Origin of the sequence: Kocuria sp. CCUG 69068, from assembly GCF_020833785.1 — a bacterium.
GTDB lineage: Bacteria > Actinomycetota > Actinomycetes > Actinomycetales > Micrococcaceae > Kocuria > Kocuria rosea.
In genome coordinates, this window is record NZ_PDDL01000019.1 from 1 (window position 1) to 50,068 (window position 50,068).

Here is a 50,068-nt window from a genome sequence, read left to right on the forward strand (position 1 = left end):
CGGCGGCCGGGACCCCCGCGGCACCCCGGGCGGAGGAGGGGCACGACGTCCCCGCCCACGACGTCCCCGCCCTCGACGGGCTCGGCCCGCACGTGGTCACCGGCGCGGTGCTCCTGCCGGCGGCCCGCTCCGGCGACGCGCTCAAGGTCGAGGTGCTCCGGGTCGCGGACCCCGGCGCGTCCGACGGTCCGCTCGGGACCGGGTGCACCGCCTACCTGCCGGTCCGTGCTGACGGGGCCGCCTTCTGCCCCCGGGAGCTCCACCGGGCCCTCGGCGCGGCCGGGCAGCCCCTGCGCGGCACCTTCCGGGTGACCGTGTGCCGGACCGGCGCCCAGGACGTGCCCGCCGTGGCGCACCGGCAGCCGTTCGCCGAGACCGACGAGCACTGGATCGTCGTCGGGCGCTCCGGGACGGAGGACGCCGACGAGCAGACGTTCTGCCTGACCGCGGCCATGCAGCAGGCCGTGCGGGCCGGGGTGGACTTCCTGGCCCGGGACCGCGGCATGGACCGGCCCATCGCCCACGCCTATCTCTCCAGCGCCGCGGAGTTCGCCGTCACCCGGCTGGAGGACAGCTCCGCGGGCGCCCACGGCCGGATCCGCAAGGCCGACTTCCGCTGAATCAGCACCTCGCCACGGGTTCCGCCGACCCGCCCCGATCGATGTGCATTCGTAACCGTCATATTTCGCATGGGACATGCCGGACCCCCCGGTAACCCCTACTGTGGGTGACGCAGGTCACGCGGGCGTCCGTGCGCGGTCCCGACAACGAGGTCGGGCTGTCGCCGCCGGTAGCACCACGGCCGGGGCGCCCGGTGACCTGTCCAACCCCCGCTCCCGCCCTCGGCGCTCGCCGTCACGGCCCGGAAACACGGGGACCCCGAACCGGAAACACGCTCTCCCTATGGTCGTAGGCGTTCGAGAAAGCCGCCCCTGACCGCAGGAGCCACCCATGAGTGAGCACTTCGCCCGCCGCGCCGCCGACGAACTCCAGCGGGGTCTGGGGCGGCGCACCTTCTTCCGGGCGGCCACCGCCGTGGCCGCCGCCGGCGCGGTCACCGGCACCGGGGTCGGCGCGGCCTCCGCGGCCGTCCCGATGGGCGCCCAGCACCCGAAGGGCGGCCGCTCCGGCTTCCGGGGCTCCGTCCTGCAGCCCGGGAAGGGCAGGATCCCCGGGGACCACTACCTGCCCTCGGACGTGGACAGCGTGCTGTGGGGCTACGTCCCGTCCGTGGACGCCGAGCCCTCGCTGCGCATGCGCTCGGGGCGCACGGTCACCATCGACGCCGTCTCCCACGAGGGGATCCTCGAGGACCAGGGCCGGGACCCGGTGGAGTTCTTCGGCGCGCAGGGGGTCTCCCGCGCCCGGGTCCTGGACGACGCGGTGGAGATCGCCCGCGACTACGACCGCACCGAGCGGGACTTCGACCGGGACGGCCCGCACGTGGTGACCGGCCCGGTGTTCGTCGAGGAGGCGCGTCCCGGGGACGTCCTGAAGATCGAGACCCTGCACGCCGACCTGCGCGTGCCGTACGGGGTGGTCTCGAGCCGCCACGGCAAGGGCGCGCTGCCGGGCCCCGCCCGCGGCGGGCCGGTGGCCGACATCCTCGTCGAGGACGTGCTGCCGGCGGTGGGCACGGACGGCCGGTCCACGGGCAACCCGCAGGAGTACGGCAACGTCTCCACGTTCACCCCGGTGGAGCACGGTCAGGGCGTCATGGCCGGCGGGACCGTGCGGTTCCCGCTGCGCCCGTTCATGGGCATGATGGGCGTCGCATACCAGCAGGGCTCCGGGCCCACCGACGACCTGCTCAACTCGATCCCGCCGACGCTGGGCGGCGGTAACATCGACATCCGCCACCTCGGCGTGGGCTCCACCTTCTACCTGCCCGTGCAGACGGACGGCGCCCTGTTCTACGTGGGGGACCCGCACATGGCCATGGGCGACGGCGAGGTGGCGCTCACCGCGATGGAGGGCTCGCTGCGCGGCACGTTCCGGCTCACGGTCTGCAAGGCCGGGGAGGGGGACGCGCCCTCCGTGGCCCACTCCTACCCGTTCGCGGAGACGGACGAGCACTGGATCCCGATCGGGCTCTCCGACCCGGACGGCGCGGCCGGCGGGGAGCAGAACTCCGACCTGGACGTGGCGATGCGCCGGGCCGTGCTCAACGCCCTCGACTTCCTCGAGCAGGACAAGGGCATGGAGCGCGCCGTGGCCTACGCCTACCTCTCGGCCGCCGCGGACTTCGCCATCTCCCAGGTGGTGGACCGCACCGTGGGGGTGCACGGGCTGATCCGCAAGGCGGACTTCGACCGCTCCTGAGCCTGCCCTGTCGATTCGCGGGCATGACCTCTAGTCTGCGGGCATGACCTCGTCCGCCCGGCCGGCAGCACCGGCCGCCTCCCTGCCGCGCACGATCGCCCGGGTGCTCCTCGGGCTCGCCCTGCTCGGCGCCGGGATCAGCCACCTCACGGTGGCCCGCCAGGAGTTCACGGCCCAGGTGCCCGAGTGGCTGCCCGTGCCCGACGACGCCGTGGTGCTCGGCTCCGGGGTGGTGGAGATCGTCCTCGGCGCCGCGCTGGTGGTCCTGCCCCGGCGGCGGGTGCTGCTCGGGTGGCTCGCCGCGGCGTTCTTCGTGGCCGTGTTCCCGGGCAACGTCTCGCAGTACCTCACGCGCACGGACGCCTTCGGTCTGGACACCGACCGGGCCCGGGCCGTGCGGCTGCTGTTCCAGCCGCTGCTCGTGCTGTGGGCCCTGTGGTCCACCGGGGCGTGGCGGTCGTGGCGCCGCTCCCGCCGGGATCAGTCCCGGCGGTCGGCGTAGCGCTCGGCCCAGCGGTCCCGCACGCGCCGGTACAGGGTGAACGTCCCGAGGTAGGCGAGGGCCGCGAGCACCACGACGGGCAGCCACTCCTGGGCGTCCACGGTGGTCAGCAGCGCCCCGGCCGAGGTCAGCACCAGGGCCAGGACGAGCAGGGTCGCGACGATCGACTTCACGGGCGTCCTTCCGGGGCGCGGCGGCGTTGCGGGGCCCTTCCAGCGTAGCGGCCCGGCACGCGCGGCCCAGGGGGGGGGGGGGGGGGGGGGGGGCTCAGCAGGCCTCGGCGAGCGCGCGGCCGGTCCCGTCCGCGGGAGAGGTCGCCGGAGAGTTCGCGGAGGAGTGCGCGGGGGACGTCGCGGGGATGTCGCCCAGGTGCAGCAGGTCCACCACGTCCGCCTCGTCGAGGGCCGCCTCGCGGGCCAGGAGGGTGATCGGCACGCCGTGGCGCACGGCCAGGCGGAGCTCGTCGCGCAGCGACTCGAGGGCCTGGTCCAGCCGCCAGCGCTCGGCCTCGAGGCCGGCCTCGTAGGCGCACAGGCGCCGGGCCTGCTCCTGGGCGTCCGGGGCGGCAAGAGGCCCGGCGTCCGCCAGGGCCTGGTCGAAGGACCACTCGGCGTTCTCGACCCGTCCGGCCGCGGCGAGGACGCGCCGGGTGAAGAACGGGCGGAAAAGCATCGCCTCGCCGTCGGGGACGATCGAGGGCACCGTGCCTCCGGGGACCGGCGTCTCCTGCAGGAAGCCGCAGGCGCAGGCGTGCACCCGGCGGCCGTCGATCGCCGCCTGCGCCACGGCGTGGTTGACGTGGTCCTGCACCTCGGCGAAGTCCAGGGTGCGCACCGGCATGGGCTCGCCGCAGTGCACGGGGGCGGCGGGAACCGCCCCGGGGTCGTTCCGGACCGCCCGGAGGGGGGAGTGCTCTGTCGTCTCGACGGTGGATCCGGGGTGCAGCTGCTGGCTCATCTTCCGACCTCTTCCTCACGTACCCTGCGGTGTTCCTCTGCGACGGCGTGCGCTCCCTCACAGGACCACACGATCCCATCGAACAGCAGTATTACTAGATTGTCTAGTTATCAGTTCATCTGATTTGTAGATCACCTACACTGGACGCATGACCGCACATCCCCGCACCTCGTCCGGCTACTGGTACGCCGCCGAGGGCGACCGTCCTCCGGCCGTGCAGGTGCTCGAGGCCCTGCGGGCCTACCGGGCGGCCGAGTCCGCCATGCGGCTGCGCACCCGCGACTCCATGGGCATGGGGGAGAAGGACGTGCTGGCCCTGCGCTACCTGCTGGAGGCCGACCGCGCCGGGACCCCCATGAGCCCCCGGGACCTGGCGAGCAAGCTGGGCATCTCCTCGGCCTCCACCACCACGCTGCTGGACCGGCTCTCCCGCAGCGGCCACGTGGCCCGCCGCCCCCACCCCACGGACCGGCGGGCGCTGGTGATCGTGGCCACCCAGGAGGCCGACTGCGAGGTCCGCTCCACCCTGGGCGCCATGCACGAGCGGATGCTCCGTGCCGCCCGGGATCTGTCCGCCGAGGAGGCCGCCACCGTGACCGCCTTCCTGCACGCGATGGCCGAGGCGGTCGAGGCCGTCGACGAGCGGCAGCTCCACGAGCACGTCGAGGACTGCCGGCACCCCGGACCCGGGGCCGCCTGAGCCGGCGCCCCGCCCCGCCGGGCCCCCGCGCCGGCCCCACGGCGCAGCACCCCGGCCGAAGACCCCCGGCCGAGGACGCCGGGGCACGAAAGGAGATCCCGATGGGACTCGACGACAAGATCCGCAACGCGACCGACAAGGCGGTCGGCTCGGCCAAGGCGGCGGTCGGTGACGCCACCGACAACCGCGATCTGCAGGCCGAGGGCCAGGCGCAGAAGACGGCCGGGACCACCCGGCAGGCCGGCGAGCACCTGAAGGACGCCGCCCGCAACATCGGCGACGGCCTCAAGAGCTGACCGGGGCGCGCACGCCGGTCCCCGCCCTCCGAACCGAGGGCGGGGACCGGCCTCGTCATGGCCGGGACCCCGGCGGACCCGTCAGTGGGTCGGGAAGCCCAGGTTGATCTGGGACTCCGAGGGCTCGGGCCAGCGCGTGGTCACGAGCTTGCGGCGGGTGTAGAAGTTGAACGCCTCCGGCCCGTACATGTGGGTGTCGCCGAAGAGGGAGTTCTTCCAGCCGCCGAACGAGAACGCGCCGATCGGCACCGGGATGGGGACGTTGACCCCGACCATGCCGACCTCGATCTCGAACTCGAACTGCCGGGCCGTCTTGCCGTCGCGGGTGAACACCGCCACCCCGTTGGCGAACTGGTTGGTGTTGATCAGCCGCACGGCCTCCTCGTAGGTGTCCACCCGCACCACGGACAGGACCGGGCCGAAGATCTCCTCGTCGTAGGCCTTCATCCCGGGCCTCACGTGGTCCAGCAGCGAGACGCCGGTGAAGAACCCCTCGCCGTCGAACTCCTGCTGCGTGCCGTCGACGACGACGGTCGCACCCTCGGCCTCCGCCCCGGTCACGTAGCCGTTGACCCGGTCCAGGGCCGCCCTCGTGATGAGCGGGCCCATCTCGGAGGCCGGGTCGGTGCCGTCCCCGATGGTCAGCTTCGCGATCCGCTCCTTCAGCCGCTCGATCAGCGGGTCGGCCACGTCCCCCACGGTGACGAGCACCGAGACCGCCATGCAGCGCTCCCCGGCGGAGCCGTAGGCGGCCGAGATCGCGGCGTCGGCGGCCCCGTCCAGGTCGGCGTCCGGCATGACCACCATGTGGTTCTTCGCCCCGCCCAGGGCCTGGACGCGCTTGCCGTGCTGCGCCGAGGTCTCGTAGATGTACCGGGCGATGGGGGTGGAGCCCACGAAGGACACGGCCTTGACCAGCGGGTTCGTCAGCAGCTCGTCCACGGCCTCCTTGTCCCCGTGCACCACGTTGAGCACCCCCGGGGGCAGCCCGGCCTCGGCGAAGGCCTCGGCGATCCACACCGCCGCCGAGGGGTCCCGCTCGGAGGGCTTGAGGATCACGGTGTTCCCGGCGGCGATCGCGGTGGTGATCATCCACAGCGGGACCATGGCGGGGAAGTTGAATGGGGTGATGCAGGCGACCACGCCCACCGGCTGGCGGGTCTGGTGCACGTCCACCCCGGTGGCGGCCTGCTCGAGGAACTCCCCCTTCATGTGGTGCATGAGTCCCGCGCAGAACTGCACGTTCTCCAGCCCGCGGGCGACCTCGCCGGCCGCGTCCGAGAGGACCTTGCCGTGCTCGGCGGTGATGATGGCGGCCAGCTCCGGGGTGCGCTCCCGGATGATGTTCTCGACCTTGAACATGATCGCCGAGCGCTTCGACAGTCCGGTGGCCCGCCATCCGGGCAGGGCGAGCTCGGCGGCCTCCACCGCGGTGGCGACGTCCTCGGCGGAGGCCAGCAGCACCTGCTTGGCCACCTGCCCGGTCGCGGGGTTGTAGACGTCCGCGGTGCGTCCGGACCCGCCGTGGCGCTTCCCGTCGATGAAGTGCTCGATGACCGCGCCGGTGGTCCGGGGGTCCCGGGCGCCCCGCTCGGCGTCCTGCTGCGTGCGGGCCTCGGCGTCCTGCTTGGTGTTCTGCATGGTGTCCTCCTCGGTCGTGGTGGTCTCGGCGCCGTTCAGGCCTTGTCCGGGTCCCAGCCCGGGATCTTCCCGTCCGGCGCGGCGTACTTGGTGATGAGGGAGCAGTCCTTGTCCCCGAGCCCCTCGTCGATGAGCTGCTGCAGCCTCTCCGCCACGAGCTCCGCGGCGGGCAGCTCCACGCCGGTCTGCTCGCCCGCCATGAGCGCCAGGCCGGCGTCCTTGGCGGCGAGGGCGGCGCTGAACGTGGCCTCGAAGTTCTTGTTCGCCGCGGCGGAGTCCACGATCCCCGGCACGGGGTACCAGGTCTGCAGCGCCCAGGAGTTGCCCGAGGACACCGAGGCGATGTCCCAGAACACCTGCGGGTCCAGGCCCAGCCGGTCGGCGAGCACGGAGCCCTCGGCGCAGGCCTCGAGGCAGATGAACAGCATCATGTTGTTGACGATCTTGGCTGCCTGGCCCGTGCCGGCGTGGCCCGTGGCCACGATCTTGCGGGCCATGGGCTCGATGAACGTCCGGGCCTGCTCCACGACGTCGGGCTTCCCGCCGACCATGAAGGTCAGGGTGGCCGCGGCCGCGCCGCTGATCCCGCCGGAGACCGGAGCGTCCACGAAGCGGAAGCCGGCGTCCTCGGCGGCGCGGTGGAGCTCCTCCGCGGTCTCCACGTCGATGGTGGAGCTGTCGATGAGCAGCGCGTCCTCCGGGGCGAGCGCGATGACGCCGCTGTCGCCGAGGTAGACGGCGCGGGCGTGCTCGCCCTTGGGCAGCATCGTGAACACGACGTCGGCGCCCTGGAGGGCCTCCTCCAGCGTGTCGAAGGTCTGCACGCCGCGGTCGCGGGCGGCCGCCATGGCGTCGGCGCTGACGTCGTGGCCGCGGATGTCGTAGCCCGCCCTGGCGAGGTTGGCGGACATCGGGTTGCCCATGTGGCCGAGGCCGATCCAGGTGATGGTGGTCATCGGGGAGTCCCTTCTGCAAGGTGTCGAGGGTGTCGGGAGCTGGGGGTCGTGCACAGCGCGCCCAGCGGCGGACCGGGGAGCCGGTCCGCCGCTGGGCGCGGGTGGGTGCTGGGGTCGGGGATCAGGAGGTCCGGTCCTCGGCGGACTTCTCCTCGGAGAGCCGGCGCCGGTCCTCGGCGTCGATGTCCTGCAGGGAGATGCCCTTGGTCTCGCGCAGCGTCCACACCGCGAAGAGGGTGATGAGGCAGGCGATGGCGATGTAGATCGCGATCGGCACCCAGGAGTTGAACTCGCGCAGCAGGGCGGTGGCGATGATCGGGGCCAGCGAGCCGGCCACGATCGAGGTCACCTGGTAGCCCAGGGAGACGCCCGAGTAGCGCATCCGGGTGGGGAACATCTCGGCCATGATGGCCGGCTGCCCGGCGTACATGAGCGCGTGGATCATCAGGCCGATGGTGATGGCCGCCAGGATGATGAAGCTGTTGTCCGTGTTGAACATCGGGAAGGCGATGAACGCCCAGAAGATGCCGAGGAAGGCGCCCGCGGCGTACATCGGGCGGCGGCCCACCCTGTCGGTGGCCCGGCCGACGAGCGGCACGCAGATCGCGTGGATCACGTGGGCGATCAGCAGCAGGAGCAGGATCCGGCTGGTGTCCACGTCACGCTGGGTGGACAGGTAGGTGATCGAGAAGGTGACCACCACGTAGTAGAGGATGTTCTCGGCGAAGCGCAGGCCCATGGCGCCGAAGACGCCGCGGGGGTAGCGGCGGAAGACCTCGCCCACGCCGTAGGCGGCGGACTTCTCCTCGCGGACCTCCTGCTGGGCCTCCTTGAAGATCGCGGCGTCCGTCACGTGGGTGCGGATGTAGTAGCCGATGGCCACGATGACGATCGAGAGCCAGAAGCCCACGCGCCAGCCCCAGGAGAGGAAGGCCTCCTCGGAGAGGGTGAAGGACAGGGTGAGCAGCACGACGGTGGCCAGCAGGTTGCCCAGGGGCACGGCGGCCTGCGGCCAGCTGGACCAGAAGCCGCGCTCCTTGTTGGGGGAGTGCTCGGCCACGAGCAGGACCGCGCCGCCCCACTCGCCGCCCACCGCGAAGCCCTGCACGAAGCGCAGGACCACCAGCATGGCGGGGGCCCAGTAGCCGACCTGCTCGAAGCCGGGCAGGCAGCCCATGAGGAAGGTGGCGGCGCCGACCATGACGATCGAGATCTGCAGCAGGTGCTTGCGCCCGTACTTGTCGCCGAAGTGGCCGAAGACGATGCCGCCCAGTGGGCGGGCGATGAAGCCGACCGCGTAGATCAGGAACGCCTTGAGGATGCCGTCCAGCGGGTTGCCGGTGTCCACGAAGAAGAGCTGGCCGAAGACCAGGGTGGACGCGGTGGCGAAGAGGAAGAACTCGTACCACTCCACGACCGTGCCGGCCATCGAGGCCGCCACGACCTTCTTCAGCCCGCCCCGGTTCTCGGGGGAGTCGTTCGGGTCCGCCGACGCGGCGACCCTGTCCTCGGTGCTCATGTGGTTCTCCTCCTGCTGGGGAAACGGTGACGGTGGTCACAATGTTTGCCTACAGTGTGCGGATATGTGGTGCGCTTCACAATGACCATGCGCTCGCGGCGCCTGTGCAAAAATGCACATGCCACCCGGTCGTGTGCGTTCCCCCGGGCCGGTCCAGCCCCCGGGAGGAGAAGCCCCTTGTCGCACGGTGCCGACGACCTCCTGCTGCTGCTCGCGGTGGTCCGCCACGGCTCCTACGCCGGCGCCGCCGCGGACCTCGGGCTCAGTCACACGACCGTGTCGCGGCGGATGGCGGCGCTCGAGAAGACCGTGGGCGCCCGGCTGCTCGTGCGCACCGGGGAGATGTGGGAGCCCAGCGAGCTGGGCCGGAAGTTCGTGGCCGCCGGCGAGGAGATCGAGGCGGCGCTGGGCTCCCTCCCGCTCGGCGCGGGCGGGCGCGGCAGCACCGTCAACGGCGTGGTGCGGGCGCTGGCCCCGGACGGCTTCGGCGGCGTGGTGATGGGCGCGGCCATGCGGCGGCTCATCGAGGAGCACCCCGGGGTGCGGCTGGAGATGATCAACGCGGCACGGCGGGCGCAGACCAACCCGGTGGGCATCGACCTGGAGGTGGTCGTCGGGCGCCCGGAGGTCTCCCGCAAGGAGGCCTTCCACCTGGCGGACTACTCCCTGGGCGTCTACGCCTCCCGGGACTACCTGGCCGCCCACCCGGCCATCCGCACGCCTGACCAGGTGCAGGAGCACCCGCTCATCTACTTCGTGGACTCCATGCAGGACGTCGCGGAGCTGGACATCCCGCGCCGGCGGTTCCCGCGGATGCGCCAGGGCGTGGGGGCGACGTCCTCGGTGGTGCACGTGGAGCTCACCAGGGCGGGCGCCGGGGTCGGGCTGCTGCCCTGCTATCTCGCCGAGCGGGCCGGGGACCTGGTCCGGCTCTTCCCCCAGGAGCTGTGGTTCCCCGTGGAGTACTGGGTGGTCTCCCGCGCCGACCTGCTGCGCCGGCCCGCCGTGCGGGCGGTCATGACCGCGATCCGCGCGGCCGTGGCCGACATGAAGGACGAGCTCATCGCCGCCCCGGCGGCGAACACGGACTGAACCGCGCCGCACGCCGTCCCCGCGGAGTGCGCCCTACCGGGAGCGGAGGATGTCGAAGACCGAGGAGTCGTCGTGCCGGCCGTGGCCCTCGCGGCGGCCGCGCACGTAGAGCTGCTCGGCCGCCGAGGCCAGCGGCACCGGCTGGGCGACCGCCCGGGCGGCGTCCGTGACCAGGCCCATGTCCTTGACGAAGATGTCCAGGGCGGAGCGGACCTCGGCCTGCTCGCCCTGCAGCATCCGCGGCCCGCGGTCCTCGAACATGAAGGACGTGGCGGCCCCGGTCGAGAGGACCTCCAGGCACTGCGCCGGGTCCAGGCCCATGGAGTCCGCCAGGGCCAGCGCCTCGCCCGCCACGGCGATGTGCACCCCGCACAGCAGCTGGTTGACCACCTTGAACCGCTGCCCGTCGCCCACCCGGGGGCCGACGAGCGGGGCGTTGGCGGCCATCGCGTCCAGCAGCGGCCGGACCGCGGCGACGTCCTCGTCCGCGCCGCCGACCATCACGAGCAGGTCCCCGGTGGCGGCGCGCGCCGTGCCGCCGGACACCGGGGCGTCGACGACCCGCCGGACACCGCGGCCCTCGAGGCCCTGCGCGGCGGACTCCACGGCCTGGGGGCCGACGGTCGCCATCACGAGCAGGACCGTGTCCGGGTCCAGGGCGTCGGCGATGCCGCGCTCGCCGAACAGGACGTCGTGCAGCTGCGCCCCGGTCGCGACCATGACGACGACGACGTCGGCCCCCGCCGCCGCCTGCCGGGGATCGGCCAGCAGCTCCAGGGCGTCGCCCACGACCTCCCCGGCGCGGGGGGAGACGTCGAAGCCGCGGACGGGGAAGCCGGTGCGGGCCAGCGTGAGGGCCATGGGGGCGCCCATGGCGCCCAGTCCCAGGAAGCCGACGGACAGGGGTGTGCTCATGACGGGTTCTCCTGGGAGTCAGAGGTGCGGGTGTGTGCGGCGGCCCGGTCGAGGACCTCCACGACGTCGGCGAGGGCGCTCTCGGTGCCCACGTTGCCGGGAAAGACCACGTAAGGCCCGCCCCGGGTGGTGTCCGGGGCGTCGGTGGGTTGGAACATGGAGATCTGGCCGGGGAAGAACTGGCCGGCCACGGTGGCCCGGCGGATGCCGAGACCGCGGTGGGCCACCTCGTGGGAGGTGATCCCGCCCTTGGCCACGACCCACGCCGGGCGGGCCTGCGCCACCCCGTGCACGACCTCCACGAGCGCGTCGGAGACCGACCGGGCGATGGCCAGCGACTCGTCGGGGTCGTCCGTGCGCACGAGCTCGCGGCTGGTCCACACGACCGCGTCGCTGGTCCGCAGCGCCTCGGTGATCCGCGCGACGGCGTCGGCCACGTAGCCGGGGCGGGCGTCGTCGTCGAGCAGGGTGGGCACGTGGAGCTCGACCTCGAAGAGGTCGCGGCGGGTCCGCAGCTCGGCGAGCTGGCGGTTGGTGAGCCCCACGTGGGAGCCGACCGCCACGAGTCCGTGCGGCAGCCGCCCGGGGCCCACCACGATGTCCTCCGGGCCGAGCTCGCGCGAGCCGGTCAGCCCGGCCAGGGGCCGCACGAAGGACGGGCCGCACCGGGTGACGAACGTGCGGCCCTCGGCCTCGAGGACGGCCAGGGCCTGCGCCACGGTGTCGAGGTCCGCGTACTCCGTGGCGTTGACGACCACCCAGGCCCGGTCCCGGGCCCGGCGCAGGATGCCGGCGACCGCGTCCACGCCCCCGGAGCGGATGTCCGTCAGGCCGATGGAGAGGATCGCGTCCCGGTCCAGCGTCCCGCCGGAGCGCTCCACGAGGAAGTCCTTGAGGTCGGAGGAGGAGTAGCCGAAGGTGGCGTCCGCGGCGAAGTCGGTCTCCCCCACGGGCATGGGGCGGCCCTGCAGGACCGCGTAGTGGACGTCGTCCTCGGTGTAGCGGCCGGCCTCGAGCATGGCCGGGGCGAGGAGGAACCCGTCGACGGCCACCCCGTGCCGGGCGAGGACGTCGGCGAGGGCCGTCGGCTCGGCGATGACGTGCCCGCGCAGCGTGGAGTCGCTGCGGGAGACGAGGTGGGGCAGGGGCAGGTGCTCGGCGGCGAGGGCCTCCAGCACCGCGGAGACGAGCTCGGTGTTGATCGCCACGGCCTCGGCCTCGGGCCGGGCCCGGCTGTTGGTGAGCACGAAGCAGGTGCGCCCGGGGTGCCGGACGACGTCCAGCACGGGGGCGGGGTCGAGCTCGAGGACGACGTCGACGTCGTGGACGCACTGGGAGCCGGTCGGGTCGTCGTCGAGCACGAGCAGGGTCCGGGGAACGGTCATGCGGGGACTTCCTCTCGGGGAGCGGTCAGGACGGTCCTCAGGTCCCGGTCGGTTCCAAACCGACACTCCACCTGTAAGATGTCAGACATGCTATGTGTCGTGGGACACGTGGTCAACGGCAGGAATGCCGCGCGCGGCCGGGGGAGTCGTCCCTTGACAGCTCGGACATCTGACATTCCCTGGTTGATAGGATCCCCTGTCACGGGCGGAGCACGCAGGAGCTGCCCTCCGCCGTCCACCTCACCGCAGAGGAGCACCATGGCCCGCCCGTCCCTGGTCGACCAGGTCGCCGACGCCCTCCTCGACCGGATCGTCGCCGGGGACCTCCCCCCGGGCTCGGTGGTGCCCGGCGAGATCGACCTCAGCGCGGAGCACCAGGTCAGCCGCATGACGGTGCGGGAGGCGGTCAGGACCCTGGGCGCCCAGCGCATCCTTCGCGTGGAGCGCGGACGCGGGACCTTCGTGAACCCCGTGTCCCAGTGGGCGTCCCTGGACGCGGTCATCCGGGCGGTCTCCGAGGGGCAGGACGACGCGGCGGCCGCCGTGCAGCTGATCGAGCTGCGCCGCTTCCTGGAGACCGGCGCCTGCGAGCTGGCGGCCGGACGGCTGTCCGCCGCCGAGCTGGCCGGGCTGGCCCGGGACGCCGACGCCATGGAGGACGCCCACCGAGCCCAGGACGTGGCGGCCTTCGTGCGCGCCGACCTGCGCTTCCACGAGCGGATCCTGCAGGCCTCCGGCAACGTGTTCATCGCCGTCCTGTTCGCACCGCTGCACCGGGTGCTGGAGGAGCGGCGGGCCCAGACCTCACGGGTGCCCGAGATCCAGGCCCACGCCATCGACGAGCACCGCAGGATCGTCGCCGCCCTGGGCTCCGCCGACCCCGTGCGGGCCCGCCAGGCCATGGACGAGCACATGCAGCAGACGCTCGCCGATCTGAAGACCTACGTGCTCGGGGACCTCTCCCCGGCCGACCGCTGAACGACACCTGACGAAGGACTGTGCCCGTGCGCGCCAACCTGCTCGACGTCGTCACCTCCGCCCTCGACGCCCGCACCGCCGTGCCGGCGCTGAGCACCTACGACTTCACCACGGCCCAGGCCGTGGTGGCCGCCAGCGAGCGCGCGGACCGCCCCGTGATCCTCCTGGTCCCGCCCAAGGCGGCCTCCGGGACCGGCGGCCGGCGCCTCGTCACCGCCCTGCGCCACCTGGCCGACGACGCCGCCACCCCCGTGTGCGTGCAGCTGGACCACGCCGTCGACCTGGGGCTCGTCGAGCAGGCCGTGGCGGCCGGTGCCGACGCCGTCCTGGCCGACGGCTCCGCCCTGCCCCACGCCGAGAACGCCGCGTTCGTCGCCCGCGCCCGCGAGCTGGCGGGCCCCGGCGTGGTGGTCGAGGCGGAGCTCGGCGGCCTCCCCGGCGACGAGGACACGGCCCGGATCTCCGCGGCCGGCGGCATGACCGATCCCGATGCGGTCCCCGCCTTCCTGGCCGCGTCCGGGGCGGACCTGCTGGCCGTGAACGTGGGCAACGTGCACGGGCACTACCAGGGCACCCCGCGCCTGCACTGGAGCCGCCTCGAGCAGATCTGCGAGGCCGCCGACCGCACCCCCCTCGTGCTGCACGGCGCCTCCGGTATCCCCGAGACCATGCTGGTCCGCGCGCCCCTGGCGGGCATCGGCAAGATCAACATCAACACCGAGCTGCGCTCGGCGGTCCTCGCAGCCCTGGCGGACCGGCTCGAGGAGCGCCGGCACGAGGGCCTGGACCTCTGGGCGCTGCTGGGCGACTGGACCGGGGCGGTGCGCGAGTTCACCGCGCTGGCCCACGCGCTCACCACCGCCGAGGCCCGCTCCAGGAATTCCTGAGCACCGGTCCGTCGTTGTCGCCTACCGTGCCCCGTGCCCCGGGGCCCGGTCCGCCGGCCGCCTCCGGAGCACCGGCAGGCACCACCAGCACCGATCACGACCAGAGGAGTTCCCCATGGAGTACACCCGACTCGGCAGTTCCGGCCTCTACGTCTCCCGGCTGGCCCTGGGCACCATCCCCTTCGGCTCCGGCGGAGGGTTCGAGAAGATCGCGGGCCTCGGCCCGGACGAGGCCCGCCGCCAGGTCGACGAGGCCCTGGACCGCGGCGTGAACTTCATCGACACCGCCAACCTGTACTCCGCCGGGGACTCGGAGCGCGTCCTGGGCGAGATCCTGGGGAGCCGGCGGGACGACGTCGTCCTCACCTCCAAGGCGCGGACCCCCACCGGGGACGGCCCGAACGACGGCGGCGCCAGCCGCCTCCACCTCACCCGCGCGGTCGAGGACAGCCTCGAGCGGCTGCGGACCGACCACCTCGACCTGCTCTACATCCACCAGTGGGACGGCCAGACCCCGATCACCGAGACCATCGCCACCGCCGACGAGCTGATCCGGGCCGGGAAGATCCGGTACTGGGGCGTGTCCAACTACAACGGGTGGCAGCTGGCCAAGACGGTCTACGAGGCCCGGGCGGCGGGGCTGCAGGGCCCGATCGCGCACCAGGCGTACTACACGCCCGAGGCCCGGGAGATCGAGTACGAGATCGTCCCGGCCGCCCGGGACCTCGGGATCGCGACCTTCGGCTGGAGCCCGCTGGGCGAGGGGCTGCTCAACGGCAGGGTCCGCCGCGGCGCCGAGACCCCGGCCGACACCCGTCAGGGCACCGGCTGGCCGGAGCCCCACGTGGTGGACCGGGACCGCGCCTACGACCTGATCGAGCTCTTCGCCGAGATCGCCGGGGAGCTCGGCTGGACGATCCCCCAGGTGGTGATCTCCTGGATCCTGGGCCGCCCGGGCATCGACGGCACCGTGATCGCCGCGCGCAGGTTCGAGCACCTCACGGAGGACCTCGACGCCGCCGAGCTGATGCTGCCGCAGGAGGCCCGGGACCGCATCACCACGGCGTCGCAGCTGCCCGCCTACTACCCGCTCTGGCACCGGCTGCTCAACGGCCAGGACCGGCCCGAGCCCGCGGAGGCGGAGTTCTACGCCGAGCAGCGGGGCCACGTCTTCGGGGGGGACCAGGCCTGATCCCACCGGCCTCCACCTCGGGGTGGATTCCCCTGGACGGCCCGAGAACTACCCTGTGGACATGACCTCGCACCCTCCGCCCCGGCCGGCGCCCTGGCAGACCGGTGCCCCGTCCGCCCGCCCGGGCGGCGGGCCTCCGGTTCCGCGGCCCGGCGGTCCGACGACGGCGCCGCTCACCCACTCGGAGTTCTACCGCACGCCCCGCAATCGCTGGTGGAAGGGCCTGATCAGCATCCTGGCCGTGAGCGCGGCGATCCTGCTGATCTCGGTCGTGGTGTCCTTCGGTGCCGTGGCGATCGAGCTCCTGCGGGGCACCATGAGCACGGAGGAGATCGCGAGCGGACAGATCGCCCTGACCCCGGTGCTGCTGCTGGCCACCAACCTGGCGCTGATCGCCTCGGCGGCCGTCGCGGTGGTCCTGCACCGGTACCTGCACCGGCAGCCGGTCGGCACCCTGCACGCGGTGGAGGGTCGTTTCCGGTGGGGCTGGCTGGGGCGGGCGGCCGCCGTCGTCGTCCCCCTCTTCGTGGGCTACGCGGCGGTGGTGGCGCTCCTCGAGGCCCCGGGGCCGCTGGTCCTGGACGCCACCGCGTGGGCCTTCCTCGCGATCGTCCTGCTGACCACGCCCCTGCAGGCGGCGGCCGAGGAGTACATGTTCCGCGGGGTGATCCAGCGCGCGGCGGGCTCGTGGGTCTCCGGGGCGATCCCGTCCCTCCTGCTCGGCACCCTCGTGAGCGCGGCGGCCTTCTCGATCGCGCACTTCGCCTCGGACGGGTGGCTCATCGCGTACTACTTCGTCTTCGGGGTCGCGATGTCGCTGCTGACCCACTTCACGGGCGGGCTCGAGGCGGCCTCGCTCGTGCACGCGGCGAACAACGTGGTGCTGTTCCTGGTGTCCACGCTGACGGGGCAGATGGGCGAGGCGGTCGACCGCTCCGCCGGCGTGGGCGGCCCGTTCATGCTCGCGCCGATGCTCGTCATCGCCGCCGTCGCGGCCGTGCTGATCCTGCTCGGCCGGCGGCGGGGACTGCGGCGCCGGGCCGTGCCGCCGGCGACCGCCTGAGGCCGTTCCGCCGGCCGGACGAGCAGGACCGGTGGACGATGCCCACCGGTCCCGGTGCGGGGACTCAGAGCTCGCGGTCCTCCACGACGTCGAGGTCGCGGAACGTCGGCTCCCCGTCCATGAGCTCGCGCAGCTTTCCGGCGTACTCCTGGGTCTGCGGCAGCTCGGAGTTCTCCATGGCGGGCTCGTAGGAGTCGAAGAAGACAATCTCGCAGAAGCGCGTCGGGTTGCTGCGGTCCGCAGTGGTGAGGACGCGGCGGGCCGTGCGGTTGCCCTGCGAGGCCCGCTCCCACTCCGCGACGACCTCGGCCACCTCCTCCGGCCGCGAGGTGGTGTATTCGATCAGCTGGATGAAGGCCATCGTGCACGCTCCTTGGAATGCGACCCCTCCCCGGGCCACCAGTCTAGGCCGGGGCGGGCGGGCCACCCAGGGCCGCGGGCAGATGACGGAGCCTGTCTCCGCCGCCGGGCAGGGGGCCGGGCAGCGCTACTCGGCGCCGGTCTCGCCGGCCCAGGCCTCCGCGTAGAACGGCGCGGAGCGCGAGTCCAGCAGCTCGGCGTAGAGCTCCGGCTCCAAGGCCTGCGCCGAGTCCTCCGGGACCGTCGGGGCGAACGCGGACACGCCCAGCCCGGCCGCGCGGTCCTGCAGGGTCAGGCCGGCGGCCTCCAGGAGCGTGGGGTACATGCTCAGCTGGTCCACGCCGGGGCGCGGCGTGCTGTTCCCGTCCGCGCCCGGGACCCAGATCCGGTTGAAGATGGTGCGGTTGTCGTGGTGGTCCAGCTGCTCGTGGAAGGCGTCGCCGGCGCTCATGTGCTTGAGGTGGTCGCCCATGATCACCACGGCGGTGTCCTCGAGGTAGCCCTGCTCCTCCATGTGCTGGACGAAGCCGGCCACCTGGGTCATGGAGCAGAAGAACGCGGAGGTGACCTCGTTCTGCGTGTCCACGGTGCAGTAGTCGTAGATGTGCACCGGCTCGTGGGTGTCCAGCGTCAGCACGGAGAGGTTGAACGGCCGGCCGGTCTCCTCCGCCTCGGCGTGCAGCTCGTCGATCTCGTCCGCGGCGTGGGCCATGAGGCGTCCGTCGCTCAGGCCCCAGTCGCCGCGGAAGCTCTCCTCCGGGTCACCGGCGGCGCGCCAGTCGGAGAGGTCCTTGACCTCGTCGTAGCCGTGGCTGCTCAGGAAGGTGTCCTTCGCGGCGAAGGAGGCGTTGGCGCCGCCCAGGAAGACGCTGCGGTATCCGTGCTCGTCCAGGACGTCGCCCAGGCAGGTTGTGCCGCCCAGGTAGGTCTCCACGTCCCCGCCGAGCTCGTTGAGGGCGCCGCTGTCCGCGGCGGAGCCCATGCCCTTCAGCGGGATGCCGCACTGCGTGGCGGTGAGACCGGCCATGGTCCAGCCCCCGCCCCGGTACTGCTGGAGGTCCGCCACGCTCTGCCAGCCGTCCGAGGCCTCGGTGACCTCCTTGAGCGGGGCGAAGGCGTCCTTCTCGAAGTGCTCGTCGTTGGCGAGGGTCTGCTCGCCGGACTCCAGGTAGATCAGCACCAGGTTGCGCCGGTCCTGGTCGCCGGTGACGACCGGCGCCGTGTAGTAGTCGCCGAGGTCGTACTCGGAGTTCCCCGCCCTGATGTAGTCCCGCACGCCCACCGTGGTGGCGAAGGCCGTGGTGCCGCCGACCACCAGCGTGCCCACCAGGGCGGTGGTGAGGGTGCGCATGATCCACCGGGTGCGGCGAGGACGCGGGTCGTGGCCGTGGTGGCGGCGGCGCTTGCGGCGCCGGACGTGCTGCCACAGGGCGATCCCGGCGGTGAGGAGCAGGGGGACCACGCCGATCCCCAGAATGCCCATCCAGACGATGGCGCCGCCCCCGCCGTCCATCTCCACGGAGACGAGGTTCAGGAGCATCTGGCCCACGGAGATCTCGCCCCAGTAGTACCGGATGCCGGCGGCGGCGATGAGCAGCGCGAGCCCCGCCCAGATGAGGACGTAGACCAGGACGTGTCCCAGGACAGCGCCGACCCGGCGGATCACGTGAAGATTTCGATCGGACATGGCACCACCTCGCGTTCCAGGTGCGCGCGTGGTCGCCGAACGCCCTTGACATCAAACGGTTCTCGGGTGCATAGAACCCTAGTACCGATTCGTAACCTGTTCAACAGCGATTCACCTGGGAATGCGGAACAGTTCACCTCCGCATGCACCGCACGGCCCTCGACATGGTGCCGAGCACCTGGAGAATTCCGACGGCCACCCGGCGCGTGACCGGGGCGTCGCACCACCTTCGCGGAGGAGAGATCCGACGGAGCAGGAGGTACCGTGAACGGCGTCACACCCGTGCACCGATTCCGGAGGTCAACCGTGAAGATTCGTGGAGCCGTCCTGGAGACCATGGAGGCCTCCGCCCCGTACGCCGAGTCCCAGCCGCTGCGCGTCGAGGAGCTCGAGCTCGGCGAGCCCGGGCCCACCGAGCTGCGGGTGCGGATCACGGCCGCCGGGGTGTGCCACTCCGACCTCTCCGTGGTCAACGGCAACCGGCCGCGGCCCCTGCCGATGCTGCTGGGGCACGAGGCGGCCGGCGTCGTCGAGCACGTGGGCGCCGAGGTCACCGACCTGGAGGTCGGCCAGCACGTGGTGATGGCGTTCCTGCCGCGCTGCGGCGAGTGCGCCGCGTGCAAGACGGAGGGCCTGCTGCCGTGCACGGTCGGCTCGAAGGCCAACGCCTCCGGCACCCTGATAGAGGGCTCGATGCACCTGCGCTCCGAGACCCGCGGCAACGTCTACCACCACCTGGGGGTCTCCGGGTTCGCCACCCATGCCGTGGTGGACCGGCGCTCCGTGGTGCCCGTGGGCGAGGACGTCCCGGCCGCGATCGCGGCCGTCATGGGCTGCGCGGTGCTCACCGGGGGTGGGGCCGTCATCAACGCGGCACAGGCCACCGCCGACGACGCCGTGGCCGTGGTTGGACTCGGCGGCGTGGGGCTCGCCGCGGTGCTGGTCACCAAGGCCGTGGGCTGCCGCCGGGTGATCGCCGTGGACGCGCTGCCGGAGAAGCTGGGCATGGCCCAGGAGTTCGGCGCGGACGAGGCGCTCACCCCGGACGAGCTCGTGGCGCTCGAGGACAAGCCGCGCGTGGTGATCGAGGCCGCCGGGCACCCCCGCGCGTTCGAGACCGCGTTCAACGCCACCGCGGTGGGCGGGGTGACCGTCACCATAGGGCTGCCGGCGCCGGGGGCGATGTCCCAGATCGAGCCGCTGAAGATCACCGCCGAGGCCCGCCAGATCATCGGCAGCTACCTCGGCTCCGCTGTGCCGGCGGTGGACATCCCCAAGTACGAGCAGATGTGGCGCGACGGCCGATTGCCCCTGGAGAAGCTGATCACCTCCCACATCACGCTGGACCAGATCAACGAGGCGATGGACGAACTGGACGCGGGGCGGGCGGTGCGGCAGGTGATTGAGTTTCCGGACTCATGAAACGAGCGACGTAGTGCAATCCTCTGAGGGATGCATGCCTCATGCACGTCGATGCGCGAGTCCTTCAGTACTGAGGAGGAGCCGGCACCTTAGACTCCGTTTATGGCTGCCTCCCCGCGCATGATGTTTGAAGAAGAGATGCAGTTTCGTCACGCGGCCATGGAGTGGTTGGCCATGCGCACCAATGATGGCGCCGAGCCGATGTACTTTCGAGATATTGAGGAATTTGAATACGAAGGTGCGCGAATTCCTCTTCGGAATCGCTATAAAGGCATCTGGAAGCCGGCAAGCTTCGGCGCCGCCCTCTCGTTCACTACGAAGTTCACAAAACCCGGCAAGGAACGCCCTTACGAGGACGCAGTAGGTGACGACGGCCTGATCCGCTACAAGTGGCGGGATGGAGGACCGCACATCCCAGACAACCAGGCACTGCGAGCGGCTATGGAAGCGGGCCTGCCGCTCATCTGGTTCTACGGCATCTCGGAAGGCATCTACCAACCGATCTTCCCCGTGTTCCTCGTGGCGGAAGAGGCGGACCAGCAGCAGTTTGTCGTGGCAATCGACGACGCTCAACGTCTCTTTGAGGATGGGCCAATTTTCTCTGAGGGGCCTTCTCTCAGCGTGGTAGAAAAACGCTATGCCGCACGCATGGCGCGTCAGCGGCTCCACCAACCAGTATTCCGGTCCATGGTAATGAAGGCCTATGATGAGCACTGCGCGGTCTGTGCCTTGCACCATGTCGAGCTACTGGACGCAGCTCACATTATGGCAGATTCTGACGAGAAAGGCATTGCCGCAGTAACTAACGGAATATCTTTATGTAAAATTCACCATGCAGCATATGACAGAAAATTCTTAGGAATCACTTCAAGTTATGTTGTAAAAATACGGACGGATTTGTTGTCGGAGATTGATGGTCCCATGTTGAAGTATGGATTGCAGGAGCGTCATAACAAAGAATTAATGGTGCGACCTCGGCGACGCAGTGAATGGCCGTCCCCGGACCTACTGGAAGAATCTTACAATGCGTTCCTTCAAGCCGTATAAAACACAAGGAAACTATTCTAAGGGCATATTGATGATCATTGGCGCCAATGGCTAGGCAGAAGCGTCCTCTCGCCGGATATAAAGCGTTATAACAAAATATTAACCAAACAAAGTTGGACACAGCCAAGCTGAACACTCGACCGGGTCCGACAGCGTGAGAATTCACACTACGGCCGTCGATGCATGAGCGACCAAGCGCATATGCGAGCTGAGACTGGCTTGACGGCTTATCGGTAAACTGCCCGCAGTCCCCATACGCGCGTTGCGCTCAGAGGGGTCTTAAGGTGGGTAGAGTCAAGGCCCCCTCGAGGGGTCCAGTTTTGTTCAGGTTTTCTGGCGCCCGGCCCGGTGCTCCCAGCCACCGCCAGCCAAACGGGCGAAATTGGTGATCACACGAGGGACTTCGACCGTGCTGGCCTAGCAATCGCCCGGCCAAGACGGTTGCTTCCATCAGCATCAGTGCCAACGGTGGCATAGTGGTGACATGAGTGATGCGAGTTCCTCCACCGTCTTCTTCGCCTACGCAGGGAAGCCTGCGTTAAGAGCGGAAACAATCCGTGACGCCATCAAGGCACTCAATAAACGAGGAATAAATGCCACTTCGTGGGAAGATTTGGGCATTGAAGGTAATTTCATAATTAACTCTATTACATCAGCCATAGATGCCAGCGACGCCGTCGTTGCTGAAGTGAGCAACATGAACAGCAACGTACTATTCGAGGCCGGATATGCCGTCGCTAAAGGGAAGCACTTGTGGCTCGCCCTCGATGACACCGATAGGACAGCAACAAAAGCTTGGAGCGGGAATCCCTTAATCAGCACGGTTGGTCGAGTTGACTATGGTGGAAACTCAGATTTTCTTGCATCAAAAATTCAAAATATAGCATTCAATACAACTAACGACCCTATCTTATCTTCGCTTATAGTCGATGCTAAATCGAGAGAGAGCAACGCGGTATTTGCACCTTCAGTGCCACTCAAATTTCAAGCAGCAAAGTCGCTGGAGCGTTCACTTGAACGAAAGTCCCACCTAAAAATACTAGGTTCAGGTGATGACCTGGGGCTTGCACCATTAAAATTTTATGCCAGTGAAATATATCGCTCATCCGCGTCGATATTTCACCTTATGGCACCCCACAGGCAGCGAGCCGAAGAACACAACGCGCGAGCTAGTTTTCTTGCGGGATATGCCCATGGGTGGGGAATTCCGATAATTATGGTGGCAGAGGAAGGTTTCATTTCCCCACTCGATTATCAGGACATGCTATTCACCTATGCAACTTCATTTGAATTAAACAATCGAGTTGACGCATGGTTAGAAAATCTGCCTAAAGTTCCCGGTTCTAATAAGCGACTGGGGCGTCTGGCAATGGATGTCGAAATGCCAGTTAGATCATTTGGGCAATACGTCGCGGAAAACGAAAAAGCGGAGCTCAATGACTATTACATTGAGACAAATGAGTTTGAGGCGATCCTTTCGGGTCGGGCAAATGTATATGTTGGCCGAAAAGGAACTGGAAAAACCGCCACTATGATTCAATCGGTGGAGGAGTTGCGGAAGGATCGACGCAATTTGGTCGTGCCCATAAAGCCGTCGTCCTATGATCTCTCCAATTTGTTAGAACTTCTTGAAAAGTTGAGTACTGGTAAGCAAAACAACTATCTTCTCATGCAGTTATGGTCCTATTTGATCTGCACGGAGATTGCCATCCGAGCCACCTCGCACGCAAAGAGCCTTCCGGCTGGGACCGGGGGGTCGGACGCGCTTGCAAGACTGGAGGAGCTCCTTGACGGTATGGGAGTGGACGCTGAATCAGACTTTTCGACGCGTTTTGACTTGGTCGTGGATGAACTGCTGTCTTACCACTCGGGCTTCCCTGACGGCGGCGTTCCGGTCGCTGATCTTTCCGATAGCCTGAGAATTAAATGGATGACGTCCTTGCAGGGAGGCATTAGGGAAGTTCTTCATGGCTTTGATCGGGTCGCCGTTGTCATAGACAACTTGGACAAGACCTGGGAGGCTGGAGTGAATTATGAGCTGGTCTCTCAGTTTCTTTTGGCGCTGTTGACTACAGGGGGCAAGCTGCAGCACAACTTCCACAAGTCATCAAAGGGATCGCCGTCCATTAACTTAACTTTGGCGATTTTTTTGCGCACAGATATTTATGATGTTATGACAACTTTTGCCCGTGAGCCGGACAAAATTAATCCTCAGTCTGTTCAGTGGCAGGACCAAGAGTTGCTGGTAAGAGTCCTGGAGGATCGTTATGCGGTCAACCGGGACAGGAAGCGATCAGGCCAACCCGATATGTGGGCAGAGGTCTTCTGCAAAGAGGTCCGCGGCATGTCTTGCAGAGATTATGTTTTATGGCGCGTGTTGCCTCGACCTCGGGATATTATCTATTTTGGCAATGCCGGGATTACTACTGCGATCAACCGTCGCCATGGCATCGTCGAAGAGTCTGACTTGGTTTTTGCTGAAAACGAGTACTCTAAATTTGCCGTGGAAGCCTTACTGGTTGAAAGTCAGGCACAGGGTTTCGACCTTGAAGAAGCTTTGTATGAATTTGCTGGTCTCGACTCGACAATAAGCGCTTCGTTAATTGATGAGATGCTTTCCCCCCACGGCGATGCCGTAGATTTGCGGTCATGGCTTATCAAATCCTCCTTTTTAGGTGTCGAGATAAGTGATGGTGACTTTGTTCATATTGAAGGTGACACGGCGACTCGTCGAAAATTGATTGCGGCGGAAAGATTGGCTTCCCGACTCGGCAGGCCCATGCGATTTAGGGTTCATCCCGCATTTCGACCGCATCTCGACATTCGAGATGATGATTTGCATGCGCCGGAAATTACGGATGTGACTTTTACTGATGCCACATCTTGATTCCGCTATTGAGAGAAAATGCTTGTTTGTTTTCTCTATTTCGCAAGAGATTGAGGGTAATTGCGGTGTTTTGGCGCGTAGCGGCATGGGTGCGGATTACTGGTCAACTTGCTGCAGATGACTTTACCAGTTCGATGGCAAGTCCACCGCGTTGGATTTACGGACATATGAGCTGGGGGCATGTCCAGTCCGCTCGACCGCTTTCATTGGCCACACCTATATGCACACTACTCTTGATTTGCGATAAGCATGTTCCAAGAGTTTTTCACGCCCGAGTGTAAGGAAGTACTCGTAGCCGGCCGGTCGCTATGCGTCTAATGCATGTGGACGTCGGGTAGGGCGCGAAACATACGCGCGGTGCGCACGCAAGAGGGATTACACGGAAACCTACAAGGGTGTCAGGAGCGAGGGTCTTGATACCCATGGTCATCTGCAAAGGATCGGATTGACGTCATATGTATCACGGAGTGCATAGAAGTATCAGTGAACAGTTGATTAGCTAGCTAGTGGTCCGCGTCACACCTCCGTAGCGTTGAGGATATCGCGCACCGGCCGACGGTTTTTCTGCTCGCCAGGTGCCTCCCGCTTGGTGTCCACGAAGGAGTACCCGCATGTTTGGCATGCCCCGCCGCCTGCTCTTCGGCTATCTCGCCCTCGCTATTTTCATGACCGGTGATGGTTTTGAGCTCACGTTCCTGTCCCGCTTCCTCGTCGAGAACGGCTTCACGCCTACTCAGGCCGGCCTTGTCTTCACCGTCTACGGCCTGGTGGTCGCCATCTCGGCGTGGACCACCGGCGTGCTCGCCGAGGTCGTGGGCGCCAAGCGCCTCATGGTCCTCGGCGGCGTGCTCTGGATGGTGCTGCACGTCCTGTTCCTCACCGTGGGGCTGGAGAGCGTGCTCGGGACGATCCTGATCTACGCCCTGCGCGGGGTCGCCTACCCGCTGTTCATGTACTCCTTCGTGGTGCTCATCGCGCAGTCGGTGCACCCCAGCCGCCTGGCCTCGGCCATGGGCTGGTTCTGGGCCTCCTTCTCGCTGGGCATCGGCGTGATGGGCGCCTACGTGCCCAGCCTCCTGGTCCCCGTCATCGGCGAGTACGCCACCCTGTGGATGTCCCTGCCCTTCGTGGCGGCCGGCACCCTGATGTGCGCCTTCCTGGTTCCCGGCGCCCCGCCCGAGACCGACCTCTCCCAGAAGCTGCACGGCGCCGAGCGCACGCGCGAGCTGCTGCGCGGGGTGACCATCCTGGTGGAGAACCGGCAGATCGCCCTCTCCGTGGTCATCCGGGTGCTGTGCAACCTCACCCTCTACGCGTTCCCGATGATGATGCCGCTCTACCTGACCACCGGCGAGATCGGCGGGCAGTCCTGGTTCACCCTGCCCGAGTGGATGATGCTCTGGGCGATCATGAACACCATCACCATCGGCGCCAACATCGTCTGGGGCCGGCTCGGGGACCGCTACGGCTGGATGCGCCAGATGCGCTGGTTCGGCTTCGGCGGCATGGCCCTCGCGGTCCTCGCCTTCGCCTACGTCCCGGTGTGGTTCGGCCCCAGCTACCCGGCGATGGTCGGGGCCGCCGTGCTCTTCGCCCTGTCCGTCACCGCGTTCGTCCCGATGGGCGCGATCTTCCCGGCCCTGGCCCCCGAGCACCGCGGGGCGGCGATCTCCGCCCACAACCTCGCTTCCGGGCTGACCACGTTCCTCGGCCCCGGCATCGCCACCTTGCTGCTGCCCGTCCTCGGCCCGATCGGGGTGTGCTGGGTCTTCGCCGGCCTGATGCTCCTCGGCACCCTCACCACCTTCTTCATCCACCCGCCCCAGCCCGGTATCACCACCGAGGACGGCCGGATGCTCCCGCGCCGCGATCGCCTCGCCATGGCCGCCTGAAAGGACCTGAGATCATGAACCCCACCACGCTCACCACCCTGAACCCCACGACCACCGCCGCGAAGTCCCCGAGCACCCAGGAGAGCACCATGGACGCCGTCGTCCTCGAACGCCAGCACGAGATCCAGGTCCGGCCCGTCCCGGGGCTGCGCCCGGTGGGCCCCGGCGAGGTGCGCATCGGCGTGCACACCGTGGGCATCTGCGGCAGCGACGTCCACTACTTCACGCACGGGCGGATCGGGCCCTACGTCGTCGAGAACCCCATGGTCCTCGGCCACGAGGCCTCCGGCACGGTGCTGGAGGTGGGGGAGGGCGTCGATCACCTGGCCGTGGGGGACCGGGTCTGCATGGAGCCCGGCATCCCCAACCCGCGCTCCCGGGCCGCGCGCCTGGGCATGTACAACGTGGACCCGGACGTGCAGTTCTGGGCCACACCCCCGGTGGACGGCTGCCTTCAGCCCGAGATCATCCACCCCGCCGACTTCACCTACAAGCTGCCCGAGCAGCTCTCGCTGGAGGAGGGTGCCCTGATCGAGCCCTTCGCCGTGGCGGTGCACGCGGTGACCAAGGCCGGTCTGGCGCCGGGCGACGTCGTGGTGGTGGTGGGCGCCGGCACCATCGGGGTGCTCACCGCGATCGCGGCCGCCGCGAGCGGGGCGTCCCGCGTGTACATCTCGGACGTGGCACCGGAGAAGTTCGCCAAGATCGAGGCCTATCCGACCATCCACGCCGTGGACGTCTCCCGCCAGGACCTCGGCGAGGCGGTGCGGGAGGCCACCGACGGCTGGGGCGCGGACGTGGTGTTCGAGGCCAGCGGCAGCCCGCACGTCTTCGGCAATCTGTGGGAGATCCCTGCGCCCGGCGGGACCGTGGTCCTGGTCGGCATCCCCGTGGACCCGGTGCCGCTGGACGTCGCCGCGGCCCAGGCCCGGGAGCTGCGGATCGAGACCGTGTTCCGCTACGCCAACTCCTACCAGCGGGCCATCGAGCTCGCCGCCTCCCCGGCCGTGGACCTGGGCGCCCTGATCAGCGCCACCTATCCGTTCGCCGACGCCGTGGCCGCGTTCGAGCGCGGCGCTGAGGGCCGGCCCACCGACACGAAGATCCAGATCCGCGTGGCCGGAGCCTGACCGTGGTCGCCGCCGCACGGAGCACGACGCCGGAGGACGCCACCTCCCCGGTCCGGGAGCTCGTCATCCCGGACCCGTCGAGCTCCGTGCGGTGGCACGAGCACGACTGGCCCCACCCCCTGGCCCGCTGGCACTACCACCCCGAGGTGGAGGTGCACCTGATCCGGGAGTCCTCCGGCACGGTGATGGCCGGCGACTGGGCCGGGCCCTTCGGCCCCGGCCACCTCAGCCTCATGGGCTCCTTCCTTCCGCACAACTGGATCTCCCACCGCGACGACAGCGCCGTGGTCCGCAACCGGGACGCCGTGCTCCAGTTCGACCAGGAGCGGTTCTTCGCCGCCGCCGGGACGCTGCCCGAGCTCGAGGCCCTGCGCCCGCTCCTGGAGGCCGCGGCCCGGGGCATCGAGTTCACCGGCCGCACCGCCGCCCAGGGCGCGGAGGCGATGGAGGCGGTGAACGGCACGTTCGGACTCCGGCGGCTGGCCGCCGTGGCCGAGCTGCTGGCCGTCCTCGCCGAGTCCCCGGAGAGCGAGCGCCGCTACCTGGACAGCCGCGGCGGTACCTACCGCCTGGACGCGTCCGAGGCCGAGGTCTTCAACCGGGCGCTGGGCTACATCACCGAGCACCTGGACGGCCGGATGCTCGTGCCCGAGGTGGCCGAGGCCGTGGGCCTGAGCCGGGACGCGTTCTCCCGGCTGTTCGCCAAGGCCACCGGCGTGGGCTTCAACCGCACGGTCACCCGGATGCGGCTCACCGAGGCCTGCCGGCTGCTGCGCGGCACCGACCTGCCCGTCTCGGACATCTGCTACCGGGTGGGCTTCACCAACCTCTCCAACTTCAACCGGCACTTCCGGGCCACCACCGGCACCACGCCGTCCCGGTACCGGCGGATCGACCAGCTCTGAGGCCGGCCGGAGGGGCTCAGCAGGACGTGCTTCAGAGCGCCTGCAGCAGGACCAGCACGGCGCCCAGCGCGGAGGCGCCGAGGCCCACCCGGCGGACGATGCGCCGATTGATCCGCGCGTTGACCGCTCCGGACACCGCGAAGCCCAGGACCATGGCCGGCAGGAGAGCCGCCGCGAAGAGCACGGTCCGGCGGTCGATCGACCCCACCACGGTCAGCGCCACGAGGGCCATCACGGCGCCGACCAGGAAGAAGGCGCTCATGGTGCCGCGCATCCGGGCCCGCGAGGACCCGTGCCACACGAGCGCCATGGGCGGACCGCCGATGGACGTGGCCGTCCCCAGGAGCCCGGAGGCCGCCCCCGCGACGACGACGGCCGCGGGTCGGGGCCGCGGCCGCCAACCGCACACGCTGAGCAGCACGGCCAGCAGCACGGTGCTCGCCAGGACGAGGGCCAGCGTCCGGGCGGACAGGACGGCCACCAGCAGCGCTCCCGCCACGGTGCCGGGAACCTGCCCCGCCACGGCCCAGCCCGCGTCCTTGACGTCCACGGCGGCGCGGTCCCGCAGCACGCCGAGCGCGGTGAGCCCGGTGACCACCAGGATGAGGGAACCGGGCAGCAAGGTGGGGTCGAACAGGGCGATCACGGGAGCGGAGAGCAGGGCCACGCCGAAGCCGATCGCGCCCTGCAGACAGGACGCGATGCTCACCACGAGCGCGACGACGGCGAGCTCCAGGCCGGTCATGCAGCACCTCCCGGTCGCGGGCAGGGGATGGGTGAATTGTTCCACCTCCGGAGGCCGCCCGGAGATCGTGCCGTCGGCGAAGACGGCGCCCGTCGCGCCGCTCCTCGTCCGGCTTCCCCGAGGGCGGCGGACGTGAGGGCTGTTCCCTCGCCCGCGCTGCCCGGATAGCCTCGACATGGGCGGTGCTGCTCACGCATCGCCTGTCCTGGTGACCCGGTGCCGGCGACGGCTCGGTCACTCGAAACTGGGAGGTCAACATGACTGATGCACAGCAGGATCCGAACCAGACGGAAGGTCCCGCCGACGGCGGAGCCTTCGGTGCCCCGGGCGTCCAGGGCGGTGGCGCTGATGTTGGTGCGAACGGTGGAACCGAGGGCCCGGCCGACGGTGGAGCGGCCGGCGCCCGGGGTGTCCAGGACGGTGGCGCCGATGGTGGTGCCGACGGCGGTGCCGAGGGCCCCGCGGACGGTGGAGCGGCCGGCACCCCGGGCGTGCACGACGGTGGCGCGGACGGTGGCGCCGACGGCGGTGCTGACAACGGCGCCGAGGGCCCGGCCGACGGTGGAGCCGCCGGCACCCCGGGTGTCCACGACGGCGGCGCGGACGGCGGTGCCGAGGGCCCCGCGGACGGTGGAGCGGCCGGCACCCCGGGTGTCCACGACGGGGGCGCGGACGGTGGCGCCGATGGTGGTGCTGACGGCGGTGCCGATGGCGGCGCCGACGGAGGAGCCGGAGCACGAGGCCTCTGAGCGTGGACGCCGTCCGCACTGACGGGCAGGACCCCGGTGCCCAGAGCGGCGCCGGGGTCCTGGAGACCCGCCTGATCGACATCGGCCGGGAGCGGTTCGCCCGTGACGTCTGGGGCCGGGCGCCGCTGCTCACGCGCCGGGCGGGCGGCTTCGCCGACCTGTTCTCCGCCGACGCCGTCGACGAGCTGATCTCGCGCCGCGGGCTGCGCACGCCCTTCCTGCGCGTCGCCAAGGACGGGTCGACGTTCTCCGACTCCACCTTCACCTCGCCCGCCGGCGTCGGCGCCACCATCGCGGATCAGCTCGACGACACCGCGCTGTGGCGGAAGTTCGCCGACGGCGCCACGCTGGTGCTGCAGGCGCTGCACCGCACCTGGGAGCCGGTCGCCGACTTCAGCACCGCGCTGAGCGGCGAGCTCGGGCACCCGGTGCAGGCCAACGCCTACATCACCCCGCCGCAGAACCGCGGGTTCGACGACCACTACGACGTCCACGACGTCTTCGTCCTGCAGATCGAGGGGACCAAGCGCTGGGTGCTGCACGAGCCGGTGCACCCGGACCCGCTGCGGGACCAGCCCTGGACCGACCGCCGCTCCGCCGTGGCCGAGGCCGCGAAGGGCGAGGCCCATCTCGACGTGGTGCTCGAACCCGGCGACGCCCTCTACCTGCCGCGCGGCTGGCTGCACGCGGCCCAGGCGCAGGGGGCGGTCTCCATCCACCTCACGCTCGGGATCCACACCTGGACCCGCCACGGCCTGGCCGAGCAGCTCGCCCAGGAGGCGCTGGCAGTGCTGGCCGAGGACCCGGAGATGCGCGGGTCCCTGCCCCTGGGCGTCGACGGACCGGGCGGGGAGCTCGACACCGTCCGGGAGTGCCTGGTCGCCGCACTGGCCGCGGCCGATCCCACACCGCGGTTCCAGCGCACCCGGCGAGGGCAGGGGCGCCCGGCCCCGCTGGGGCCGCTGGCCCAGCTCGCGGCCGTCCAGGACCTGGGCCCCGGGTCCCCCGTGCGGCTGCGCGGTGCCCTGGAGGCACGGCTGGAGGGCCCGCGGCTGAGCACGCGTGTGGGGTGGCTCGACTTCCCGGAGACCGATCTGCCGTCCGTCTCGTGCCTGCTCGACGGCGAGGTCCACACCGCCGGCGAGCTCGGGATCGAGCTCGCCGAACGACTGCTGCGGGCGGGGGTTCTTGTTCCCTGTGACCAGTGACCCCGCCACCGTGAACGCCTCGTGCCGCTTCTGGTGCGCCGACGGAGCCCGGGGGCGCGGCGACCCGATGGCGGGCACCGCGCCGCGCGGGCTCGTCTGGGTCCTCATCGAGCACCGCGGCGGATGGCCGGTCAACGGGTTCGACGGTCTCGAGCTCGAGCCGGAGACCAAGGCCCTCGTGTTCTCCGCCGCGCAGGCGGCGAAGGCCCGAATCCTTCTGGTCCGGCGACACGGCCGCCGTAGCCTTGAGGGCCCCCGCCGGTGGGCCGTGCTGCGCCACGACGACTCCGGCGACGGCCGTCAGCACTGGGGCACGTGGCGCCGCGACGAGGACCTCGCGGGAATCGCCACGGCCCTCGGCGTGCCGGGTGAGACCGGCCACCCACCGGTCCTCCTGGTCTGCGCCCACGGTCAGCACGACCCCTGCTGCGCGGTGCGCGGACGGCCCGTGGGACGTGCCCTGAGCGAACGCTGGCCGGATTCGGTCTGGGAGTGCTCGCATGTCGGCGGTGACCGGTTCGCCGCCAACGTCGTCGTCGTCCCCGACGGCGTCTACTACGGAGGGCTCGACGCGGAGTCCTCCGTCACCACGGTCGAGGAGCACCTCGCCGGCCGGGTGCACGCGGAGCACCTGCGCGGGTACACCGATCTCTTCCCACCGCAGCAGGCCGCTGTCGCGGCCGCGCTCGAACGCTTCGGCCCGGCCGGCCGCCACGACTGGACGGTCACCGAGTCGGCTCGCGACGGCGACCGCTGGCGGATCCGTCTCACCGGCCGCCCACCCCGGCCGGGCCTCGTCGACGTCGAACTGCGGTCCCACACCGCCCCGCCGCATCAGCTGACCTGCCACGGACCGGCCACGAGCACGGCCAGGGTCTACGAGCTCACCGCGGTGCGCGTCGTCTGAAGGACGGGACGACCCGGAGCATCGTGTCGGGGGGAAGTTTCCGGTGACCGGCCTACACCCGGCCGTCCCACCGCGCTACGCTCGAACTCCAGACCCGAGCGACGATTCCTGCCGGCCCCGCCCCGGGCTCGCACCGGTGGAGCGGCCGGGGCGTCGTCCGCCCTGGGGACCCACTGATGTCAGGAGATCCTGATGGCCCCCGAGACCTTCGACGAGCTGCTCACCCGCCAGGTGGGCCACGAGTTCGCCGCCTCCCACCAGTACATCGCCGTGGCGGTCTGGTTCGACAGCCAGGACCTCCCGCAGCTGGCCCGGCACTTCTACCGGCAGTCGCTGGAGGAGCGCAACCACGCCATGATGATCGTCCAGTACATCCTGGACCGGGACCTGCCGCTGACCATTCCCGGGGTGGGGGAGGTGCGCAACGACTTCACCGACGTCCGTGAACCCCTGGCCCTGGCGCTGTCCCAGGAGCAGGAGGTCACCGAGCAGATCAAGGCGCTGTTCGCCGCCGCCCGGGCCGAGGGGGACGCGCTGGGGGAGCAGTTCATGCTCTGGTTCCTGAAGGAGCAGGTCGAGGAGGTCGCCTCGATGACCACCCTGGTGAACGTGGCCCGCCGGGCCGAGAACCTCTTCGACCTGGAGAACTTCGTGGCCCGGGAGCACGTGGGCGACGGCGGGCACGGCCACGACTCCGGGGCCCCGGCGGCCGCCGGCGGAGCCGCCTGACCCGGCAGCAGTCCCCGTCACCTGCCCCGGGCGGCGGGTGACGAGGACCCTGGAGCGGTGCGGTCAGTCGGTGGCCCGGGTGAGGTCGGCGTCCTCGTAGCGGACCATCCTGGAACCCGTCACCAGGCGGTGGCCCAGCCACAGGGCAAGGAACAGCGGCAGGCCGATGTAGGCAGACAGGGCGGCGAGCAGGTCGATGTCCCCCACGAAGGCCTGGTAGTTCTGCCCGAGGATCACCACCGCGCACAGGGCCAGGGCGACCATGGGGCCAAGCGGGAAGAACCGCGCCCGGTAGGGCAGGTCCGCGAGGTCCTTGCCCTGGGCGGTGTACGCCTTGCGGAAGCGGTAGTGGCTCCAGGCGATGCCCATCCACACGATGAACCCGGCCAGCCCCGAGGCGCTGACCAGCCACACGTACGCGGCGCCGTCGCCGATCAGGGTGGTGAGGAAGCAGGCGGCTCCCACGGCGGTCGTGGCGAGCAGGGCGTTCATGGGCACGCCGCGGCGGTTGACCTTCGCGAGGAACTTTGGGGCCTTGCCGCTGTCGGCCAGGGCCCAGAGCATGCGGGTGGAGGCGTAGAGCCCGGAGTTGCCGGCCGAGAGGATGGCGGTGAGGATCACCGCGTTCATCACCGAGGCCGCCGCGAGCACCCCGGCGTTCTCGAACACGAGGGTGAACGGGGAGATCGAGATGTCCTCGACCCCGCTGCCCAGCAGGAAGGGGCTGGTGTAGGGGATGAGGAAGCCCACGATGGCGATGGCCCCGACGTAGAACAGCAGGATCCGCACGAACACGGTGCGGATGGCCCTGGGCACGTTTTTCTCCGGGTTCTCCGCCTCACCGGCGGCGACGCCGACGAGCTCGGTGCCCTGGAAGGAGAAGCCGGCCACCATGAAGATCGCCAGGATCCCGGCCCCACCGCCGACGAAGGGGGCGTCCCCGGTGGTCCAGTTGTCGAAGCCGGGGGAGCTGCCGCCGATGATCCCCACGATCATGAGCACGCCCAGGACGAGGAAGACCACGATGGTGACCACCTTGATGAGGGAGAACCAGAACTCGCTCTCACCGTAGGCGCGGGTGGACAGGGCGTTGAGGCCGAAGAGGATCGCGAGGAACAGGGCCGACCAGATCCAGGAGGGCACGTCGGGCAGCCAGTAGCGCATGATCAGCGCGGCGGCCACGAGCTCGGCGGCCACGGTGATCGCCCAGTTGTACCAGTAGTTCCAGCCGATGGCGAAGCCGAAGGAGGGACTGACGAAGCGGGTCGAGTACTCCTCGAAGGCGCCCGAGACGGGCAGGTAGGTGGCCATCTCGCCCAGGGACTGCATGAGCAGGAAGACCATGAACCCGATGGCCACGTAGGCCAGCAGGGCCCCACCGGGACCGGCGGTGGCGATGGTGTTGCCCGAGGCCACGAACAAGCCGGTGCCGATGGCCCCGCCCATCGCGATCATGGTCAGGTGGCGGGGTTTGAGGCTGCGGCGCAGCCGTGCGTGCGCCTCGGCGGGAGTCGGTGCTCCTCGTCCGCTCGGGGTGGTCGTCTGGGGCGGTGCGATGGTGTCCACGGGAACCTTTCCTTGGAGGCGGCGGGTCTGCACGCCGGGGGAGGCCGGGGCGGTGTCCGACCGCCCCGGCCCGGGTCAGTCGTTGATGTAGAGCAGGCGCTTGTTGACGAACTCGTCCATGCCCAGCGGGCCCAGCTCCCGGCCGTAGCCGGAGCGCTTGACCCCGCCGAAGGGCATGCCGGCGCCCTCGGCCTCGGCGGCGTTGACGTTGGCCATCCCGCACTCGAGCTGCTCGGCGAGCCGCCGGGCCCGCTCGGGGTCGGTGCTGAAGACCGCCCCGCCGAGCCCGTAGGGGGTGTCGTTGGCCAGGGCGAGGGCCTCGTCGTCGTCGGCCGCCCGGTAGACCACCGCGACGGGGCCGAAGAGCTCCTGATGGTGGGCGGCCATTCCCGGGGTGACGCCGGTGAGCACGGCCGGGGCCAGATACGCCCCGGGACCCTCGGCGAGGGTCCCGCCGGTGTGCAGGGTCGCTCCGGCCTCCACGGCCTCGCGGATCTGGGCGGCCAGGGTCTCGGCGGCGGCGCGGGAGGCCATCGGGGCGTAGGTGCCGTCGGCCTCGGCGGACGGGTCGCCGGGCACCAGCGCGGCGGCGAGGCGGGTCAGCTCGACCACGAACGCGTCGAAGATCCCGGCGGTGACGATCATCCGCTTGTTGGAGTTGCACGCCTGGCCCGTGTTGCCCATGCGGGTGGCGAAGGCCGCGCGGGCGGACTCGCGCACGTCGTCGGTGTCGAGGACCACGTAGGGGTCGGAGCCGCCGAGCTCGAGGACGACCTTCTTCAGGTTCCGCCCGGCGATCTCGGCGACCTTCGCCCCGGCGCGCTCGGACCCGGTCAGGGACACGCCCTGGACCCGCGGGTCGGCGATGATGTCCTCGATCTGGGCGTGGGAGGCGAAGAGGTTCGTGTACACCCCGGCGGGCACCCCGGCGTCGTCCATGAGCTGCTGGAGGGCCAGGGCCGCCCGTGGGCAGGACTCGGCGTGCTTGAGCAGGATCGTGTTGCCCAGCACCAGGTTGGGGGCGGCGAAGCGGGCCACCTGGTAGTAGGGGTAGTTCCACGGCATGATCCCCAGCAGCACCCCGACCGGGCGCCGCTGGAGCACGGCCCGTCCGGTCCCGTGCGGGGTGGGCAGGGCCTGGTCGGCGGCCAGGGCCGGGCCCTGGGCGGCGAAGTAGCCGAAGATCTCGGCGCAGAACTGTGCCTCCTCCCGGGCCTCGGAGACCGGCTTGCCCATCTCCTGGGTGGCGATGACGGCCAGCTCGTCGGCGCGCTCGGCGAACAGCTCGCCGACCCGGGCGGCCACGGCGGCCCGCTCGTCGATCGGACGGGAGCGCCAGTCGCGGAAGGCGGTCCCGGCAGCGGTGAGCGCCTCCTCGACCTCGGTGTCGGTGGCGGTGGGGGCCTCGGTCACGAGCTGACCGGTGGCGGGGTCGATGCTGCGGTAGGCGGTCCGGTCGGTGCCGGCGCGGGCGCGCAGGGTGGAGGTGGCGGTCACGGTGGGTCTCCTTCGGGCAGGGGTGGGTGCGGGCAGGGGTGGGCGCGGGCACGTGTGGGAGGCTCCTGCGGCGGAGCAGGGCAGAGCAGAGCAGAGCAGGGCAGGGCAGAGCGCGGGCTGCGGGCGCGGGCGCGCGGGCGCGCTGGGTGGACGAGGGTGCGCTCGGCCGGCGGGGGCAGGAGCCTGCCCCCGCGGGCACGGTGTCGAGGAGCGGGCGGGCGCCCGCCGGGGTCAGCTGACCGGGACGAGCTCCGAGCGGAGGGCGGCCAGGAAGGCGTCGACGTCCTCCGGCGTGGTGTCGAAGCTGCACACCCAGCGGACCTCGCCCGTCGCGGCGTCCCAGTCGTAGAACCGGAACCGCCGGCGCAGGCGGTCCGCGATGCCGGCGGGCAGGGTGGCGAAGACGGCATTCACCTGGGTCTCCTGGGTGAAGGCGACGCCGGGCATCGACCCGTCGGCGATGCCCGCCTCGATGCCGTCGCGCAGGCGCCGGGCCATCGCGTTCGCACGGCCCGCGGTGCGCAGGTACAGGTCGCCGTCCAGGAGCGCGAGCAGCTGGGCCGAGACGAACCGCATTTTCGAGGCCAGCTGCATCTGGTTCTTCCGCAGGTAGACCAGGCCCTGGGACGCGGCCTCGTTCAGGACCACCAGGGCCTCGGCGCCGAGGGCTCCGTTCTTGGTGCCGCCGAGGGCGAGCACGTCGACGCCGACGTCGGTGGTGAAGGCGCGCAGGGGCAGTCCCAGGGCGGCCGCCGCGTTCGCGAGCCGGGCTCCGTCCAGGTAGACGGACATGCCGTGGGCGTGCGCGTAGTCCGAGACGGCTCGGATCTCGTCCGGTGTGTACAGGGTGCCGAGCTCGGTGGACTGGGTGAGGTAGACGACGAGCGGCTGGGCGCGGTGCTCGTCCCCCCAGCCCCAGGCCTCCGCCGCCATCAGCTCCGGCGTGAGCTTCCCGTCTCCCGTGGGGACGGGGAGGAGCTTGATGCCGGCGGACTTCTCCGGCGCGCCGCCCTCGTCGACGTGGATGTGCGCGGTGTCCGCGCAGATCACCGCGCCCCAGCGCGGGAGCATCGACTGGAGTCCGACGACGTTGGCGCCGGTGCCGTTGAACATCGGCCACACCGAGGCGCCCTCGCCGAAGTGCTGCACGATCACGTCCTGCAGCCGTGCCGTGTACTCGTCCTCGCCGTAGGCGATCTGGTGACCGCCGTTGGCCTCGACCAGGGCGTCCAGCACCTCCGGGTGGACCCCGGAGTAGTTGTCCGAGGCGAAACCCCTCAGTTCGGCGTCGTGGGACCTCTTCATGTGGTGCCTCATCCTTTCTCCTGGAGTTCGATGGTCGAGTCGTTCAGTTCCGGGGCCTCGGCGTCCCAGAGCCCGGCGTAGGCGTTCGCGAGCCGGTCCTCCAGACCGGCCAGGGCCTTCACCCGGAAGATCACGGCGGCGACGCGCAGCGGCTCGCCGGCCTCGCGGGCGCCCTTCGCATATCCCTGCGCCACAGCCCGGGTCCACGCCTCGCTCGCGGCCTTCACCGCGGCGTAGTTGGCCCCGCCCGCCAGCGGACGGTTCACCGCGGTCGAGGACACGATCGCCAGCCGGCCCGCCGGCGAGGCCCGGAGGTCGTCGTCGAAGGCACGGCTCAGGTGGCGCAGGGCGGTGAAGGAGGTCTCCAGCACGCGGTAGTCCTCCTCCGTCTGCCCAGCGAGCCCACCGCCGCCGCGCCATCCTCCGACGAGGTGGAGGATCCCGTCGATCGACCAGCCGCGGTCGTGCAGCCGGCGGGAGAGGTCGAGCACGGCGCGCTCGTCGGCGAGGTCCACCGTCTCCGTGTGCGCCCCCAGTGCTGCGAGGGGGACGAGCTTCTCCGCGTGGCGCCCCGTGGCGACGACGCGGGCCCCGGCCGAGGTCAGGGTCCGCGCCGCCGCCAGACCGGACGCACTGGTGGCGCCGGCGATCAGGACGGTGCGCCCGGTCAGGTCGGTCATCGCTCAGGCGTCCGTGGCGCGGATGCCGGCCGTCGACGCGATGACGCCCTTCATCTTCTTGTCGAGCGCCTCGAAGAACATCGACAGCGGGAACTCGTCGTCCAGCACCAGGTCCGTGTAGCCTCGCGGCGGCCCGGCCAGCACCTCGCGGGGGAGCCCCTCCGCCCACACCGATGCGGGGTTCGGAGGGACCACGGAGGCGATGAGCTCGTACGCCTTCATCCAGTGCACCGTCTTCGGCCGGTCGATCGACTCCCAGTACAGCTGGTCGATGGCCTCGCCGAGCTCGACGACCGCGTCCGCGACCCGGTCCCAGTCGAAGCTGAGCTCGACGTCACGCCACTGCAGGACGTGCTTCCGGTGGAGCCAGGCGAACAGCAGCTGCCCGCCCAGCCCGTCGTAGTTGCGCACCCGCGAACCGGTGATCGCGAAACGGAAGATCCGGTCGAAGATCACCGCGTACTGCACGAGCTTCCCGTGCCGGCGGGTCTGCTCCTCGATCTCGGTGAGCTCCTCGCCGGCCGCTCGCCGCGCCGTGAGCGCACGCTCGATCGTCACCGACTCCCGGAACGCCGTCAGGTCGCAGCGCAGCTCCTCCAGGGAGTACAGGAAGAACGGCATCCGCTGCTTGATCATGAACGGGTCGAACGGCAGGTCGCCGCGCATGTGCGTGCGGTCGTGGATGATGTCCCACATCACGAAGGTCTTCTCGGCGAGATCCTGATCGGCGAGCAGCGCCGCGGCGTCCTCGGGCAGGTCCAGCTTCGTGATGCCGGCGGCTGCGGTGACCACGCGGCGGTAGCGTGCCGCCTCACGGTCCTGGAAGATGGCGCCCCAGGTGAACGTCGGGATCTCCCGCACGGCGACCGTCTCGGGGAACAGGACCGCGGAGTTCGAGTCGTAGCCCGGGGTGAAGTCGATCAGCCGCAGGGACACGAACAGCTTGTTGCCGTAGTGCCCGGCCTCGAGCTCGGCGATGAACTCCGGCCAGATCGCCTCGACGATCAGGGCCTCGACGTGCCGGTTCGCCGAGCCGTTCTGGGTGTGCATGGGGAACACGACGAGATGCCGGATGCCGTCCACGCGGTGCTGCTGCGGCTGGAACTCGACGAGGGAGTCGAGGAAGTCCGGCTCCCCGAAGCCGCCGTCCGCCCAGCGTGCGAAGTCGCGGGGCAGGGCCGCCAGGTACGCCGCGTCGTGCGGGAAGAGCGGGGCGAGCTCGGCGATCGACGCCACGATCACCTCGACGTGCTCGCGCGCCGTCGGGTGGTCGGCGAGCTCGGGGATCGACCCGTCCTTGACCTGCAGGGCCTGCAGGGCGGTGGCCGCCGACCGGAGCCGGAGCCAGGCCGGGCTCGACTCCACGGTGCGGGCATCCTCCACGACCTCAGGTTCGCCGATGATGGCCTGCACCGCCTGCAGAGACGTGGACATTGAAACCCTCCTGTCGTAGATCAGCGGAAATTTTCCGGTGATGATGATCACATACAGGAACATTCACATGTGGTCGTGAGGCTGTCAACCCTCTCGGCGGGATCAGCTGGTAGCGTTCGGCCCATGGACGACCCCATGGATGTGCGACTGGCAACCGAGGTGTCCCACGACCCGCGCGCCACCCTCGCCCAGTTGTCCGAGCGGGTCGGCCTCTCGGTCTCGGCCGTGCAGGCGCGCCTGCGCAAGCTCGAGAGCAACGGGGTGATCGCCGGGTACCAGGCGATCCTCGACCCCGAGGCCATCGGCAAGCCGCTCGCGGCCTTCATCGAGATCACGCCCCTCGATCCCCGCCAGCCCGACAACGCCCCCGAGCTCCTGCAGTCGATCACGGCGATCGAGGCCTGCCACTCGGTGGCCGGGGACTCCGCCTACATGCTGTTCGTCCGGGTGGCTTCGCCGAAGGCGCTCGAGGCCCTCGTCAACGAGGTGCGCCACGTGGCCTCCGTGAACACCCGCACCACCGTGGTGCTGCAGACCTTCTACGAGCACCGGCCGATGCTCTCCCCTGTCGAGGCCTGACGCAGCTCTCAGAGGTCCCCCCCTGTCCCGGGAGTCGTCCCCAAAAGTGTGACCACAACACGTTGCATGTATTTGCAATAGCGATGCCAGGATGGAGTGACGCCCGCGCCGGCGCCTCATCCCCCTTCCTGGAGGCCCCCGATGTTCCTCAGCATGCTCTTCCGTGCCCGCCCTTCCGGCGACGGCTCGCCCACTGTCGGCGGCCCGCTCCGGACTGCCGCGGCATCGGTGGTCGTGGCCGGTCTGGTCCTCGTCGGTGGTGCTATGCCCGTCGAGGCGGCGACGACCTACAGCGCCTCGTTGCGCACCGCAGTGAAGTCCCTGCCCGTGGCCGGGGAGAACAACTCCGGCTATGACCGGGCCAGGCAGTTCGGCGACTGGAACGACGCCAACCGCGACTGCCAGAACACCCGCGCCGAGGTGCTGCAGAACGAGTCCAGGGCGAGCATCAGCTTCACCACCAGCAAGCGCTGCACCGTCAAGGGCGGGCGCTGGATCACCACCTGGGACGGGAGGGTGCACACCTCGGCCACCACGGTGCAGATCGACCACACGGTGCCCGTCCACGAGGCCTGGGGCTCCGGGGCGCGGTACTGGACGAAGGCCAAGCGCGTGGCGTTCTACAACGACCTCGGCGACCACCGCACGCTCAGCGCCCAGACCTCCGCGCTGAACTCGGCCAAGCAGGCCCGGGGCCCCGAGGCCTGGATGCCGCCGCGGAACCGCTGCGGCTACGTCGGGGAGTGGGTGGCGGTGAAGATCCGCTGGGGTCTCAAGGTCGACAGCACGGAGAAGGCCGCCCTGACCCGGATCGCCGCCTCCTGCCCCAACGTCACCCTCACCGTCAGGAAGGCCTGAGCCGGGCGGACGGATCCCGGGCGGGCGCGGCGCGGAGGAGCGGCCGGGTCGTGCAGAGGGGTTGCTTCGATCCTGCCCGGGTGCAGCGGGCGCCGCAGCGCCACGACGACGTCGTCGGGAACGGCGTGCTGCCCGTCCTGCTCGAGCCGGCTGTGGCCATCCGGGCTCGCCCCGGCGAGCATGGGGTCATGACACCACTGGGACGAACCCGCACCGCTCTGGTCACCGGCTCCACCAGCGGCATCGGTGCCGCCACCGCACGGACACTGGCGGCTCGAGGGTGGTACGTCGGCGTCACGGGCCGTGACCGCGCCCGCGGGGACGGCGTGGTGGCCGGGATCCGCGACCGCGGAGGGCGGGCGGACCTCATCGCCTCCGAGCTCACCGCCCCCGCGGACGACCTCCGGGCCTTCGCCCGCGCGGCCGCGCAGACCCTGGGCGGTCACGTCGACACGCTGGTCCACAACGCCGCCGTGTGCCCCGCCGTGGACACCCTCTCCCTCACCGACGCGGATCTCGAGGCCGCGCTCGCCGTCAACGTGCGTGCCCCGCACGTGCTCACGGCCGCCCTGGCGCCGGGGATGGTCGAGAACGGCAGCGGGGCAATCGTCGTCATCGGCTCGTGGATGGCCCACGTCGGCAGCCCTGTCGTGGGGCTGTACTCGGCGACGAAGGCGGCGCAGATCCAGCTCGCGCGCAGTTGGGCGGCGGAGTTCGGGTCGCACGGTGTGCGGGTCAACACCGTCTCTCCCGGAGCGACGCGGTCCCCGGTCAACGCCCCGGCCGACGACGTGATCGCCCGGATCACGGCCGCCACTCCCGCCGGGCGTCCCGGGACCCCGGAGGAGATCGCCGCCGCCGTCGCCTGGATCGTCTCCGACGACGCCGCCTACCTCCACGGCGCCGAGATCCACGTGGACGGCGGCATCACCAGCACCCGGCGGATCTGAAGCCGGCCGGTCCTCGGCCGCGCGGAGGGCCGACGACGTGCCGGGCGGGCGGCGGCCTCGCCGGCGATTCCGGCCCGTGCGCAGGGAGGGCCCCGCCGGTGCGAAGATGATCCGCATGAACTGGAGTCCGCGCGCCCTCGCCCGCTCGATCGACGGGCCGGGGTCGCGCCGGCTGCCCCGGCGGCTCGTGCAGCTCTTCGCCGGGCTGGTGCTCTACGGCATCACCATGGGGATGCTCGTGCGGGCGGAGCTCGGTGTCATCCCGTGGGACGTGCTGCACCAGGGGCTGTCCCGGCAGTTCGGGCTGAGCATGGGCACGGTGGTCATCGTGGTCAGCGTGCTGCTGCTCCTCCTCTGGATCCCGCTGCGCGAGCGGCCCGGGCTGGGCACCCTCAGCAACGCCGTGGTGGTCGGGCTGGTGCTCGACGCGACCCTGGCGGTGCTGCCTCCGGTCGAGTCCTTGCCGCTGCGGGTGCTGCTCGTGCTCGCCGGCGTGCTCCTCAACGCCGTGGCGACCGCCGCCTACATCGGGGTGCACCTGGGCGCCGGCCCGCGGGACGGGCTGATGACCGGCCTGGTCCGGCGCACCGGGGGATCGGTGCGCGTGGTCCGCACCTCGATCGAGGTGGTCGTGGTGCTCGCCGGGTGGGTGCTCGGCGGCACCGTGGGACTGGGCACGGTGCTCTACGCCCTGGCCATCGGCCCGCTGGTCCAGATCCTGCTGCCCCGGCTGAGCGTCCGTCTCCACCGCTGACGCCAGGCCCCGCTCTGCACGCCCGCACCGAGGTGGCCCCGGCGTCGGGGTCCGGAGCCGCCCGTCGCTGGTGAAGGGTCAGGCGCGGCGGTGGGCTCGGACCGCGGCGGAGGCCAGGCGGCGGCCGACCTCGATCGGTGAGCGCGGGGTGCCGCGGAGGAAGGCGGCCAGGGTCCCGCCGTAGGCCAGGAGGACCTCGTCGGCCAGGTCCTGGGCGCGTCCCCCGGCGAGGGGCCGGGAGAGGTGCAGGAGTCGCTCGGTGAGGAGGGCGGTGTCCGCGGCCAGGACGGCGCCGATCTCGTCCGCGGCCTCGGGAAGCTCGGTGGCCGCGGCCAGGAAGGCGCACCAGCGCGCCGGGTGGGGCTGGTCCCGCCGGTAGGAGGCCAGGGCATCGAACACCGCGAGCAGCCGCGCCGTGTCGTCGGCGGCCGCGACCACGTGCTGGTCCCAGACCGACCGCCAGTCCGCCAGCCGGACCCGCAGCGCCTCGGCCACCAGGGCGTCCTTGCTGCCGAAGTGCGTGTACAGGGTGGCTGCCGAGACCTCCGCCTCGCGCAGCAGCTCGTCGACGGGCGTGGCCCGGATGCCGCGGTCGAACAGCACGCGGTCAGCCGCCTGCAGCAGCCGGGTGCGCGCGGGGAGTCGCGGGACGGTGGTCACCCCACCACTGTATCGATCTCTCGTTCCAGAACGAGCGTTTTGGTGTAGCGTTACGATCGTTCTGGTAAGCGACGTGCCAGAGGGAGTTCCATGCGAGCTCTGGTGATCAGCGGGATGGCACTGATCGCGGCGACCTACGGGCTGGCGCGCTTCGGCTACGGCCTCTTCCTGCCCCGGTTCACCGAGACCTTCCAGATGGGCTCGGCCGTCTCCGGGCTCATCCAGGCCGGGAGCTTCCTCTCCTTCTGCCTCGCCGCGGTGCTCGCCTCGCGCCTCGCCGCCCGCCCGCGCGTGGTCGTGCTGTGCGCGGGGGCGACGGCCACGCTGGGCACGGCAGGCGTGGCGGCCTCGCCCACCGCGGTCGTCCTCGCGGTGAGCGTGGTGCTGGCCGGGGCCGGCGCCGGGTTCGCCACCCCGGGCCTGGTCACGCTCATCGAGCGCAACCTCGCTCCGGAGCGCCAGGAGAGCGCCCAGACGGTCGTCAACGCCGGCACCGGGGCGGGCATCGTCGTCGCGGGCGTCCTCATGCTCCTCACGATCGAGCAGTGGCGCCTGGGATGGGCGGCCATCGCCGTCCTGGTGGCAGCGGCCACCGTGGCCACCCTCCGGGCGGACCAGTCTGCGCACCGGTCTCCGGCCGCGGAGGGGCCTGCACGGGTGCGGGTCCGTGACCTGGTGCCGCTGGCCCTGCCCATCGCCGCGGCGGCGCTCGCCGGCGCCTCGAGCGCCGCGATCTGGACCTTCGGGCGCACGGCCATGGCCGAGTCCGGCACGGGCGAGGAGTCCTACTCCATCGCGGCCTGGATGGTCCTGGGGGCGTTCGGCGTGCTGGGCGCCGCCGCCGGGAAGATCGTCCAGGTCTGGAGCCTGCGGACGGCGTGGGTCTCGACCGCGGTGGCCATGGCCGGTGCGACCGTCGTCCTGGGCGCGGCGCCGGGGGCGCCGCTCGCCGCGTTCGTCTCCGCCGCCGTGTTCGGGGCCGGCTACACCGCCCTGTCCGGCGTCCTCATCGTCTGGGCCGCGCGGGTGGTTCCCGATCGCGTGTCCGAGGGCACCGCCGTGCTGTTCATCGCCCTCGCCGTCGGTCAGGCGGCCGGCTCGGTCCTCCTGGGCGTCCTGTTCGACCCCGCCGCCCCGGTCCTGGCCTTCGTCGTGGCCGGTGCGCTCGGGGTCCTCGCGGTGCTGCCCGCCCTGAGCGGCCGGTCCGGGGCGCGGTCCTCCCGCACCACGCCGGCCCCGCACCCCGAGGGGGCCGGCAGCCCGCGGGCCTGATCAGGCGCACGCGGGCCACGAGGACGAGCACCGGGCAGCTCGATCCCCGTCCGTCCGGCGAGGCCCGCCAGGCGACCGTCCGGCGGACCCGTCATGGTGCGGGGAGCGGGACGACGGTGCGGTACTTGCCGCCGGTGCTCTGCTGCGGTGCCTCCGGGGCCCGTTCGACGGCGACGTGCCCCAGGCCCAGGTCGCCGAGCAGATCGGTGACGGCGCTCAGCGCGGCGGCCCACACCTGCTCGGGGTCCTCGCCGGCCGCCGGGAGCAGCCGCACCCGCAGGCCGGCAGGGGCGGTCTGCACGACCTGGAACAGCTCCACGCCCGGGACGCGGTCGATGACGGTCCCCAGCGCGAGCGGGGGCACCGCGACCAGGCCCCGCCCGTCGTCGTCGGGGAAGGCGAGGACGTCCGAGGCCCGGCCCTGCACGCGCAGGGCCGGGGCCGGGTCCCGCAGCCGCACGGTTCCGGCTTCATCAGGACCCGGTCGCCGACGTCGTAGCGGATGATCGGCTGGACCCGGTTGGCCAGGTTCGTCATCAGCACCGTGTGCGAGACGGTCCCGGGCGGGACGGGACGGTGCTCGGCGTCGACGGGTTCGAGAACGACCCAGTCCTCGACCAGGTGCAGCCAGCCCCGGGCGCAGCTCGAGGCCGCGTAGCCGATCTCGGTGCACCCGTAGACCTCCCGCACGGGCGCCCCGAAGGCCCGCTCGATCCGGGTGCGCTCGTCCGGCGGCAGACCCTCGGCGGTGCTGAGCACCAGCACCGGGTGCAGGCGCAGCCGCCCGGCCTCCTGCTCGGAGGCCAGCAGGCGCAGCATGCTGGCGTAGGCGCCGAGCATGAGCGGGCCGAAGGCGTTGAGCTCGGCCACCAGCTCGGGCAGCGGCCGGTGGATCGAGAGGATCCTGAGCCGGCGGTGGCGCCGCGGTCGCTCCCGCATCTCCCGGGTGCTGGTGGCCACGGCCAGGAAGTGCCCGCCGGTGGCCACGACCGCGGCGAACCGGCCCCCGCGCACCGTGAGCCGCACCAGGTCCCGCCCGGACAGCCAGCCCGCGGACAGCCGGGCCATCATCCCCGAGGTCACCGCCCGGTACCGGTCGTCGAGCACGAAGAGACCCCGGGTGCCGGTGGTGCCGGCGGTGGTGGCCACCAGGTACCTCCCGGCGAACCGCTCCCCGATCCGGGCCGGGTCCGCCACGAACTCCTGGACCGCCGCCAGGGTCACGGCCGGGTCCGTGGCGACCTCGTCGAAGTGGGCCATCAGCTGCCGCTTGTCCGTCACCGGCAGGGAGGTGACGTCCTCGACCCGCTCCGGCAGCCCCTGGTAGAGCCGCCGGTAGTAGGCGGAGTGCTCCCGCGCGAAGGCCACGAGCTCGGCCAGCCGCTCCCGCTGCCGCCGGCGCAGCGCCTCCGGGTCCTTCCGGCGGGCTCGGCGGGCGTCCCACCACACCCGTGCAGCGCTGGTCCCCCGGGCGTCCGCCGCCGCGGTCCGTCGTGTCCCCATGGCACGACTCTAGGAATCCGGGGCCGGGGGAGACAGGGCCCCCGCGCAGGTGACGGAATCAGTCCTCGGTCCCTCGGGCGGGTTGGCCGTCCGAGGCCTTGCCCCGGCCGGGGGCGGGCCGCAGCCGGACGGGGCCGGTGAGCACCGTCCCGCGGACGGCCCGCACCGGCAGGTACGGGTCCTGCCAGGTGCGGCTGTCGCTGGAGCGGGCGCGGTTGTCCCCGAGCAGCAGCACGCGTCCCGGCGGGACGTGGAAGACACCGCACGGGCCCCCGGCGTGCACCACGTAGGGCTCGGTCACCGGCCGGCCGTCGACACTGATCCGGCCGCCGGGCTCGATCACCACCCGCTCCCCGGGCAGGCCGACGACGCGCTTGACGACCGTCCGGCCCAGTTCCTGCGAGTCGACGACAAGGATGTCGCCGCGCCGTATCCGCCCGGGGCGCCACTGGCGCCGGGTCACCAGGCGCCGGCCCGGCAGCAGGGCGGGAACCATGGACACGGAGTCGACCTGCGTCACGAAGATCAACCAGCGGCGGACGGCCAGACCGACCAGGACGGCGGTCAGGGCCAGCGCCGCCACTGTGACCAGTTCTTGTCCCACGCGCCCGCCCGCCGATGCGGCGTCAGTGCCGGTGCGCGGTGTGCGCGTGATGACCCTCGTGCTCCTCGCCCTCGGCGAGCTTGAAGAAGCTGACGTAGGCCTCGACGTAGTCTCGTCCGGCACTGAGGTCGTCCACGTCGTAGTGCTTGCGCTCCAGCACCGCCGCCAGGCGCCGCTCCAGCTCCGGGACCAGCTCGGTGGGCACTAGACCCGCCAGTGGCTCCAGGGTGCCGGTGTCGACGCAGCGGTCCGCCGCGACCACCTTCTCGTCGACGGGCGCCCCCGAGGGCTTGAGGCCGGTGTACGGGGCGCCCTCGCCGGCACGGTGGGTGCGCACGAGGTTCTCCAGGAACCAGCGGTCGGCCACCTCCCGTGCCTCCTCGCCCTGATCCCGCGCCTTCCGCGCCAGAGCGAAGATTTCCCGCAGCTCGTTCTCCTGCTCCGCGCCCACCCATTTCAGGGCGTGGCTGGGGTTGCCCGTCTCCAGGGCACGCCTGCCGTCCTGGACGGCGGGTCCGTCCATGGTGTCGCAGTGGGCACCGGCCCGCACCGGGCGCAGGACCACCACCGACAGGGCCAACAGGCAGGCGCCGAGAACCAGCAGCACGGTCGTCACGGTTCGTCTCCTTCGTGGGTGGCCTCCGCACGGGCGGGACCGCAGGTGTGCATCACGGCGCCGATCGCCGGTCCTGTGCCACGGACCTGTCCGCTCGTCCGGGTCGGCACTGCCAGTGTGCGCCGGTGCGTCCCGTGCTGCCCACCACCACCGGCAATGTGACTCCGGCACCGCGCCCGGCGCGGGGGCATCGTCTCCACCGCCGGCCGGCTGGCCGGGGCGGCGGTGAGCACCAACGCCCTGTTGGTTGCCGGGGTCGCGGCCGTCGTCGCCGGAGCTCTGTCCATGGCGGTGGGAGAGTACGTGTCGGTCTCCAGCCAGCGGGACTCCCAGAAGGCGGAGCTGGCCCACGAGCAGCTGCAGCTCCACACCGACGCCGCCTACGAGCTCGACCACCTCGCCGGGCTGTTCCCCGCCCAGGGCGTCGACGGCGGCCTTCGTCCTGGGTGCGCTCATCCCGCTGGTCGCCATCCTGACCTCCCCGCGGCCGATCGCCGTACCGGTCACGATGGTGTCCGTGGTCGTCGCCCTGATCGTCACCGGATCGGTCGCAGCCCACTTGGGCGGCGCTCCGCGGACACGGGCCGCGCTGCGCACGGTGGCCGGCGGCCTGTGGGGGTGCCCGAGGAGACCTCGTACCCGGGAGCCTCACAGCAGCGGCTCGGGCAGGTCGGTCCCGGTCCCGGGGTGGCCCGAGGCCGGATGGCGGCCCTCGGGGGTGACGGTGAAGCCCATCAGGTCCACGACCGGGCCCACCTGGGTCAGTTCCCGGTCCTGCTACCGGAACAGGCCCTCGCGGGTGGCCAGCAGGATCGTGTCCGTGCCGGCGCGCTCACGACGGCGTGGTCCGTGAAGGTTTGGCGAAGATTCCCGCGCTGACCGCCCCCGGGCGCCGCCGCCCCGCGGCGGGGGAGGACACTGAAGTCATGAATCCTGGCACTGACGCGGCGGCCGGGCGGGTGCTGGTGGTGGACGACGAGAAGCCCCTGGCGCAGATGGTCGCCACCTACCTGACCCGCGGCGGCTACGAGGTCGCCACCGTCCACACCGGCCCCGACGCCGTGGAGGCCGCCCGCGACCGGAGCCCGGACGTGGTGGTGCTGGACCTGGGGCTGCCGGGGATGGACGGCATCGAGGTGTGCCGCAGGATCCGGGGCTTCTCCGAGTGCTACGTGCTGATGCTCACGGCCCGCGGGGACGAGGAGGACAAGCTGGCCGGACTGGCGGCCGGGGCCGACGACTACATCACGAAGCCCTTCAGCGTCCGCGAGCTCGTCGCCCGGGTGGCCGCGGTGCTGCGCCGGCCCCGCACCACGGTGGCCCCGGTCGAGCCCGCCCGGGAGTTCGGCGAGCTGACCGTCGACCTCGCGGCCCACGAGGCACGCGTGGGCGGGGAGGCGGTGGCGCTGACCCGCACCGAGTTCGAGCTGCTGGCCGCCCTGACGGCCCGGCCGCACGAGGCGCTGACCCGCCGCCGGCTCATCGACACCGTGTGGGGGCCCTCATGGGTGGGTGACGAGCGGATCGTGGACGTGCACATCGGGCACCTGCGCCGGAAGCTCGGGGAGGACCAGGCCGCCTTCGTCGACACCGTGCGCGGGGTCGGCTACCGGATGGTGGCGCGATGACCCGGCAACGACACCCCCGCGGCCTGGCCTCCCGGTTCTTCCTGGCCCAGGCCATCGTGGTGGCCGCCGGCATCCTCGCCGCCGTGGCGGTCGCCTCCCTGGCCGGACCCGCGATCTTCCACGAGCACCTGATCATGGCCGGGCACGCCGAGAACTCCCCCGAGCTGCTCCACGTGGAGCGGGCCTACCGGGACGCCGGTCTCATCGTCCTGGGCGTGGCCCTGGGCACCGCCGTGATCTGCGCCGCGGCGGTGACCTGGCTGTTCACCCGCCGCCTCCGGCGGCCCCTCGCCGCGCTCACCGAGGCGGCGCGGGGCGTGTCCCGCGGCCGCTACGACACCCGGGTCCCGGCCCTCGGCGCCGGCGTCGAGGTGGACGCCGTGGCGGCCTCGTTCAACACCATGGCCGAGCGGCTGGAGCGCACCGAGGAGCTCCGGCGGCGGATGCTCTCGGACCTCGCCCACGAGATGCGCACCCCGATCTCGGTGCTCACCGTCTACTGCGAGGCGCTGCAGGACGGGGTGGCGCAGTGGGACGAGGCCACCGGCGAGCTCGTGACCGACCAGCTCGGACGCCTCACCCGGCTGGTCGAGGACATCCACGACGTCTCCCGGGCCGAGGAGGGCCGGATCGACCTGGACCGCGCCTCGCAGCCGGCCGGCGACCTGGCCCGCTCTGCCGCGGAGGCCCACCGGGAGGCGTACGCCGCCAAGGGCGTGCGGCTCGTCCTGGACGTCGACGACGACGCCGGGGTGGTGGACGTGGACCGGCAGCGGATGGGGCAGGTGCTGGGCAACCTGCTCACCAACGCCCTGCGCCACACACCGCCGGCGGGCAGGTCTCCCTCGGCGTCGTCCGGCGGGGTCCGGGGCAGGTGGCCGTCACCGTTGCCGACACCGGCGACGGCATCGCCGCCGAGCACCTGTCCCGGGTGTTCGAGCGCTTCTGGCGCGGGGACAGCGCCCGGGACCGCGACCACGGCGGCTCCGGGATCGGCCTGACCATCTCCCGGGCCCTGGTCGAGGCCCACGGCGGGACGCTGACCGTCACGTCCCCCGGGCCCGGGGCCGGGACGGCCTTCACCGTGGAGCTGCCCTCCCGTCAGCGGGCGGGGCCGGAGCCGGCCGGGATCACCCGATGACACACCTTGCCTTATACCCCCTAGGGGTATATACCTAGGAGGAGCAGGCCCACCTCGGTCCCCACCGAGCGGACACCAGTTCTCGCAGGAGGAAGATCATGCGCTCCCCGCACCAGGACCACGGCCGCCCCGCCGCCCCGGAGCAGCCCGCGGACGCCCACGGCCACGAGCAGCACGCCGATGCCGGCACCCACGGACAGGCCATGCCGCACGAGCACGCCCACTCGGCGGTGGACGAGGACCACCAGGTCCACACCAACGGCGAGCACGCCGGGCACTCCACGGCGATGTTCAGGAACAAGTTCTGGCTCAGTCTCGTGCTGGCGGCCCCCGTGGTGGTCTTCAGCCCGATGGTCGGGCACCTGCTGGGCTACTCCGTCCCCGGGTTCCCGGGCTCCACCTGGATCCCTCCCGTGCTGGGCACTGTCATCTTCGTCTACGGCGGGGCGCCGTTCCTGAAGGGCGGACTCACCGAGCTGAGGAGCCGGCAGCCGGGGATGATGCTGCTGATCGCCATGGCCATCACCGTCGCCTTCGTCGCCTCCTGGGTCACCACCCTGGGGATCGGCGGGTTCGACCTCGACTTCTGGTGGGAGCTGGCCCTGCTGGTGGTCATCATGCTGCTGGGCCACTGGATGGAGATGCGCGCCCTCGGCGCGGCGTCCTCCGCCCTGGACGCCCTGGCCGCGCTGCTGCCCGACGAGGCCGAGAAGGTCGTCGACGGCGACACCGTCACCGTGCCCGTCGCCGAGCTGGCCGTGGGCGACGTCGTGCTCATCCGTCCCGGCGCCCGGGTCCCGGCCGACGGGGAGATCGTCGCGGGGACGGCCGAGTTCGACGAGTCCATGATCACCGGCGAGTCCAAGGCCGTCAGCCGGGCACCCGGCGACACGGTGGTCGCCGGGACCGTGGCCACCGACACCACCGTGCGCGTGCGGGTGGAGGCCG

General features: G+C 70.9%; 44 protein-coding genes and 4 pseudogenes. 28 read left to right on the top strand and 20 right to left on the bottom strand.

Going from position 1 to position 50,068, the window contains the following annotated elements; translation table 11 throughout:
- From CRM73_RS05785 to CRM73_RS05795, 3 genes and pseudogenes are all read left to right on the top strand, one after another.
- Positions 1-620, top strand: a pseudogene (locus CRM73_RS05785) (hypothetical protein); the annotation flags it as partial.
- Between the two features lie 331 nt (positions 621-951).
- A complete protein-coding gene (locus CRM73_RS05790; protein ID WP_229587118.1) occupies positions 952-2,322 on the top strand; it encodes an acetamidase/formamidase family protein in 1,371 nt (456 codons plus the stop codon).
- A gap of 43 nt (positions 2,323-2,365) precedes the next feature.
- Positions 2,366-2,824: a hypothetical protein gene (locus CRM73_RS05795; RefSeq protein WP_109243585.1), complete on the top strand. Its 459-nt coding sequence runs from the start codon at positions 2,366-2,368 to the stop codon at positions 2,822-2,824.
- On the opposite strand, the gene CRM73_RS05800 is transcribed toward CRM73_RS05795, so the two are convergent.
- A complete protein-coding gene (locus tag CRM73_RS05800) occupies positions 2,803-2,997 on the bottom strand; it encodes a hypothetical protein (protein ID WP_017831825.1) in 195 nt (64 codons plus the stop codon). The genes CRM73_RS05795 and CRM73_RS05800 overlap by 22 nt on opposite strands.
- 94 nt (positions 2,998-3,091) lie before the next feature.
- Positions 3,092-3,781 (bottom strand): hypothetical protein, encoded by a 690-nt coding sequence (locus CRM73_RS05805; protein ID WP_017831826.1) that lies wholly within the window; start codon positions 3,779-3,781, stop codon positions 3,092-3,094.
- 148 nt (positions 3,782-3,929) lie between these two features.
- Here CRM73_RS05805 and CRM73_RS05810 point away from each other — a divergent pair, with 148 nt between their 5' ends.
- Entirely contained in the window at positions 3,930-4,481 is a 552-nt protein-coding gene (locus CRM73_RS05810) for a MarR family winged helix-turn-helix transcriptional regulator (protein ID WP_017831827.1), read from the top strand.
- Positions 4,482-4,582: 101 nt separating this feature from the next.
- Positions 4,583-4,777 carry a CsbD family protein gene (locus tag CRM73_RS05815; protein ID WP_017831828.1) on the top strand — a complete coding sequence of 65 codons (195 nt, stop codon included), beginning with the start codon at positions 4,583-4,585 and terminating at the stop codon, positions 4,775-4,777.
- A gap of 81 nt (positions 4,778-4,858) precedes the next feature.
- Here the strand turns inward: CRM73_RS05815 and CRM73_RS05820 are convergent, their stop codons facing one another.
- The 3 genes from CRM73_RS05820 to CRM73_RS05830 form a co-directional block, all read right to left on the bottom strand.
- Positions 4,859-6,418, bottom strand: coding sequence for a CoA-acylating methylmalonate-semialdehyde dehydrogenase (locus CRM73_RS05820; RefSeq protein ID WP_229587120.1), 1,560 nt, complete (start codon positions 6,416-6,418; stop codon positions 4,859-4,861).
- A gap of 35 nt (positions 6,419-6,453) precedes the next feature.
- Positions 6,454-7,374, bottom strand: a complete 921-nt coding sequence (gene mmsB / locus CRM73_RS05825) for a 3-hydroxyisobutyrate dehydrogenase (protein ID WP_229587122.1) — start codon at positions 7,372-7,374, stop codon at positions 6,454-6,456.
- A 121-nt stretch (positions 7,375-7,495) separates the two neighbouring features.
- Positions 7,496-8,893 carry an MFS transporter gene (locus CRM73_RS05830; protein ID WP_017831831.1) on the bottom strand — a complete coding sequence of 466 codons (1,398 nt, stop codon included), beginning with the start codon at positions 8,891-8,893 and terminating at the stop codon, positions 7,496-7,498.
- Positions 8,894-9,070: 177 nt separating this feature from the next.
- Between CRM73_RS05830 and CRM73_RS05835 the strand changes: the two genes are divergently transcribed.
- Complete coding sequence (locus tag CRM73_RS05835) at positions 9,071-9,985, top strand: LysR family transcriptional regulator (RefSeq protein WP_229587124.1); 915 nt, start codon at positions 9,071-9,073, stop codon at positions 9,983-9,985.
- A 33-nt stretch (positions 9,986-10,018) separates the two neighbouring features.
- Here CRM73_RS05835 and CRM73_RS05840 read toward each other — a convergent pair whose 3' ends face one another.
- Both CRM73_RS05840 and CRM73_RS05845 read right to left on the bottom strand, forming a co-directional pair.
- Complete coding sequence (locus tag CRM73_RS05840) at positions 10,019-10,900, bottom strand: NAD(P)-dependent oxidoreductase (protein ID WP_229587126.1); 882 nt, start codon at positions 10,898-10,900, stop codon at positions 10,019-10,021.
- The gene (locus CRM73_RS05845; protein WP_229587127.1) at positions 10,897-12,285 is read right to left on the bottom strand and encodes a four-carbon acid sugar kinase family protein; all 1,389 of its coding nucleotides are present in this window, start codon (positions 12,283-12,285) and stop codon (positions 10,897-10,899) included. The genes CRM73_RS05840 and CRM73_RS05845 overlap by 4 nt, the downstream gene beginning before the upstream one ends.
- 258 nt (positions 12,286-12,543) lie before the next feature.
- On the opposite strand from CRM73_RS05845, the gene CRM73_RS05850 reads away from it, so the two are divergent.
- From CRM73_RS05850 to CRM73_RS05865, 4 genes are all read left to right on the top strand, one after another.
- Positions 12,544-13,263: a FadR/GntR family transcriptional regulator gene (locus CRM73_RS05850; protein WP_229587128.1), complete on the top strand. Its 720-nt coding sequence runs from the start codon at positions 12,544-12,546 to the stop codon at positions 13,261-13,263.
- 26 nt (positions 13,264-13,289) lie between these two features.
- A complete protein-coding gene (locus CRM73_RS05855; protein ID WP_229587129.1) occupies positions 13,290-14,150 on the top strand; it encodes a class II fructose-bisphosphate aldolase in 861 nt (286 codons plus the stop codon).
- Between the two features lie 115 nt (positions 14,151-14,265).
- Entirely contained in the window at positions 14,266-15,342 is a 1,077-nt protein-coding gene (locus tag CRM73_RS05860) for an aldo/keto reductase (protein ID WP_229587130.1), read from the top strand.
- A 61-nt stretch (positions 15,343-15,403) separates the two neighbouring features.
- The gene (locus CRM73_RS05865; RefSeq protein ID WP_229587131.1) at positions 15,404-16,405 is read left to right on the top strand and encodes a CPBP family intramembrane glutamic endopeptidase; all 1,002 of its coding nucleotides are present in this window, start codon (positions 15,404-15,406) and stop codon (positions 16,403-16,405) included.
- 64 nt (positions 16,406-16,469) lie between these two features.
- On the opposite strand, the gene CRM73_RS05870 is transcribed toward CRM73_RS05865, so the two are convergent.
- Positions 16,470-16,766, bottom strand: coding sequence for a hypothetical protein (locus CRM73_RS05870; RefSeq protein WP_229587132.1), 297 nt, complete (start codon positions 16,764-16,766; stop codon positions 16,470-16,472).
- A 126-nt stretch (positions 16,767-16,892) separates the two neighbouring features.
- Positions 16,893-18,452, bottom strand: a complete 1,560-nt coding sequence (locus CRM73_RS05875) for an LTA synthase family protein (protein WP_229587133.1) — start codon at positions 18,450-18,452, stop codon at positions 16,893-16,895.
- Between the two features lie 306 nt (positions 18,453-18,758).
- Between CRM73_RS05875 and CRM73_RS05880 the strand changes: the two genes are divergently transcribed.
- The 6 genes from CRM73_RS05880 (at position 18,759) to CRM73_RS19925 (ending at position 27,735) form a co-directional block, all read left to right on the top strand.
- Positions 18,759-19,874, top strand: coding sequence for an alcohol dehydrogenase catalytic domain-containing protein (locus CRM73_RS05880; protein ID WP_229587134.1), 1,116 nt, complete (start codon positions 18,759-18,761; stop codon positions 19,872-19,874).
- A 102-nt stretch (positions 19,875-19,976) separates the two neighbouring features.
- On the top strand, positions 19,977-20,921 hold the full coding sequence (locus CRM73_RS05885; RefSeq protein WP_229587136.1) for an HNH endonuclease: 945 nt from the start codon (positions 19,977-19,979) through the stop codon (positions 20,919-20,921).
- A 484-nt stretch (positions 20,922-21,405) separates the two neighbouring features.
- Positions 21,406-23,808 (top strand): nucleoside 2-deoxyribosyltransferase, encoded by a 2,403-nt coding sequence (locus CRM73_RS05890; RefSeq protein ID WP_229587137.1) that lies wholly within the window; start codon positions 21,406-21,408, stop codon positions 23,806-23,808.
- Between the two features lie 611 nt (positions 23,809-24,419).
- Entirely contained in the window at positions 24,420-25,700 is a 1,281-nt protein-coding gene (locus CRM73_RS05895) for an MFS transporter (protein ID WP_229587138.1), read from the top strand.
- 14 nt (positions 25,701-25,714) lie between these two features.
- Complete coding sequence (locus CRM73_RS05900) at positions 25,715-26,830, top strand: NAD(P)-dependent alcohol dehydrogenase (RefSeq protein ID WP_095650674.1); 1,116 nt, start codon at positions 25,715-25,717, stop codon at positions 26,828-26,830.
- Positions 26,831-26,832: 2 nt separating this feature from the next.
- On the top strand, positions 26,833-27,735 hold the full coding sequence (locus CRM73_RS19925; protein WP_229587139.1) for an AraC family transcriptional regulator: 903 nt from the start codon (positions 26,833-26,835) through the stop codon (positions 27,733-27,735).
- A gap of 31 nt (positions 27,736-27,766) precedes the next feature.
- On the opposite strand, the gene CRM73_RS05910 is transcribed toward CRM73_RS19925, so the two are convergent.
- A complete protein-coding gene (locus tag CRM73_RS05910) occupies positions 27,767-28,480 on the bottom strand; it encodes a sulfite exporter TauE/SafE family protein (protein ID WP_109244514.1) in 714 nt (237 codons plus the stop codon).
- 751 nt (positions 28,481-29,231) lie between these two features.
- Between CRM73_RS05910 and CRM73_RS05915 the strand changes: the two genes are divergently transcribed.
- The 3 genes from CRM73_RS05915 to CRM73_RS05925 all read left to right on the top strand — a co-directional run bounded on the left by CRM73_RS05915 (position 29,232) and on the right by CRM73_RS05925 (position 32,073).
- Positions 29,232-30,437, top strand: a complete 1,206-nt coding sequence (locus CRM73_RS05915; protein WP_229587140.1) for a JmjC domain-containing protein — start codon at positions 29,232-29,234, stop codon at positions 30,435-30,437.
- Positions 30,438-30,504: 67 nt separating this feature from the next.
- On the top strand, positions 30,505-31,344 hold the full coding sequence (locus tag CRM73_RS05920) for a sucrase ferredoxin (protein ID WP_126347058.1): 840 nt from the start codon (positions 30,505-30,507) through the stop codon (positions 31,342-31,344).
- Between the two features lie 192 nt (positions 31,345-31,536).
- Entirely contained in the window at positions 31,537-32,073 is a 537-nt protein-coding gene (locus tag CRM73_RS05925; RefSeq protein ID WP_035924162.1) for a ferritin, read from the top strand.
- A 63-nt stretch (positions 32,074-32,136) separates the two neighbouring features.
- Here the strand turns inward: CRM73_RS05925 and CRM73_RS05930 are convergent, their stop codons facing one another.
- The 5 genes from CRM73_RS05930 to CRM73_RS05950 form a co-directional block, all read right to left on the bottom strand.
- Positions 32,137-33,639 carry an amino acid permease gene (locus CRM73_RS05930; RefSeq protein WP_370658526.1) on the bottom strand — a complete coding sequence of 501 codons (1,503 nt, stop codon included), beginning with the start codon at positions 33,637-33,639 and terminating at the stop codon, positions 32,137-32,139.
- Between the two features lie 75 nt (positions 33,640-33,714).
- The gene (locus CRM73_RS05935; RefSeq protein ID WP_229587141.1) at positions 33,715-35,136 is read right to left on the bottom strand and encodes an NAD-dependent succinate-semialdehyde dehydrogenase; all 1,422 of its coding nucleotides are present in this window, start codon (positions 35,134-35,136) and stop codon (positions 33,715-33,717) included.
- 231 nt (positions 35,137-35,367) lie between these two features.
- Positions 35,368-36,441: a low specificity L-threonine aldolase gene (locus CRM73_RS05940; RefSeq protein WP_126346796.1), complete on the bottom strand. Its 1,074-nt coding sequence runs from the start codon at positions 36,439-36,441 to the stop codon at positions 35,368-35,370.
- Positions 36,442-36,449: 8 nt separating this feature from the next.
- Entirely contained in the window at positions 36,450-37,121 is a 672-nt protein-coding gene (locus tag CRM73_RS05945; RefSeq protein WP_126346797.1) for an SDR family oxidoreductase, read from the bottom strand.
- Positions 37,122-37,124: 3 nt separating this feature from the next.
- Entirely contained in the window at positions 37,125-38,555 is a 1,431-nt protein-coding gene (locus tag CRM73_RS05950) for a DUF6421 family protein (protein WP_017831859.1), read from the bottom strand.
- Between the two features lie 123 nt (positions 38,556-38,678).
- Here CRM73_RS05950 and CRM73_RS05955 point away from each other — a divergent pair, with 123 nt between their 5' ends.
- The 4 genes from CRM73_RS05955 to CRM73_RS05970 all read left to right on the top strand — a co-directional run bounded on the left by CRM73_RS05955 (position 38,679) and on the right by CRM73_RS05970 (position 41,696).
- A complete protein-coding gene (locus CRM73_RS05955; protein WP_229587142.1) occupies positions 38,679-39,134 on the top strand; it encodes an Lrp/AsnC family transcriptional regulator in 456 nt (151 codons plus the stop codon).
- Positions 39,135-39,287: 153 nt separating this feature from the next.
- On the top strand, positions 39,288-39,992 hold the full coding sequence (locus CRM73_RS05960; RefSeq protein WP_229587143.1) for an HNH endonuclease family protein: 705 nt from the start codon (positions 39,288-39,290) through the stop codon (positions 39,990-39,992).
- Between the two features lie 50 nt (positions 39,993-40,042).
- Complete coding sequence (locus CRM73_RS05965) at positions 40,043-40,942, top strand: SDR family oxidoreductase (protein WP_229587144.1); 900 nt, start codon at positions 40,043-40,045, stop codon at positions 40,940-40,942.
- A gap of 115 nt (positions 40,943-41,057) precedes the next feature.
- Positions 41,058-41,696, top strand: a complete 639-nt coding sequence (locus tag CRM73_RS05970; RefSeq protein WP_229587146.1) for a YitT family protein — start codon at positions 41,058-41,060, stop codon at positions 41,694-41,696.
- Between the two features lie 78 nt (positions 41,697-41,774).
- On the opposite strand, the gene CRM73_RS05975 is transcribed toward CRM73_RS05970, so the two are convergent.
- Complete coding sequence (locus CRM73_RS05975) at positions 41,775-42,356, bottom strand: TetR/AcrR family transcriptional regulator (RefSeq protein WP_017831864.1); 582 nt, start codon at positions 42,354-42,356, stop codon at positions 41,775-41,777.
- Positions 42,357-42,446: 90 nt separating this feature from the next.
- Here CRM73_RS05975 and CRM73_RS05980 point away from each other — a divergent pair, with 90 nt between their 5' ends.
- Entirely contained in the window at positions 42,447-43,628 is a 1,182-nt protein-coding gene (locus CRM73_RS05980) for an MFS transporter (protein ID WP_229587148.1), read from the top strand.
- Positions 43,629-43,719: 91 nt separating this feature from the next.
- Here the strand turns inward: CRM73_RS05980 and CRM73_RS05985 are convergent, their stop codons facing one another.
- Genes CRM73_RS05985 through CRM73_RS06000 form a run of 4 tightly spaced genes read right to left on the bottom strand, consistent with a single transcriptional unit; the run spans position 43,720 to position 46,351 of the window.
- Positions 43,720-43,863, bottom strand: coding sequence for a hypothetical protein (locus CRM73_RS05985; protein ID WP_229587149.1), 144 nt, complete (start codon positions 43,861-43,863; stop codon positions 43,720-43,722).
- On the bottom strand, positions 43,845-45,131 hold the full coding sequence (locus CRM73_RS05990; protein WP_229587150.1) for a phenylacetate--CoA ligase family protein: 1,287 nt from the start codon (positions 45,129-45,131) through the stop codon (positions 43,845-43,847). The genes CRM73_RS05985 and CRM73_RS05990 overlap by 19 nt, the downstream gene beginning before the upstream one ends.
- A gap of 58 nt (positions 45,132-45,189) precedes the next feature.
- The gene (gene lepB / locus CRM73_RS05995) at positions 45,190-45,735 is read right to left on the bottom strand and encodes a signal peptidase I (protein WP_229587151.1); all 546 of its coding nucleotides are present in this window, start codon (positions 45,733-45,735) and stop codon (positions 45,190-45,192) included.
- Positions 45,736-45,757: 22 nt separating this feature from the next.
- Complete coding sequence (locus CRM73_RS06000) at positions 45,758-46,351, bottom strand: DUF6448 family protein (RefSeq protein ID WP_229587152.1); 594 nt, start codon at positions 46,349-46,351, stop codon at positions 45,758-45,760.
- Between the two features lie 189 nt (positions 46,352-46,540).
- On the opposite strand from CRM73_RS06000, the pseudogene CRM73_RS06005 reads away from it, so the two are divergent.
- The 4 genes and pseudogenes from CRM73_RS06005 to CRM73_RS06020 form a co-directional block, all read left to right on the top strand.
- Positions 46,541-46,952, top strand: a pseudogene (locus tag CRM73_RS06005) (VIT1/CCC1 transporter family protein); the annotation flags it as partial.
- Positions 46,953-47,277: 325 nt separating this feature from the next.
- A complete protein-coding gene (locus tag CRM73_RS06010) occupies positions 47,278-47,979 on the top strand; it encodes a response regulator transcription factor (protein WP_035924157.1) in 702 nt (233 codons plus the stop codon).
- Positions 47,976-49,120: pseudogene (locus tag CRM73_RS06015) on the top strand (sensor histidine kinase). The gene CRM73_RS06010 and the pseudogene CRM73_RS06015 overlap by 4 nt, the downstream one beginning before the upstream one ends.
- A gap of 98 nt (positions 49,121-49,218) precedes the next feature.
- Positions 49,219-50,068 (top strand): annotated as a pseudogene (locus CRM73_RS06020) (heavy metal translocating P-type ATPase); the annotation flags it as partial.

Bases quoted from the DNA above. Each gene is read 5' to 3' on its own strand.
- CRM73_RS05810 (WP_017831827.1), top strand. From the start codon at position 3,930: ATGACCGCACATCCCCGCACCTCGTCCGGCTACTGGTACGCCGCCGAG.
- CRM73_RS05830 (WP_017831831.1), bottom strand. From the start codon at position 8,893: ATGAGCACCGAGGACAGGGTCGCCGCGTCGGCGGACCCGAACGACTCC.
- CRM73_RS05840 (WP_229587126.1), bottom strand. From the start codon at position 10,900: ATGAGCACACCCCTGTCCGTCGGCTTCCTGGGACTGGGCGCCATGGGC.
- CRM73_RS05890 (WP_229587137.1), top strand. From the start codon at position 21,406: ATGAGTGATGCGAGTTCCTCCACCGTCTTCTTCGCCTACGCAGGGAAG.
- mmsB (WP_229587122.1), bottom strand. From the start codon at position 7,374: ATGACCACCATCACCTGGATCGGCCTCGGCCACATGGGCAACCCGATG.
- CRM73_RS05970 (WP_229587146.1), top strand. From the start codon at position 41,058: ATGAACTGGAGTCCGCGCGCCCTCGCCCGCTCGATCGACGGGCCGGGG.
- CRM73_RS05790 (WP_229587118.1), top strand. From the start codon at position 952: ATGAGTGAGCACTTCGCCCGCCGCGCCGCCGACGAACTCCAGCGGGGT.
- CRM73_RS05925 (WP_035924162.1), top strand. From the start codon at position 31,537: ATGGCCCCCGAGACCTTCGACGAGCTGCTCACCCGCCAGGTGGGCCAC.
- CRM73_RS05910 (WP_109244514.1), bottom strand. From the start codon at position 28,480: ATGACCGGCCTGGAGCTCGCCGTCGTCGCGCTCGTGGTGAGCATCGCG.
- CRM73_RS05795 (WP_109243585.1), top strand. From the start codon at position 2,366: ATGACCTCGTCCGCCCGGCCGGCAGCACCGGCCGCCTCCCTGCCGCGC.
- CRM73_RS05940 (WP_126346796.1), bottom strand. From the start codon at position 36,441: ATGAAGAGGTCCCACGACGCCGAACTGAGGGGTTTCGCCTCGGACAAC.
- CRM73_RS06010 (WP_035924157.1), top strand. From the start codon at position 47,278: ATGAATCCTGGCACTGACGCGGCGGCCGGGCGGGTGCTGGTGGTGGAC.
- CRM73_RS05865 (WP_229587131.1), top strand. From the start codon at position 15,404: ATGACCTCGCACCCTCCGCCCCGGCCGGCGCCCTGGCAGACCGGTGCC.
- CRM73_RS05850 (WP_229587128.1), top strand. From the start codon at position 12,544: ATGGCCCGCCCGTCCCTGGTCGACCAGGTCGCCGACGCCCTCCTCGAC.
- CRM73_RS05950 (WP_017831859.1), bottom strand. From the start codon at position 38,555: ATGTCCACGTCTCTGCAGGCGGTGCAGGCCATCATCGGCGAACCTGAG.
- CRM73_RS05885 (WP_229587136.1), top strand. From the start codon at position 19,977: ATGGCTGCCTCCCCGCGCATGATGTTTGAAGAAGAGATGCAGTTTCGT.
- CRM73_RS05945 (WP_126346797.1), bottom strand. From the start codon at position 37,121: ATGACCGACCTGACCGGGCGCACCGTCCTGATCGCCGGCGCCACCAGT.
- CRM73_RS05920 (WP_126347058.1), top strand. From the start codon at position 30,505: ATGGCGGGCACCGCGCCGCGCGGGCTCGTCTGGGTCCTCATCGAGCAC.
- CRM73_RS05900 (WP_095650674.1), top strand. From the start codon at position 25,715: ATGAACCCCACCACGCTCACCACCCTGAACCCCACGACCACCGCCGCG.
- CRM73_RS05860 (WP_229587130.1), top strand. From the start codon at position 14,266: ATGGAGTACACCCGACTCGGCAGTTCCGGCCTCTACGTCTCCCGGCTG.
- CRM73_RS05955 (WP_229587142.1), top strand. From the start codon at position 38,679: ATGGACGACCCCATGGATGTGCGACTGGCAACCGAGGTGTCCCACGAC.
- CRM73_RS05980 (WP_229587148.1), top strand. From the start codon at position 42,447: ATGCGAGCTCTGGTGATCAGCGGGATGGCACTGATCGCGGCGACCTAC.
- CRM73_RS05815 (WP_017831828.1), top strand. From the start codon at position 4,583: ATGGGACTCGACGACAAGATCCGCAACGCGACCGACAAGGCGGTCGGC.
- CRM73_RS05845 (WP_229587127.1), bottom strand. From the start codon at position 12,285: ATGACCGTTCCCCGGACCCTGCTCGTGCTCGACGACGACCCGACCGGC.
- CRM73_RS05960 (WP_229587143.1), top strand. From the start codon at position 39,288: ATGCTCTTCCGTGCCCGCCCTTCCGGCGACGGCTCGCCCACTGTCGGC.
- CRM73_RS05820 (WP_229587120.1), bottom strand. From the start codon at position 6,418: ATGCAGAACACCAAGCAGGACGCCGAGGCCCGCACGCAGCAGGACGCC.
- CRM73_RS05875 (WP_229587133.1), bottom strand. From the start codon at position 18,452: ATGTCCGATCGAAATCTTCACGTGATCCGCCGGGTCGGCGCTGTCCTG.
- CRM73_RS05805 (WP_017831826.1), bottom strand. From the start codon at position 3,781: ATGAGCCAGCAGCTGCACCCCGGATCCACCGTCGAGACGACAGAGCAC.
- CRM73_RS05990 (WP_229587150.1), bottom strand. From the start codon at position 45,131: ATGGGGACACGACGGACCGCGGCGGCGGACGCCCGGGGGACCAGCGCT.
- CRM73_RS05895 (WP_229587138.1), top strand. From the start codon at position 24,420: ATGTTTGGCATGCCCCGCCGCCTGCTCTTCGGCTATCTCGCCCTCGCT.
- CRM73_RS05870 (WP_229587132.1), bottom strand. From the start codon at position 16,766: ATGGCCTTCATCCAGCTGATCGAATACACCACCTCGCGGCCGGAGGAG.